The 57671-nt window shown below is 68.1% G+C and carries 50 protein-coding genes and 2 pseudogenes (1 of these 52 running past the window's edge); 28 read left to right on the forward strand and 24 right to left on the reverse strand.

All coding sequences use genetic code 11. The annotated features are described in order from the left end of the window. Positions 1-407 (forward strand): HNH endonuclease signature motif containing protein (locus HKK74_RS13685; protein ID WP_222722243.1); only part of this gene is annotated, 407 nt, incomplete at its 5' end. A 48-nt stretch (positions 408-455) separates the two neighbouring features. Here HKK74_RS13685 and HKK74_RS13690 read toward each other — a convergent pair. Together HKK74_RS13690 and HKK74_RS13695 are read right to left on the reverse strand one after the other, a co-directional pair. Continuing rightward, on the reverse strand, positions 456-1709 hold the full coding sequence (locus HKK74_RS13690) for an RNA polymerase sigma factor (RefSeq protein ID WP_425544360.1): 1254 nt from the start codon (positions 1707-1709) through the stop codon (positions 456-458). Between the two features lie 74 nt (positions 1710-1783). After that, positions 1784-2152, reverse strand: a complete 369-nt coding sequence (locus tag HKK74_RS13695; protein WP_187243578.1) for a DUF427 domain-containing protein — start codon at positions 2150-2152, stop codon at positions 1784-1786. 1126 nt (positions 2153-3278) lie between these two features. Here HKK74_RS13695 and HKK74_RS13700 point away from each other — a divergent pair. Next, on the forward strand, positions 3279-4724 hold the full coding sequence (locus HKK74_RS13700) for a tetratricopeptide repeat protein (protein ID WP_187243579.1): 1446 nt from the start codon (positions 3279-3281) through the stop codon (positions 4722-4724). Here the strand turns inward: HKK74_RS13700 and HKK74_RS13705 are convergent. Both HKK74_RS13705 and HKK74_RS13710 read right to left on the reverse strand, forming a co-directional pair. Further along, entirely contained in the window at positions 4695-5162 is a 468-nt protein-coding gene (locus HKK74_RS13705; RefSeq protein ID WP_187243580.1) for a hypothetical protein, read from the reverse strand. The genes HKK74_RS13700 and HKK74_RS13705 overlap by 30 nt on opposite strands. A 200-nt stretch (positions 5163-5362) precedes the next feature. Further along, on the reverse strand, positions 5363-6601 hold the full coding sequence (locus HKK74_RS13710; RefSeq protein ID WP_187243581.1) for a hypothetical protein: 1239 nt from the start codon (positions 6599-6601) through the stop codon (positions 5363-5365). 321 nt (positions 6602-6922) lie between these two features. On the opposite strand from HKK74_RS13710, the pseudogene HKK74_RS41870 reads away from it, so the two are divergent. Continuing rightward, positions 6923-7186 (forward strand): annotated as a pseudogene (locus HKK74_RS41870) (AfsR/SARP family transcriptional regulator); the annotation flags it as partial. A 15-nt stretch (positions 7187-7201) separates the two neighbouring features. Continuing rightward, positions 7202-10081 carry an ATP-binding protein gene (locus tag HKK74_RS13715; RefSeq protein ID WP_312881469.1) on the forward strand — a complete coding sequence of 960 codons (2880 nt, stop codon included), beginning with the start codon at positions 7202-7204 and terminating at the stop codon, positions 10079-10081. 527 nt (positions 10082-10608) lie between these two features. On the opposite strand, the gene HKK74_RS13720 is transcribed toward HKK74_RS13715, so the two are convergent. Further along, positions 10609-11688 (reverse strand): hypothetical protein, encoded by a 1080-nt coding sequence (locus HKK74_RS13720; RefSeq protein WP_187243583.1) that lies wholly within the window; start codon positions 11686-11688, stop codon positions 10609-10611. Between the two features lie 222 nt (positions 11689-11910). On the opposite strand from HKK74_RS13720, the gene HKK74_RS13725 reads away from it, so the two are divergent. The 6 genes from HKK74_RS13725 (at position 11911) to HKK74_RS13750 (ending at position 18638) form a co-directional block, all read left to right on the forward strand. Beyond that, positions 11911-12939 (forward strand): DNA polymerase ligase N-terminal domain-containing protein, encoded by a 1029-nt coding sequence (locus tag HKK74_RS13725; protein WP_312881470.1) that lies wholly within the window; start codon positions 11911-11913, stop codon positions 12937-12939. Between the two features lie 56 nt (positions 12940-12995). Then, positions 12996-13655 carry a hypothetical protein gene (locus HKK74_RS13730; protein ID WP_187243585.1) on the forward strand — a complete coding sequence of 220 codons (660 nt, stop codon included), beginning with the start codon at positions 12996-12998 and terminating at the stop codon, positions 13653-13655. 159 nt (positions 13656-13814) lie between these two features. After that, positions 13815-14990 (forward strand): cytochrome P450, encoded by a 1176-nt coding sequence (locus tag HKK74_RS13735; protein WP_187243586.1) that lies wholly within the window; start codon positions 13815-13817, stop codon positions 14988-14990. A 183-nt stretch (positions 14991-15173) separates the two neighbouring features. Next, positions 15174-15878 (forward strand): N-acyl homoserine lactonase family protein, encoded by a 705-nt coding sequence (locus tag HKK74_RS13740; protein ID WP_187243587.1) that lies wholly within the window; start codon positions 15174-15176, stop codon positions 15876-15878. Positions 15879-15987: 109 nt separating this feature from the next. Further along, positions 15988-16791, forward strand: a complete 804-nt coding sequence (locus HKK74_RS13745) for a universal stress protein (protein ID WP_187243588.1) — start codon at positions 15988-15990, stop codon at positions 16789-16791. 239 nt (positions 16792-17030) lie between these two features. Further along, positions 17031-18638 carry an alkaline phosphatase D family protein gene (locus HKK74_RS13750; RefSeq protein ID WP_187243589.1) on the forward strand — a complete coding sequence of 536 codons (1608 nt, stop codon included), beginning with the start codon at positions 17031-17033 and terminating at the stop codon, positions 18636-18638. 96 nt (positions 18639-18734) lie between these two features. Here the strand turns inward: HKK74_RS13750 and HKK74_RS40805 are convergent, their stop codons facing one another. Together HKK74_RS40805 and HKK74_RS40810 are read right to left on the reverse strand one after the other, a co-directional pair. Beyond that, on the reverse strand, positions 18735-19748 hold the full coding sequence (locus HKK74_RS40805; RefSeq protein WP_187243590.1) for a serine hydrolase: 1014 nt from the start codon (positions 19746-19748) through the stop codon (positions 18735-18737). A gap of 92 nt (positions 19749-19840) precedes the next feature. Next, on the reverse strand, positions 19841-20314 hold the full coding sequence (locus HKK74_RS40810) for a MarR family winged helix-turn-helix transcriptional regulator (RefSeq protein ID WP_222722245.1): 474 nt from the start codon (positions 20312-20314) through the stop codon (positions 19841-19843). A gap of 98 nt (positions 20315-20412) precedes the next feature. On the opposite strand from HKK74_RS40810, the gene HKK74_RS13765 reads away from it, so the two are divergent. Then, positions 20413-21027, forward strand: a complete 615-nt coding sequence (locus HKK74_RS13765) for an NAD(P)-dependent oxidoreductase (RefSeq protein ID WP_187243592.1) — start codon at positions 20413-20415, stop codon at positions 21025-21027. A gap of 23 nt (positions 21028-21050) precedes the next feature. On the opposite strand, the pseudogene HKK74_RS39875 reads toward HKK74_RS13765, so the two are convergent. Both HKK74_RS39875 and HKK74_RS13775 read right to left on the reverse strand, forming a co-directional pair. After that, positions 21051-21333: pseudogene (locus HKK74_RS39875) on the reverse strand (transposase); the annotation flags it as partial. Between the two features lie 162 nt (positions 21334-21495). Next, positions 21496-22533, reverse strand: a complete 1038-nt coding sequence (locus HKK74_RS13775; RefSeq protein WP_187243593.1) for an aldo/keto reductase — start codon at positions 22531-22533, stop codon at positions 21496-21498. 128 nt (positions 22534-22661) lie between these two features. Between HKK74_RS13775 and HKK74_RS13780 the strand changes: the two genes are divergently transcribed. Continuing rightward, positions 22662-23303 carry a TetR/AcrR family transcriptional regulator gene (locus HKK74_RS13780; RefSeq protein ID WP_312881471.1) on the forward strand — a complete coding sequence of 214 codons (642 nt, stop codon included), beginning with the start codon at positions 22662-22664 and terminating at the stop codon, positions 23301-23303. 799 nt (positions 23304-24102) lie between these two features. Here the strand turns inward: HKK74_RS13780 and HKK74_RS13785 are convergent. From HKK74_RS13785 to HKK74_RS13795, 3 genes are all read right to left on the reverse strand, one after another. Then, positions 24103-24987, reverse strand: a complete 885-nt coding sequence (locus HKK74_RS13785; RefSeq protein ID WP_187243594.1) for an aminoglycoside phosphotransferase family protein — start codon at positions 24985-24987, stop codon at positions 24103-24105. A gap of 256 nt (positions 24988-25243) precedes the next feature. Continuing rightward, a complete protein-coding gene (locus HKK74_RS13790; RefSeq protein ID WP_187243595.1) occupies positions 25244-25549 on the reverse strand; it encodes a HigA family addiction module antitoxin in 306 nt (101 codons plus the stop codon). Positions 25550-26020: 471 nt separating this feature from the next. Beyond that, positions 26021-26881 carry an ATP-binding protein gene (locus HKK74_RS13795; protein WP_187243596.1) on the reverse strand — a complete coding sequence of 287 codons (861 nt, stop codon included), beginning with the start codon at positions 26879-26881 and terminating at the stop codon, positions 26021-26023. A 350-nt stretch (positions 26882-27231) separates the two neighbouring features. On the opposite strand from HKK74_RS13795, the gene HKK74_RS13800 reads away from it, so the two are divergent. Beyond that, positions 27232-28524, forward strand: coding sequence for a helix-turn-helix transcriptional regulator (locus tag HKK74_RS13800; RefSeq protein ID WP_187243597.1), 1293 nt, complete (start codon positions 27232-27234; stop codon positions 28522-28524). Between the two features lie 11 nt (positions 28525-28535). Further along, positions 28536-29114 (forward strand): GNAT family N-acetyltransferase, encoded by a 579-nt coding sequence (locus HKK74_RS13805; protein WP_187243598.1) that lies wholly within the window; start codon positions 28536-28538, stop codon positions 29112-29114. 30 nt (positions 29115-29144) lie between these two features. Here the strand turns inward: HKK74_RS13805 and HKK74_RS13810 are convergent, their stop codons facing one another. From HKK74_RS13810 to HKK74_RS13825, 4 genes are all read right to left on the reverse strand, one after another. After that, positions 29145-32039, reverse strand: a complete 2895-nt coding sequence (locus HKK74_RS13810; protein ID WP_187243599.1) for an AAA family ATPase — start codon at positions 32037-32039, stop codon at positions 29145-29147. 93 nt (positions 32040-32132) lie between these two features. After that, positions 32133-32429 (reverse strand): MoaD/ThiS family protein, encoded by a 297-nt coding sequence (locus HKK74_RS13815; protein WP_187243600.1) that lies wholly within the window; start codon positions 32427-32429, stop codon positions 32133-32135. Continuing rightward, on the reverse strand, positions 32426-33541 hold the full coding sequence (locus HKK74_RS13820) for a WD40/YVTN/BNR-like repeat-containing protein (protein ID WP_187243601.1): 1116 nt from the start codon (positions 33539-33541) through the stop codon (positions 32426-32428). The genes HKK74_RS13815 and HKK74_RS13820 overlap by 4 nt, the downstream gene beginning before the upstream one ends. 220 nt (positions 33542-33761) lie before the next feature. Further along, the gene (locus HKK74_RS13825) at positions 33762-34406 is read right to left on the reverse strand and encodes a PadR family transcriptional regulator (RefSeq protein WP_222722246.1); all 645 of its coding nucleotides are present in this window, start codon (positions 34404-34406) and stop codon (positions 33762-33764) included. Between the two features lie 63 nt (positions 34407-34469). Here HKK74_RS13825 and HKK74_RS13830 point away from each other — a divergent pair, with 63 nt between their 5' ends. After that, positions 34470-35360, forward strand: coding sequence for an SDR family oxidoreductase (locus HKK74_RS13830; protein WP_222722247.1), 891 nt, complete (start codon positions 34470-34472; stop codon positions 35358-35360). A gap of 39 nt (positions 35361-35399) precedes the next feature. Here the strand turns inward: HKK74_RS13830 and HKK74_RS13835 are convergent, their stop codons facing one another. Together HKK74_RS13835 and HKK74_RS13840 are read right to left on the reverse strand one after the other, a co-directional pair. Beyond that, positions 35400-35825, reverse strand: a complete 426-nt coding sequence (locus HKK74_RS13835; protein ID WP_187243602.1) for a nucleoside deaminase — start codon at positions 35823-35825, stop codon at positions 35400-35402. Positions 35826-35827: 2 nt separating this feature from the next. Next, a complete protein-coding gene (locus HKK74_RS13840) occupies positions 35828-36733 on the reverse strand; it encodes a TIGR03619 family F420-dependent LLM class oxidoreductase (RefSeq protein WP_187243603.1) in 906 nt (301 codons plus the stop codon). 93 nt (positions 36734-36826) lie between these two features. Here HKK74_RS13840 and HKK74_RS13845 point away from each other — a divergent pair, with 93 nt between their 5' ends. The 4 genes from HKK74_RS13845 (at position 36827) to HKK74_RS13860 (ending at position 40473) form a co-directional block, all read left to right on the forward strand. Further along, the gene (locus HKK74_RS13845; RefSeq protein ID WP_187243604.1) at positions 36827-37288 is read left to right on the forward strand and encodes an Lrp/AsnC family transcriptional regulator; all 462 of its coding nucleotides are present in this window, start codon (positions 36827-36829) and stop codon (positions 37286-37288) included. A gap of 409 nt (positions 37289-37697) precedes the next feature. Further along, complete coding sequence (locus HKK74_RS13850; protein ID WP_246491563.1) at positions 37698-38273, forward strand: RNA polymerase sigma factor; 576 nt, start codon at positions 37698-37700, stop codon at positions 38271-38273. A gap of 1 nt (position 38274) precedes the next feature. Next, the gene (locus tag HKK74_RS13855) at positions 38275-39033 is read left to right on the forward strand and encodes a hypothetical protein (protein WP_187243606.1); all 759 of its coding nucleotides are present in this window, start codon (positions 38275-38277) and stop codon (positions 39031-39033) included. A 258-nt stretch (positions 39034-39291) separates the two neighbouring features. Further along, the gene (locus tag HKK74_RS13860; RefSeq protein WP_187243607.1) at positions 39292-40473 is read left to right on the forward strand and encodes an NAD(P)/FAD-dependent oxidoreductase; all 1182 of its coding nucleotides are present in this window, start codon (positions 39292-39294) and stop codon (positions 40471-40473) included. Between the two features lie 35 nt (positions 40474-40508). Here the strand turns inward: HKK74_RS13860 and HKK74_RS13865 are convergent, their stop codons facing one another. After that, positions 40509-40991, reverse strand: a complete 483-nt coding sequence (locus HKK74_RS13865; protein WP_222722248.1) for a MarR family winged helix-turn-helix transcriptional regulator — start codon at positions 40989-40991, stop codon at positions 40509-40511. Positions 40992-41026: 35 nt separating this feature from the next. On the opposite strand from HKK74_RS13865, the gene HKK74_RS13870 reads away from it, so the two are divergent. The 5 genes from HKK74_RS13870 (at position 41027) to HKK74_RS13890 (ending at position 48548) form a co-directional block, all read left to right on the forward strand. Beyond that, complete coding sequence (locus HKK74_RS13870; RefSeq protein ID WP_222722249.1) at positions 41027-41941, forward strand: LLM class flavin-dependent oxidoreductase; 915 nt, start codon at positions 41027-41029, stop codon at positions 41939-41941. 172 nt (positions 41942-42113) lie between these two features. Then, positions 42114-43790 (forward strand): dynamin family protein, encoded by a 1677-nt coding sequence (locus HKK74_RS13875; RefSeq protein ID WP_187243608.1) that lies wholly within the window; start codon positions 42114-42116, stop codon positions 43788-43790. Between the two features lie 51 nt (positions 43791-43841). Further along, on the forward strand, positions 43842-44456 hold the full coding sequence (locus HKK74_RS13880) for a nucleotide exchange factor GrpE (protein ID WP_187243609.1): 615 nt from the start codon (positions 43842-43844) through the stop codon (positions 44454-44456). Next, complete coding sequence (locus tag HKK74_RS13885) at positions 44453-46309, forward strand: dynamin family protein (protein ID WP_187243610.1); 1857 nt, start codon at positions 44453-44455, stop codon at positions 46307-46309. The genes HKK74_RS13880 and HKK74_RS13885 overlap by 4 nt, the downstream gene beginning before the upstream one ends. Before the next feature lie 73 nt (positions 46310-46382). Then, complete coding sequence (locus tag HKK74_RS13890; protein WP_187243611.1) at positions 46383-48548, forward strand: Hsp70 family protein; 2166 nt, start codon at positions 46383-46385, stop codon at positions 48546-48548. A 20-nt stretch (positions 48549-48568) separates the two neighbouring features. Here HKK74_RS13890 and HKK74_RS13895 read toward each other — a convergent pair whose 3' ends face one another. Next, the gene (locus HKK74_RS13895) at positions 48569-49612 is read right to left on the reverse strand and encodes an aldo/keto reductase (protein WP_187243612.1); all 1044 of its coding nucleotides are present in this window, start codon (positions 49610-49612) and stop codon (positions 48569-48571) included. Between the two features lie 100 nt (positions 49613-49712). On the opposite strand from HKK74_RS13895, the gene HKK74_RS13900 reads away from it, so the two are divergent. Both HKK74_RS13900 and HKK74_RS13905 read left to right on the forward strand, forming a co-directional pair. Then, positions 49713-50300, forward strand: coding sequence for a TetR/AcrR family transcriptional regulator (locus HKK74_RS13900; RefSeq protein WP_187243613.1), 588 nt, complete (start codon positions 49713-49715; stop codon positions 50298-50300). A 2-nt stretch (positions 50301-50302) separates the two neighbouring features. Then, positions 50303-50875 (forward strand): hypothetical protein, encoded by a 573-nt coding sequence (locus HKK74_RS13905; protein ID WP_187243614.1) that lies wholly within the window; start codon positions 50303-50305, stop codon positions 50873-50875. A gap of 91 nt (positions 50876-50966) precedes the next feature. On the opposite strand, the gene HKK74_RS13910 is transcribed toward HKK74_RS13905, so the two are convergent. From HKK74_RS13910 to HKK74_RS13920, 3 genes are all read right to left on the reverse strand, one after another. Then, positions 50967-51920 (reverse strand): aldo/keto reductase, encoded by a 954-nt coding sequence (locus tag HKK74_RS13910; protein ID WP_187243615.1) that lies wholly within the window; start codon positions 51918-51920, stop codon positions 50967-50969. A 330-nt stretch (positions 51921-52250) separates the two neighbouring features. Beyond that, positions 52251-53966 (reverse strand): amidohydrolase, encoded by a 1716-nt coding sequence (locus HKK74_RS13915; RefSeq protein ID WP_222722250.1) that lies wholly within the window; start codon positions 53964-53966, stop codon positions 52251-52253. A 587-nt stretch (positions 53967-54553) separates the two neighbouring features. Then, the gene (locus tag HKK74_RS13920) at positions 54554-55186 is read right to left on the reverse strand and encodes an HNH endonuclease family protein (RefSeq protein WP_187243617.1); all 633 of its coding nucleotides are present in this window, start codon (positions 55184-55186) and stop codon (positions 54554-54556) included. Positions 55187-55977: 791 nt separating this feature from the next. Between HKK74_RS13920 and HKK74_RS13925 the strand changes: the two genes are divergently transcribed. Together HKK74_RS13925 and HKK74_RS13930 are read left to right on the forward strand one after the other, a co-directional pair. Further along, entirely contained in the window at positions 55978-56247 is a 270-nt protein-coding gene (locus tag HKK74_RS13925) for a hypothetical protein (protein ID WP_187243618.1), read from the forward strand. Further along, positions 56240-56851 (forward strand): DUF6879 family protein, encoded by a 612-nt coding sequence (locus tag HKK74_RS13930; RefSeq protein WP_187243619.1) that lies wholly within the window; start codon positions 56240-56242, stop codon positions 56849-56851. The genes HKK74_RS13925 and HKK74_RS13930 overlap by 8 nt, the downstream gene beginning before the upstream one ends. Positions 56852-56864: 13 nt before the next feature. Here the strand turns inward: HKK74_RS13930 and HKK74_RS13935 are convergent, their stop codons facing one another. Beyond that, a protein-coding gene (locus HKK74_RS13935) for a methionyl-tRNA formyltransferase (protein WP_312881473.1) crosses the window boundary here: on the reverse strand, positions 56865-57671 show its 3' portion. It continues 72 nt past the right edge of the window; 807 of the gene's 879 nt are visible here — the last part of the coding sequence; the start codon falls outside the window, past its right edge — the gene reads right to left on this strand; it ends in the stop codon at positions 56865-56867.

Here is a 57671-nt window from a genome sequence, read left to right on the forward strand (position 1 = left end):
TGAACGCCGGGGTGTCCGCGCTGATCCTGGGACCCGACGGGCACCCCTTGTATCTGGGGCGCACCACCCGGTTCGCCACCCCAAGGCAACGCCAGGTACTCCGCGCCCTGTACGCAACGTGCGCCGTGGAGGGGTGCGACATCCCCACCGGGCTGTGCGAGATCCACCACACCGACGGATGGAAACTCGGGTCGCCGACGGACATCGACAAGCTGGCCCCGGCGTGCGGGTTCCACAACCGGTGGATCGAGGACAATCCGGACAGGGTGCGCACCATCCGGGACGCCAACGGCCGCTACATCATCCACTGCCTCCCACCCTGGGACGCAAAACACCACGAAACCGACACCAGGCGAAGCCGGCCGAGCCGACCGCAAAAGAGCGACCGACAACCCGAAGGACCATGACACATGCCCCGTTCGGCAAGGCAAGCCACATCGGCCGGTCCGGAGGAGCTACCGACCGTCCTGGAGCAGCCGGGCCGCTCGGGTCTCGAGATAGTGCTGTTCAGGAAGGCTGGTGGTCAGTCGCGCGGCCGTTCGGTAGCAGGACCGGGCGCCTTCGCGGTCGCCTGTCATCTCCAACAGGTGCGCCCGGACGGCATGCAGGCGATGGTGCGCGGTCAGCCGGTCGTCGGTGTCCAGGCGGGCGAGTAGCTCGAGTCCGGTCTGCGGGCCGCTCACCATGGCGACCGCGACGGCGTGGCTGAGGGTGACCATGGGGTTGGGCGCCATCTCTTCGAGCAGCCGGTACAGGGCGAGGATCTGCGGCCAGTCGGTGTCCTCGGCGCGGGTCGCCTCCGCGTGGACCGCGGCGATGGCCGCTTGAAGCTGGTAGGGGCCGAGTGGTCCACGGGCCAGGGTGCGGGTGATGAGCGAGATGCCTTCGTTGATCGACTCCCGGTTCCACTGGTCCCGATCCTGCTCGGCGAGCGGGACGAGGGTTCCGTCGGACCAGGTGCGTGCCAGCCGACGAGCGTCGATGAGCAGCATGAGCGCGAGAAGCCCGGCGACCTCGCAATCGCCGGGCAGCAGCCGGTGGACGGCGCGGGTGAGGCGGATCGCTTCTCCGGTCAGTTCACCGTGTTGTAGATCGGGGCCGGAGGTGGCGGTGTAGCCCTCGTTGAAGACGAGGTACAGGACGTGCAGCACAGCTTGAAGCCGGTCCGCCCGCTCGTGCTCGGGCGGCAGGTGGAATCGGGCCCCGGTGGCCTTGATGCGCTGCTTGGCGCGGCTGATGCGCTGGGCCATGGTGGCCTCGGGGACCATGAAGGCACGGGCGATCTGTGCCGTGCTCAGACCACCGACGGCGCGGAGGGTGAGCGCGACCTGGGAGGCCAGGCTGAGGGCGGGATGGCAGCACAGGAAGAGCAGGGTCAGGGTGTCATCCCCGCTCTTCAGATACTCGGTCTCGGCAGCGGGAGCGAGCAGTTCGTCGGGCGGGGCCAGTGACGCGACCGTGGCCTCCCGGCGCCTGCGAGCCAGTTCGCTACGACGCTGGTCGGCCATCCGGCGGGAGGCGACCGTGATCAGCCAGCCCTGCGGGCTGTCAGGCACCCCGCTTTCGGGCCACTGCGTCGCGGCGGCCAGCAACGCTTCCTGCACCGCTTCCTCGGCGGCGTCGAAGTTCCCGTAATGCCGCACCACCGCGGCGAGGACCTGCGGCGCCATCCGGCGCAGCAGGTCCTCGATGCCGGCGCTCGTCTTCACATCTCCTGACCGGACATGTCCATGATCGAAAGGATCGAATCTCGACATCCCGCTGAGGACATCGGATGGCCTGTCTAGCCGGCCTTCCCGTTCACCTCGACGGTGACATCGGGCTTCTCGGTCCAGAAGGCGAGCCGCCCGGCGATCTCGTCGACCTTCGGGAACGGCTCCCGGTAGGACCAGACGACGTCCTCGGCGAGCCCGTCGCCGGTGTCCACCGACCAGTAGACGGCATCGCCCTTGAACGGACAGTGCGAGGTGGTCGTCGAAGGCGTGAGCAGTTCCATCTTCACGTCGTCCGCCGGCAGGTAGTAGCGAACCGGCGAGCCGGTCTCGGTGAGCACCAGCGGCCGCGACGAGCTGGCCACGACCGTGTCATTGACCCGCACCACGACCTGTTCCGACCCGGGCGTGATCTCGATGTTGTGTCCTTGTGCGCTCATAGGTCCGATTCCCATCAAAGAGTCCTGCGGTCACCGCCACGCGCGTGACCGGCCGGCCACCTCATGGTCCGCTCGCCGGGGACTCCGCGCGTGGCCCGATGTGGCCCGTGATAGGTCCAAGGTTCCCCGGTGTCGCTGTATTCCTGGACCGTGCGGCAAGGGAGGAGGGACGGCGTTCGCCGCGTGGTCAGGAGCTCGAGCGCCGATCGGCCTAAAGGTCACCAAGGATCGATACAGCGTCGAGCACGTCGATCCTCCTGAGCAATTCCAGCACCGTCATCAACACTTACAAACGCGGAGGTAACGATTCCGGCTTGTCGCTCCGAACTACCGAAGCTACCTTGAGGAGGATTTGGCAGCCGCAAGCCTCGGAGTACAGATTTTGAGCAACCCTAACGCAGATAACGGACGCCCGAATTGCGGACAATCCCCTGCCAACTCCACCCACAACCAATCCAGCGGGACCATACACGGCTCTAGCGTGCAAGCACGGTCCATATACGGCGGAGTCCAGTTTAACGTAGAAACCCGATCGCAGCTCCCAATACCAGCCCAGTTGCCATCTCCTGGATTTTTCGCTGACCGGCATGATGAGGTGAGGGACCTGCGGCAACTGATCGATAGGCCCGTATCCGCAGGTCACCCGACCCTGATAGTGATCAGCGGGCCGGGCGGGGTGGGCAAGACCACCTTGGGTCTGCACTGGCTGAATCAGATCCGGGATGAATATGCGGATGGCCAACTGTTCGTCGACTTGCATGGGTTCTCCGACGGCCGGCCCATGCCGCCGAGCGAGCCCTTGGAACGTTTTTTGCGGGCCCTCGGAATTCCCGCGGAAAGCGTTCCAATCGATCTGGACGAGCAGGCGGCACTGTTCCGATCATTGACGGCGGGCCGGCGCCTGATCACCATGCTTGACAACGCCGCCTCCGCGGCTCAGGTACGTCCGCTGCTACCTGGGCCTGGGCCGGCCCTCGTCGTGGTGACGAGTCGGCGACGAATGTCCGGACTGGTGATGGAAGGCGCACGGTTCTTCGATGTGAACCCATTGCACGAGTCGGGTGCAGTGGAGTTGCTGCACCACATAGTGGGCGCCGAACGGATAGCTGCGGAGCAGTCTGAAGCCATGTCCCTCGTTGCCCTGTGCGGTCGGCTCCCACTCGCGCTCTGCGCCTCAGGGGCGCGCCTGGCGGCCCGTCGCCGCTGGCCGATCGCACGCGTTGTCGGGGAGCTGACCGACGAGACGCGCAGGTTGTCCGCCCTCAGTGTCGAAGACGACGTCTCGGTCCAGGCCGTCTTCGACCTTTCGTACCAAGCCCTGCCGGAAGACGCCGCCCGCCTTTACGGGCTGCTCGGCCTGCACCCGGGCGCCGACTTCGATACCGCGGTCGCGGGGGCTCTCGCCTACATCGGACACGACGAGTCCGCTCGTCTCCTGGACATGCTGGCCGACGCGAATCTTCTCGAGGAGGGCTCCGAAGACCGTTACAGCTTCCATGACCTCGTCCGGCTGCACGCGCGCGGCAAGCTGGCGGAGACGACCTCAGGCGATGAACGTCAGGCCGCATTCGCACGCTTGGTGGACCGGTACCTTCAGACCGCAGTGTCGGCGGACATCGCCATCATGCCGGGCAGATGGCATCTCGGCGCGTACTACGAAGCCGAACGCCGAATCTCCTTTCCCGACAGAGCAGCCGCACTCGCATGGCTCGAGCTGGAGCTCGGCAACATCATGGCGGTGCTGAGAGCAGCGCACCGCAAAGGACTCCACGAGGCCGTGTGGCAGACCTGTGAAGCAATGTGGGGCCTGTTTCTGCTCCACAAGCACTACCGCCAATGGATCGAGGCCCACGAGATCGGCGTAGCGGCGGCGCGCGCCTGCGGCGATCCCGTGGCCCAGGCGCGCATGCTCGAAGCACTCGGATTCGCCTACCTCAACCTCAAGGACTTCGACGCCGCCAGGCACCACCACGACCTCGCACTTCGGCTCGAGGAAGAGGCGGATCACCCGATCGGCGAGGCGTCCGCACTGGAAGGCCTCGGTATCGCCGAGCTCGCCACCGGGGGAAACGACCGCGCCATCGAGCTCTTCACCCGCGCCCGGCGCATCCACCAGCGACTCGGCCGCCCTCGCGGCGTCGCACTGATGCGACGCCACATCGGTGAGGCTCTCAGCGGCGCCGGCCGTCATGCGGAGGCGGTGGAAGATTTCTCAGCCGCGCTGCGGTTCTTCGAGCAGGCCGACGAGCCGTACCACCAGGCTCGCACCCTGACCTCCCTCGCGAACAGCCATCTGTCGGCCGGGCGGCTCGACGACGCTGACGACGTACTGAGCAGATCACTGCTGATCACCGAGCGGAGCGGGGCGCGTCACGAACAAGCCGGAGTCCACGCCTCACTCGCCCACCTCGCCGCACGCCGCGGCCAGGGGGGCGTCGAACGAGAACACCTGCACAAGGCGCTCGCCATCTACACCGAGCTGGGCGCACCCCAGGCACAGGAGGTCGGCGACCGCCTCGCTCGGACCGAGCGATCTCACGAGTCACGCGATCGCGGCACCGACCCCCCATGACGTTCGCGACGCGCCGACCCGAACCGCTCTCCGCCCGTTCGCCATGATGAGGAAGGCGGAGTTCAGCACATCGAGCGGCCGACCGGCGACCATCCACGCATGTACCAACGAGGCGTACGACCAGACGTCTTCGTCCGCGTCGTCTTCGTCCGCGTCGACGTCAAGACCAGCGTCAACGACATTCTGATCGTCAGCGTCAGCAGGTCCGGCCAGCGGCAATGGAGTGAGCCGGGCCTGCCATCCGGTGGCCGTCGTCACCACGCATCCCTGCCCGCGACGAACGAGCGCCGCGACGAGACAGCCCGGGAAATGGGCGTGCACATCGGCCGATGACGACGGTTCCGATTTCGATCGCCCCGCGCGGCGTACGACCACATCAGCTGCCGTCAGCAACGACGCATCACGCTCGTCGACGCCGGCCAGCAGGTGTTCGTCCACGAACGTCCTCCCCCTTGAGCCATCGATGGCCCGTGAGCCATCCCGAAGCGCGCTGATCGGGAACCGGTGCAGTACCGCGACCGCCCAGGGGGTGCTCGGTGCGCGGACCAACACGTGCGCCGGCTCCATACGCGACCTCGCGTAGGAACTCCGCCCGTACGGTTCCAGCCGTACCTGGACGAGTGCGGTGGCCGTGCTCATCAGGCCGCCTGCGCTTCACCGTGCTGACGGAGGTACGGCAGCGGTGCCGGATCGATGCGCGGTGGGCACTCCGGCTCGGGCAGGCGCATGAGCCGGTACATCTCCCGGCGCAGGATTCGGGCCGATCCGCCCGGCACGGATGTGAGATCGTCCCTGAGGGCGGCATGGATGTCGTCTCCGTATGCGTGGACGGCCTCGTCCAGCTGCGGCCGGAGGGGCCTTCCCCAGTCCAGCCGTGGTGCGATCGCGCCGAGCCGGGCTATGTGGGAGCCGGGGGCGACATCGTCCTCCGGAAAGGCGCCGAGCAGCGTCGGCACGCCCAACGCCGCTCCGTAGTAGGTGACAGAGCCATGGTCCCCAATGATGCGGTCGGCGGCGACCAGAGCGGCCCGCCATCCCTCCTCGGGAGGGAGCAGTCGTACGCCGAGCCGCACGCATTCGGCGTGCCACGACCGGACCTGCCTGCGACCATGCCAGGACCAGGTGTGCGGGTGCAGTGCCGCCACGACCCGGTACCTCGCACGGGCCAGCTCGGTGGCCACCCGTTGCAGCGGGTCGAAGCACTGGCCGAGCAGCGACCCACTGCTCCAGGTCGACGTGACGAACACGAGTCGCTGAGACGGCCCCACCCCGAAGGCACGGCGATACGCTTCGCGGTGCGGCAGGCTCGCCGACAGCCGGTCCATGCACGGGTCCCCACCAACGGTCGCCACCGGCAGAGCCTCTGGGCACTCCCTTTCCAGCAGGCGCCGGTGCCGTTCATGGGCAAGGATGATCGATGAGGGTACGACCCGTCCGCCGACGACCAGGCGTTCGCGCATCAGGCTCGTGACCGGGCGTGCCGCCGGCGGTCCGAGCCCGTGCACCCGGCCGAAGAGCTTGCCGGGACCCGATCCATGGGGCACGGTCAGAATCGGTGCGTGTACGTTCTCCAGCATGCCGTGGCTCGCGGCGACGGCGAGATCGAAGGCCACCCGGGTCGCCTGTTCCCAGGGAAGGACAAGCCCGCCGAGTCCGCGAAGATATTCGGCCAGCCCTCCGGTGAAGATCGACGCCGGCGCGGCGGTGTAAATCACTTGGATCCTGCGGTCGCTCTCCAGCAGCGGCAGCACGTCGGCCAACCGCGTCGCCGCCGTGAGGTGATGCGCGACCGCGAGCACGGTCCGTTGTCCACGTACTGTCGCCCCCTTGGCCGCGTCCAATCCGAACGGCCCTCGAATCCATTCGTTGCACGACATGGCATCCTCCTGAACGCCTTGGCTCTGCGATCCGGGACCGGTGCCGTACAGAACGGACCTCACTGTCTGTGATCCCCTCACGTCCGCGGATCCGCAGATCCCCCGGTCTCCGGCCGAGGTCATCGACCTCATGGCCAGCCTTGGCGAGGTACCTTGATGCAGACCTTGACGCGACCTTGACTACGTCTTGGTATTGCGGCTCGCGTTATATGGCCCTTACCGGCCAGTGCGACGGAACCACGGTCCTAGCCATGCCGCCCTGGAACATGAAAGATAAAGAAGACAAGACAGAGAGGACATTCCACTACCAAGAGGGCGTCAGTGGAGTTCCGAATCCTTGGCCCCATTGAGCTATGGGCGGACGGTCAGCGGTACGACCTTGGGACGGTCAAGGAACGCTGCGTGCTCGCGGTTCTGCTGCTCACACCGGGCCAACCGGTCTCCGCGGAAAAACTCGTCAGCCGCGTGTGGGATGAAAATCCGCCGCCAAGCGCTCGCGACAGCCTTTACAGCTATATCTCCCGGCTGCGGCGGCGGTTCCATCGCATCAGCGATGAGATTCGAATTGAATCGGCTCATTCGAGCAGCTATGTCCTGCGGGTGGATCACGAGATAATCGACCGGGAGCGGTTTCGGTTACTGCGGAGGCAGGCCCGCGCCATCGCCGAAAGCGGCGACGACGAGCACGCCCTTGCCCTGCACCGTGAGGCGGCGAAGCTCTGGCGAGCCGATCCGCTCGCAGATCTATCCGGCGGCTGGGCAGTACGCGTCCGGCAGAGCATCGAAGACGAATTGGTGGCGGCCACTGACGAACGCATCAAGATCGAGATGCGCCTGGGTCATCACGCCGACCTGCTGCGGGAACTCTCCGAGTTCACCGAGCGCTACCCGTTCGACGAGAAGTTCGTCGAACACCTCATGGTGGCGCTCTACTGCTGCGGCCGGCAAGCGGACGCGCTGCGGGTCTACCACGAGGCCAGTCATCGCCTCCGCGAGGAATACGCGATGGACGCTGCCCCGGCTCTCCAGGAGCTGCACCAGCGGATCCTGCGGGCCGACCGGACACTACTTCCCGCACCTCGGAGCCGGCCGACCGACGTGCAGCCGCCGAACAACCTGCCGCTCGACCTCCGCTTCCTCACCGGGCGCGCGAAGGAGGTCCACGAGCTGCTGACGACGGTCGCCCCCGCACGACAGCCCGCGCTTGAGCGGGAAGCACCGCCCGGCGTCATCGCGGTGGACGGCATGCCCGGAGTCGGTAAATCCGTCTTCGCCATCAATCTCGCCCACCGGCTGGCCGATCGTTACCCGGACGGCCAGCTCTACCTCGACCTGCGCGCTCATCATGCGGAGACGGCCGTCGATGCGGGCACCGCATTGGACATGCTGCTCCGCCTGCTCGGTGTCCCCGCCGGTCGGATCCCGCGAAGCGCCCAAGACCGTGCGGCGCTCTGGCAGGCCGAGCTCGCCTACCGCCGTGTTCTGCTGCTCTTGGACGACGCCGCCGGGCACGAGCAGATCCGCCCTCTACTGCCGGGAAATCCCCGATGTCTGGCACTGGTCACCAGCCGCCGACGCCTGGTCGGCCTGGACGACGTCGTGACGAAATCGCTCGATGTTCTCTCCCCCGCCGACGCCGCCACGTTGTTCACGCTCGCCGTCGGTCCCGGTCGCGCCATGGGCGATCACGACGTGGCCCGTGTGGTTCGGCAGTGCGGCTACCTGCCCATGGCCGTACAGCTCGTGGGCAACCGGCTGAGGCACCGTCCGGCATGGAACGTCGGCGATCTGGCCGGCCGGCTGGAGCAGGACAACCGGCGGCTCGCGGAGATCCGTGCCGAGAATCGCGAGCTCACCGCTGCGTTCGAGGAGTCCTACGACGGGCTGGCACCGCGGCTGCGGACCGCGTTCCGGCGGCTCGGCCTCCATCTCGGCTCGGACATCACCGTCCACGCGGCCGCAGCGGCCATCGGCGGCGGCGCCAGAGAGGCCGATCGAATGCTCGACGACCTCGTGGAGCATCACCTCATCACCGAACCGGCTCCGGGGCGCTACCGCTTCCACGACCTCATCCGTGACTTCGCCCGCCACCTCGCCGAGCGCGACGACGCCGAGGCCGAACGCCGGCACACCGCCGAGCGGATCCTCGATCACTATCTCACCACGGCCGAACGCGCCGACCGGCTGCTCTATCCCCATCGGCGGCGGATCAGTGTCGAAGGCCCACCGCCTTCGGCCGGTCCCGCCCCCCTCGACACGGCCGATCAGGCACGTGACTGGATGAAGAGCGAACACGACAACCTGCTCGGCATCGCCGACCACGCCGCCGTTCAGGGTCGGCCGAGGCACACTGCCCTGCTCGCCCATGTGCTCGCCGGATACCTCGAGACCTCGGGTCACTGGGAGACGGCGGGCCGCCTGCACGAGCGGGCCGCCACGGCTTGGCGCGAGATCGGAGAGCGAATCGGCGTGGCACAGGCGCTATCCGACCTAAGCCACGTACGTTTCCGCACCGGCCAGTACGGCGACGCGCTCGAATATGCCAAGAGCGCCCTGGAAATCTTTCGATCCGTGTCCGACCGGCGCGGCGAGGCCAACATTCTCGACCACACGGGACTCGTGCTCTGGCACCAATCCCGGTTCAAGGATGCACTCTCCAGTTGCCGGAAGGCGTTGACGATCCGCTCCTCGACGGGGGATCGGCGCGGCGAAGCCCAAAGCCTGGACCACGCCGCCATTTATCTCGCGCACACTGGCCGGTATCGCGAGGCAGTCGATCATAGACAACGCTCACTCGATATCTATGCCGAGATCGGCGATGACCCGCACGGGCAGATGATGGCACTGAACAATGCCGGGGACCTCTCGCTGCGCCTCGGCCGGGTCGCGGTCGCACGCGACTACTACGATAAAGCCGCCTCCATTACTCCGGAAATGGGACGCCAGCACGCGGCCATCTGGCTCTGCAACATGGCTGCGGTTTACCGACATACCGGCCGATATGACGACGCGCTCCACAATTACCGGAAAGCATTTCTGACGTACCAGGCGATCGGCGACCGGCGCAGCGAAATAGAAACGCTTCTGGGCATTGGTTTAACATTTCAGCTCATGGGACGAGAAAGTGAGGCGCTCGTCCATCACCAGAAGGCCCTCACCCTTTCGAGACAGGCCGCTGATCTCTATTGCGAGATCCAGGCTCTTTGCGGCGTCGGCGAGACGCTCCTGAGCTCCGGCCGCCACGCCGCCGCTCTGGACCACTACCAGCGGACACTCGACCTCATGCGCGGGATCAACGACCCGTACTGGGCGGCCAAGGCCCTCGAGGGCATGGGGACCGCCCTCCTGCACACGCGAGGCCGAGCCCAGGCCCGCAGATGCTGGAAGCAGGCCCTCCGGTCGTACGAACGAATGGGTGTCCCCGAGACGCAGGCCGTCCAATCGCTTCTACGTGGGACCGACGAGGCACCGGATTACTAGGCCTTGCAATGGAATAGCACTGCGCCCACTCGTCGTTACCCCGTACCGCAAACCGCTCAAAACTCGCAAACATGGAGACAATGCCTCTATTTAACATGAGCGGCTCTCACATTCGGCGAGTATGTCGTTTTGATGTGCGTACCGACGACCCCCAGGGGTAGAGTTATCTCCCGTTCGATGTCCCAACTATTCGGGATATTCATCTATATTTGAAGACGAGGCCTTCAATGAAGAAGCGCATTACGTTCGTAACCGCTGCGTGTATTTCCGTCCTGATCGGCATGGCTCCCGTAGCCTCGGCAGCATCGTCGATCTACATGACTCGCTAGGACGAGTAGTCGATCAGGGGGGAGGACACCTCACCCCTGATCATCTTCTGGCAGCAGGCCCTTCTCCGCCCCGAGCGCTGCGTGGCCCCACGCAGGCGTGATCGCAAGCCCGTCCCGTCAGATCTTCCATGGCCGGCCTGCGCGAATGTGACCGTACGTGATCATCTCAGCCGGGCACTCGAGCAGGTAGCAGCCTCCCTAAGAAAATTCGGGTTTCGAACAGGTATGCCTCTTGGCGGACTGCTCAGCGAAGGAGCCCAACGCGGCGCGGAGCAGCTGATGCTCCGGCCGGGAAGCGGCCCTTTTCGTTTGATCGTCTGGCTCGATGGCGTATACGGCGTTGCCGAGTGCTCCCGGGCATTTCGCTCCGGCCGTGTAGTACCCCTCGCGCGCGAGATCGACCGCCGGCGCCCCGGTCAGGGGGCCGTAGAACGCGTTGAGCGTGTACCGATCTGAGTGACGGGAGTCGCCGAGTACGCATTGCTCGTGCGGTGCCGGTTCGGCGGCCGCCTCTCGGGCTGTGGAGACGCCGAATCGCCTGGCCTCCGCGTCGTCGAGTAGGCCGGCACAGGTGCCGTCGGCCTGATCGAGGCCCTTGGATCCGGCCGGTGGCATCGCCACCTTGGTCACGGGTCCTCCGGTCTTCGCCTTGCAGTTCCGCTGCCCGGCCGCCCGCTTGGCGGTCTCGGTCGCTACCGCCGCGAGTCTCGTACGCGTGGCCGAGTCTCTGAACGTGCCCTCGACCTTGGCCTCCACCACGATGAACAGACCGTCATCTGGCGCGTCGCTGCAGTTGAGGAGCATGGCCACACTCGCCCACTCGTAGCGGTCATTGTCGGTCTCGGCACCGTGTTCGTCGGCCGCGACATCGTCCTTGGCATCGTCGACGTAGAAAGAGCCGGTCCAGCCATGGCCGAGTGGGAGAGCCTCCCAGTAGACGCTTCTGGCCTTGCCCGGCGTCCGCTGGACGGTCACGTTGAGGTCCATCGTGTAGAGCCCGCCGTGCATCTTGCGCACACCGCAGAACTCGCCGTCGAAGCGGCTTTTGTCGGTGTCGAGCGCGGTCTTCGGAAAGAGCGCCCGAACCTCGTCCACGGGCAACAGTCCATCGCACCCCTCGGCCAAGGCGCGATCGGTCCGCCAGCTGTCATAACCGCCGCTGAAGTAGAAGTACCCGCCGAACAGCGCCAGTACGAGCACCGGCACGCCGACCGCGGCCGCGATCCGTCGACGGCGAGCGCGTCTCTTCTTCCGCCGGTCGATCTCGGTCGCTGTCACACGCCGCCCTTTCCACCATGTCGCCTCGCCGGAGGGGAGACGATCTGTGCGGATACATCTCATCACAGGCTGTGTCCACCTATGGATCCCGGTCCCGCGCGAAATGCGGCGGGGACCCGATTCGATTCGACCCTTACAGCGCTCCGGTCCGTGGACAGAATCCAGATCCATGCCACCCCGAAGGAGACGTGGGAGAAGGCGAGGCGCGGGTATGTACGCCGGGTGGCAGCAGGAAAGGCGACAAAGACCGGGAAGTCCGAGAAGGGCGACAAGCTCGCTACCTACCGGCGCATGCGGGACGCCGCTCGCACGCCCGAGCCCGTACCCGAGCAGTCCTCCCTCCCCCATGGCGCCGACGACACATTCGTGATCCAGGAGCACCACGCCCGGCGGCTGCACTGGGATCTGCGGCTGGAGCGCGACGGCGTCCTGGTCTCGTGGGCGGTGCCCAAGGGCATCCCGACGGATCCGAAGACGAACCATCTCGCGGTGCACACCGAGGACCATCCGCTGGAGTACGCCGAGTTCGAGGGAGAGATCCCGAAGGGCGAGTACGGCGGTGGACGGATGTTCATCTGGGACCGCGGCACCTACGAGACGGAGAAGTGGAGCGACCGCGAGGTCAAGATCGTGCTCCTTGGCTCGCGGGTGTCGGGCCGCTACGTGCTGTTCCAGACCGACGGCAAGAACTGGATGATCCACCGGATGGACCCGCCCGCCGACCCGGACGCCGAGCCGCTTCCGGAGGGGTTGCGACCGATGCTGCCCCAGGAGCGCCGGCGGCTCCCGCGCGACCCAGAGGCGTACGGCTTCGAGTTCGCGTGGGGCGGACGGCGGGCACTGGCGTACATCTCGGGCGGCCGGGCCACTCTCACCGACGGGTCCGGAGGTGACGTCCCCCTCCGGAGCGGGCTCGGCAGCGGTCTCGGGACGGCCCTCGGCGCGCGGCCCGCACTGCTCGACGGTGAGCTCACCGAGGTGGAGGGCGACGAGACTTACATGATCTTCGACCTGCTGCACCTCGAAGGGCGCTCACTACTGGCCGAGCCGTACGAGCGGCGGCGGCGTCGTCTCGACGAGCTGCACCTCGCGGGTCCACGCTGGCAGACCGCGCCGTGGTTCCCGGGCGAGGGTGCCGCCGTACGGGAGGCCGCCCGCCGGCAGGGACTCCCCGGCATCGTCGCCAAACGCCTCGACTCACCTTACGAGCCGGGGAAACGCTCCGCCGCCTGGCTCCTCATCCCCACCTGACCGCCGTCCTCGGATGTGCCTATCGAATGGCTTGACGGCATGGGATTCTGCGCGGCATGGGATTCTTCGAGCCGCCTCCTCCGTCCATTGAACCGTATGAGCCCGAGCACGTTCCCGAACCGTGGTGGGGTCCACCCGACGACACCCTGGGCACCGTCCTTCCGATCGGGCGGCTCTGCGTCCGTAATGAGCACGTCGTCATGGCTCTGACGCACGCCACCGTCCATCCGACCGGCTGCGTTCTGCATGTGGCCGGCGCCCTGCGACGCGAGGACATGACCGAGGAACGGTGGTCGGCCTTGCAGGACGCCTGGCGCGGCCGTCACCACCAACGCCTCCGCCGGCCGGAGCAGGGGCCGGAGCCGGGGCAGGGGCCGGGTCAGGAGCTTCCAGACGCGCTGCGCCGGTTCGGAGTCCGTTTTCCCGACGGCGCGAAGGCGACCACGATAGAGCAGTTGCCGGGTGACGGGCCGCGGCCGGTGGGTCCGATTCTCGCCGAAAGCCATGGTGGGAGCGGCGGTCGCTCCAACCGCAGGAGCCGGTTCCACCAGGATCTGTGGCTGTGGCCACTGCCGCCGGCGGTGCCGTTCGAGTTCGCGGTCGAGTGGCCGCTCGCCGGCATCCCGTTGACCATCATCGAGCTCGATGGGGCCGAGATCACCACGGCCGCACTGAACAGCACACCCTTCTGGCCGGAAGACCGGCCGGAAGCCTGACCACCCTCCCCTCTGGAGCCCCGAGACCTACCCGGGCCCAGCCGCGCCGCCGAAACCGACGCGATCGACGCGGCGACGGGACTTCTCTTAGGTCCGGCGTGCCCGGCCCCTGACCATGGATCACGGGTGTGTTCACCCGATGGGGGAAGACCTCCCGGTATGGACGTTCTTCCCCAGTTACCGTTCGAGCGGCCCGACCCGCTCGAGATCTCACCGGCGTTCGGCACGCTGCGGGCCTGGGAGCCCATCACGAGGGTTCGAACCGGTACCGGCGACGAGGCCTGGCTGGTCACCGGGTACGAGGAGGCCAGGATCATCTTCGCCGACGGGCGCTTCGGCCGCTCCCACCCCACACCCCGCACCGCTCCGCGGCTGTCCAACTCCGCCCTGATCGGCGGTCCGTCCGGGGACTTCGCCACCGAGAAGGCGGCGCATGACCGCATGCGGCGGCTGCTTGCCCCCGCGTTGTCGGCCCGGCGCATGCGGGCGCTGTCCGAACGCGTCCAGCAGTTCGTCGACGAGCTGCTGGACGGCATGGAAGAGCAGGGGCCGCCCGTGGATCTGCGCGCGTGCCTGTCGATCCCGCTTCCGCTCCAGGTGATCTGCGAACTGCTGGGGGTGCCGTACGAGGATCGCGATCTGTTCCGGTCGATCGCCGAGGACATGGCCGACCTCACCGACCCGAAGCGCTCCGCCTCCGCCGACGCGGCGATGCAGAAGTACACCTACGGCATCGTCCAGGCCAAGCTGGCCCATCCCGGTGCCGACATCTACTCGGATCTGGCCGTCGCCGACCTGCCCGCCGACCAGGTCTCGGACATCGCCGCCGGACTGCTCTTCGCCGGCCACGAGACCACCGTGAATCAGATCGACTACGGCGTACTGCTCCTGTTGACCAACCCCGTCCAGTTGGAGGCGCTGAAGCAAGACCCCGAGCTCGCGCCGGCCGCCGTCGAGGAGGTGCTCCGCCTGGCGGCGCCGAGCGAGCACGGGCTGCTGCGCTACGCCCGCGAGGACGTCGAGATCGCCGGGACGACCATCAGGGCCGGTGAAGCGGTCGTACTGGCGACGGTGGCGGCCAACCGCGACGACCGGGCCTACCCCGACCCCGACCGGTTCGACATCCACCGCGGCCCCCGCAACCCGCACCTCGGGTTCGGATACGCGATCCACCACTGCCTCGGGGCGAATCTCGCCAGGGTGGAGCTGCGCGCGGTGCTCGGCACCCTATTCCAGCGCTTCCCCGCACTCCGGACCGCCGTGCCGGTCGAGGAGCTCACCGCGCGCTCGAACCACCTGACCGGCGGCTTCACCGAGGTGCCCGTCAGCTGGTAGCGACCGGAAGACCGGTGTGGGAACCGTCAGGGTTCTCAATCCGGGTGCACCACCTCGTTGGCCTGCCGTGCAGGCCAGCGTCGTAGACGAGCTTCGGCGAAGATCGACGTACAGATCACCGCCGGACGTGGCGGCGCCCGCGAACCGGATGGACACCACATCGCGGCCTGCCAGGATGGCGGCATGGGGAAGAACACGGCGGTGCGTCGACTCGACCTGGGGTACTTCATCCGACCTGCACCGGAATCCGGAGGCCCGCAACCGCGGGTCGAACCCGCGCTCGCCTACCTGGTCCAACACGACCAAGGACTGATTCTCTTCGACACCGGCATCGGCAGCGCAGACTCCGAGACCGAAGCGCACTACCGACCCCAACGGCGTGCATTGCAAGACGCCCTGTCGGCGACCGGGGTAAGCCTCGCCGACATCTCCCTCGTCGTGAACTGCCACCTCCACTTCGACCACTGCGGAGGAAATCCCCTCCTGGCCGGCACGCCCATCCTGGTCCAAGACGTCGAACTGGCCACCGCCCGCCAGGGCGACTACACCTTCGCCGAACTCGTCGACTTTCCCGGCGCGGTCTATGAGGAACTCCGCGGTGAAACGGAGGTCTGGCCCGGGGTCTGGATCATTCCCACACCCGGGCACACCCAGGGACATCAGTCGCTGGTGCTCCGACAACCCGATGGCACCGTGGTCCTCGCCGGCCAGGCACACGACTTCGCATCCCAGTTCGCCTCCGATCACCTGGCCCGCCAGGCCGTACTCCAACGCGTGGAACAGCCGCTCCCGACCTACCAACGCTGGCTGGACCGGCTTGCCGACTTCGACCCACGACGTGTGCTCTTCGCTCACGACTGCTCGGTTTGGGAACCATCCCAGGGCTGAACGTGAACCATCCAGCGCCACCAAGCCACCAGTTCGCGAACCCGCGGGCACAACCCGCCCGCCAAGAGGGATCGCGCATGACCACGGCGGAGCAGGGGATGCTCTCGGCGTGATCGGAGAGCATGTCCTTGTCGGATACAAGGTCGACGCCGGTGGACGCGAGGCGCTCGCGCAGGCTCGGACGATCGTCGAGGTCACGGGCGGCCGGCTCACCGTGGCCGCGGTGCACGGACCGGAGCCCGCGGGTTCCGCCCTGGAGGCGCAGGCGTCACTCACCCAGGCCGAGTCGGCGCTGGGCGATCTGGCGGCTTCCTACGCCACCCAGGAGAGCCGGGGAGCGGGCCGCGGTCTGTCCGTGCTGGCGAGCAAGGTCGACGCCGATCTCATCGTCATCGGGTCGCCCGCCGGCGGCGCACATCACCGGATCAACCTGGGCGGCACCGCCGACCACCTGATGCACGCCTCCACCCAGGCGGTGATGCTCACCCCGGCCGGTCATGTGCCGCTGGATCGCCCGGGGCGGGTGACCGTGGCGTACGTGCGCCGCCCGCAGTGCGACGAGGCGGTCGCACGGGCCGCGGTCGCCGCCGTACGACTGGACGTGCCACTCCGGCTGATGACGCTGGCGGCGGCCGGAGCGGATCAGGGCGCCCTTCGCGACGATCTCGCGCTGGCGATCCGAATGGCGAGCGAGTCGAGCGACCTGGCCGCCGACGAGATCCAGGCGCGGGTCGGCACGGGCGACGACGTGGCCGAGGCGATGGCCGACGTTCCCTGGGTCGGGGGCGAACTGCTGATCTGCGCCAGCAGCGAGGACGCACCGATCCACCGTGTGTTCCTCGGCGAGACGGCGTTCAAGGTGTTGCGAGCGGCGCCCTGCGCGGTCACCGTTCTGCCGCGCGGCACCGCCTGACTCCCCCGCGCGCCCTCGCTGCGGCGCCGGGAGTCCCTACGGCGAACCGGGCTTCCTTTGCCCTGCGTCGATGTTAACGAGCCTGCGATCAACACATCTGCCAGTGATTCCTCAACGTGATCTAACCTCCGTACCTGTGATGTTCACTCTGAGACCCGTGATGTTCACGGGGAGGTTATCGACTCCCGCCTCATATGTGCGATTTGCTTACCGCTGTTTGTGTCGAGGCGGGAGGGCGAATGGCTTCGCAGGTCGGTTCGGTGTCACGGCGTCAGATCCTCGGGCTGGGCGGAGTGGGAGCCGCAGCGGTCATGCTCGGCACGGGTGTCCTGGGCGGGGAGAGCGCGAACGCGTTCACGTCGAGGAAGAGCAACCCGTTCACGTTGGGAGTGGCGTCGGGCGATCCGGCGCCGGATGGTTTCGTGTTGTGGACCCGGCTGGCTCCGGAGCCGTTCGCGGCCGACGGCAAGGGCGGCATGCCGGCCACGCGGGTCAAGGTGGAGTACGAGGTCGCCACGGACGACCGCTTCCGCCACGTCGTCCGCCGGGGCGCGGCAGTGGCCACCCCGGAGCTCGGGCACTCGGTGCACCCCGAGATTGATGGGCTCGCCCCGGACCGGGAGTACTTCTACCGCTTCCGCGCGAACGGGGAGATCTCACCGACCGGCCGGAGCAAGACGATGCCCTCGGCCGGGTCGAACCCCCGCGAGCTCGACTTCGCCTTCGCCTCCTGCCAGGCGTGGCAGGACGGCTACTTCACCGCGTACGACCACATGGCCGCCGAGGACCTCGACCTGGTCGTGCACCTCGGCGACTACCTGTACGAGTACGAGCTGACCACCAACAAGCGCGGCGTCACCGTACCCGAGCAGTTCCACACCGAGACCTTCGACCTGGCCCGCTACCGGCTGCAGTACTCGCTCTACAAGGCCGAGGCACCGCTGCAGAACGCGCACGCCAGCTTCCCGTTCATCCACACGCTCGACGACCACGAAGTGGTGAACGACTGGGCGGCCGACACGGTCATCGCCGGTCGCCACCCCAACCCCGACCCGGCCGCGTTCGCGCAGCGCAAGGCGGCGGCGTTCCAGGCGTTCTACGAGAACCTCCCGCTGCGGCGTGCCCAGCTGCCGTCCGGCCCGCACATCCGGCTGCACCGCAGGCTCGCGTACGGGCGGCTGGCCGACTTCGTCATGATCGACACGCGTGGCTCCCGTGACATCCAGGCGTGTGCGTACGGCAACGGGACCGGCCGGTCCACCGCGTGCGCCGAGCGTTTCGACACCGACCGCACCATCCTCGGCCCCGACCAGCGCCAGTGGCTGCTCGACGGTCTCAGCTCGTCCCGGGCGCGCTGGCAGGTCCTGGGCAACCAGGTGCCGATGCTCGAGACCGACTGGGACCCGGGGGCGGGCAAGGACGTGTGGATCGACCCCTGGGACGGCTACGTGGGCGACCGCAACCGGATCCTCGCGAGCGCTCAGGACCGCGACGTCCGCAACCTGGTCGTGATCACCGGCGACCGGCACCAGAACTACGCCGCAGACCTCAAGCTGGACTTCAACGACCCCGACTCGCCCACAGTGGCCAGCGAGTTCGTCGGCACCTCGATCACGAGCGGTGCCGACGGCGCCGACATCGACGCCCTGGGGCGGACCTTCCTGGCGGCCAACCCGCACATGAAGTTCTACAACGCGCAACGCGGCTACGTGCGGGTGAACGTGAACCGGGAACGCTGGCGCAGCGACTTCCGGGTGCTCCCGTACGTCACCAGGCCGGGCGCGCCGATCTCGACCCGGGCCAGTTTCGTGGTGGAGGACCGCAGCCCCGGAGTGCAGAGCGCCTGAGACCCGTGACCGCGCCCGGCAGCCGTCCCGTGAGCCCCGCCGGAATGGGGCACGCGGGACGGCACCGGGCGCTCGCTCCGGCTTCTCGCGTTCGCTCTACGGTGCGACCGCCTCTGACACGGCCCGGCTGACCAGCGCGGCGACGTGCTCGACCGTCGCGACGCCCTCGGCCATGGACGCATTGCCCTTGGAGAGAACGGCGATCAGGTAGTCGTGACCGCTGCCGCGCACCCGGCCGATGCTGTTGATCGTCCAGCGGCCGCCGTCCCTCTGCCGGGGCAGCCAGCCGTTCTTCAGTGCCGTCGTGTCGCCGTCACCGGCGGCCGCGCTGACCCCCCACGACTGGGTGGAGTCGACGTCGGCCATCAGCCCGAGCGCGTACCGGCGACCGGCCGCGCTGAGCGGGCTGTCACTCGACGTGAGGGCTCGCAGGATGCGGATCTGGTCGGCCACGCTCGTCGTGGTCGAGCCCCAGTAACCACCGGGACCGGGCGTGGTGTCGCGCAGGCCGAGCCTGCTGTTCGCGGTGGCCAGACCGGACGAGCCGCCGATCCGGTTCCACAACTCGGCGGCGGCGCCATTGTCGCTGACGCGGATCATGCGCGTGGCCAGGCTTCGCTCACTGGCGGTCAGCCGCCGTTTCTTCCGCTGCGCTTGCAGCAGGAGCGCCGCCAGGATGTCGACCTTGACGATGCTGGCGGCGGCGGTTCGCAGCCGGGTGTTGTATCCGTATGTGAGGCCCGTGGCCAGGTCACGGATCGACGCTGAGACCTGACCCGACCGATCGTCCAGATATCTGTCGAGGTCGCGGGTCAGCCTGGTGCGCTCCGATGCCGAGAGGCGACGCGTCGAGGCGGACGTCAGTGTCGGCGTCGGTGTCGGTGTAGGGATCGGGGTCGGAGCTGGTGTCGGGGTGCGGGCAGGAGCGGCGACGGACGACGAGGGGTCGGGGACCGCGCGGGAGCGGGCGGCGGTGTACTCCACCGTGCCGGCACCGAGAACGATGACCACGAGGATGGAAAGCCCCGCGTGCAGAGCCGCGGAACGCCACGAAGGTCGGGGCCGCCGCACGCGATTCGCGAGGGCTTGCCGGGCCCGCCTCAACATCATGGAGGTGAGGCTGCGGCACGTACCTTGATATCGGCTGAGAGGGAGCTGAGAACCCCCTGTGATGCCTCAGAAGGGTCTTGTTATTGATCGCCTCAGTCCGCTGGAAGGGCGGCTGGGCAGGTGAAGTCGGCCGGGTCGAGGCCGGCCTTGGCCAGCAGGATGCGGAGCTGCTGCTGCTCCTCGCCAGCCAGGCGACCCAGTGGCGAACCCGCGGTCACGGCCTCGACGAACCGGGCCCGCGTCGCGACCCCCTGCCGCGTCAGCATGATCACCTTGACCCGCCGGTCGGCGGGATCGGTCTGCCGGTGGATCAGCCCCCGCCGTTCGAGCCTGTCAATGATGAAGGAGACTGTTGACGGATCGCAGTTCATCGTCGCCGCCAGCGCCCGCATGGACGGTGGGGCGGCCTCGGGGTCGAGCCGCCACAGAGCGGTGACGAGTGGCTCGGTGAGCTCCAGCTCCTTCAGCAGGTCAGCGGTGGAGACGCTGGTCTGGGCCGTGAGGGTGAAGATCTGCTTGAGGAGCGTCTGCACCAGCGGTTCGTCGGTGCTGCCAGGCGTGCCCACCTGTCGCACGATAGATGGTTGCTCCAAAGATTGAAAACTCCAAGCACTCGTGGGAATACTTGGAGACTCCATTAATCTTGGGTAACGGAGGCTGTGGCATGCGGTTGGCGATCTTTGGCGGCACCGGCCAGGTCGGCCGTCAACTGGTCCAGCAGGCGCTGGACCGCAAGCACAAGGTCACCGCGCTGGTCCGCGATCCGGCCAGGGCGCCCGTCCACGATCGGCTCCGGATCGTACAGGGGGACGTGCGGGATGCGCGAGCTGTCCAAAAGACGCTTACCGGGTCCGATGCCGTGCTCAGCGCGCTGGGCCAGCGACGCTTGCGCGGGGTCACCGTCTGCACCGACGGGATGCGCGCCATCCTGCCCGCGATGCAGACCCACGGCGTCACCCGGCTGCTGGCCGTCAGTGGCTACGGCGTCGCCGACAGCCGGCACCACGGCGTCTACGTCACCAGCCTCTGGCTCATGATCAGATCCATCATGCGAGACAAAGAGCGGATGGAAGAACTCATCAAAGGCAGCGATACCCGATGGACCATCATCCGTCCGGCGGTCCTGACCAGCGGTCCGCGCACGGGCGGCTACCGCACCGGCACTGGCCTTCACCTGGCGTACGGCTCGAAAGTGTCCCACGCTGACGTCGCCGACTTCATGCTTTCCCAACTCACCTGCGACGACCACGTTCACCAGGCCGTCGCAATCAGGTCCTAAGTGCTTGTCGGAGCAGGATCTTGCTATTGGTGTTCGAGGGGGCGTGGGCCTTGACGGGTGGCAGGGCGTCCGCTGCGGGCGAGGCGGCGGGTCATGAGGCCGATGGCGGCCCAGCGGATCATGGCTTCGCTGGTGGCCGGGTGGGCGTTCGTAGTCACGTGCGAGCCTGCGGTGGGCGGTGAGCCACGCCAGAGTCCGCTCGACCGCCCACCGGCGGGGCAGCACAGCAAATCCCCTTTGATCTGCGGGTTTACGGACGACGCTGACCGTGGTGCGAAGGGTGCTGGTGGCCCAGTCCAGCAGCCGATTGTCGAGAATGCTTATCAGCTCGGCGATCCCGTTCACGCCGGGCACCCGCTATCGGCAGGTCGGTGTCACAGTCGTCATCGCGTATTCCGTTGCCGGGTTGTAGGAGCACGGCGGGCGTTGCGGATGCGCCCGCCGTGCGAGAGCGGTGAGGGGATGCGGTCAGGCGGCGGCGCGTTCGTTGACGGGTCGGCGGCGGAGGTTCGAGCGCTGGATGGCCGGGGGCAAGTAGGCGGACTGGTCGGGCGTTCCGACATCGGTGCCGGGTGGGACGATCTCGTCGATCCGGTCGAGGATCTCGTCGGTGAGGGTGACGTCGAGGCCGGCGAGCAGGTCGTCGAGCTGCTCCATGGTGCGCGGCCCGATGATCGCGCTGGTCACGCCGGGATTAGTGATCGCGAACGCCATCGCGAGGTGGGTCATCGGCAGGCCCGCCTCGTCGGCGAGCGGAATGAGCTGTTCGACGGCGTCGAGCCGACGCTCGTCACTGAAGCTCGTCAAGAGGGCGGCGCGGCGGAGGTCGGTCTGCTGGCCCTTGCGGATGCGCCCGGTGAGCATTCCCTTCGCGAGCGGGCTCCACACGAGCGTGCCCATCCCATAGCGTTGGGCGACGGGCAGCACCTCGGTTTCGATGCCGCGGTTGAGGATCGAGTAGGTCGGTTGTTCGGTGCGGAACCGTTCCAGACCGCGCCGCTCGGCCACCCACTGGGCTTCGATGATGTCGGAGGCGGGCATCGTGGACGACCCGATCACCCGGACTTTACCGCTGTGGATCAGGTCCGAGAGCGCGGAAAGCGTCTCTTCGATGTCGGTGTCGGGGTCCGGTCGGTGGATTTGGTAGAGGTCGATGTGGTCGGTCTGCAAGCGACGCAGCGAGTTCTCAACCGCGGTCATGATCCAGCGCCTGGAGTTGCCTCGCTGATTGGGATCATCACCCATCGGGAGATGCAGCTTGGTCGCAAGGACGACGTCGTCGCGACGCCCCTTGAGCGCCTTTCCCACGATCTCTTCGGACTCGCCGTGGGAGTACGCGTCGGCGGTGTCAACGAAGTTGATCCCTGCATCCAGCGCTCTGTGGATGATGCGGATCGAGTCGTCGTGGTCGGGGTTGCCGATGGCGCCGATGGCCCCGAACATCATTGCGCCGAGCGCGTAGGGACTGACCTTGATGCCGGTCCGGCCGAGGGTTCGGTACTGCATGCGGTTTCTCCTGAGGTTGTGGTCGAGGTGTAGTGGGCGCTGTGTCGGTGCCGTACCCTGAACCGAAGCGGAAAGTTATTCCGGAACTATACGGAAAGACTTTCCGGTTATGCAAGCGAAGGAGGGTCGTGACGGAGAACACGGCGCCGACCGGAGTCGGCTCGACCGGCTCTGCGCGTCCGGGCGCACTCGAACGCGCGCCGCGCCGGCTGCGCGCCGACGCGCAACGCAACATCGACGCCTTGCTTGAGGCAGCGAAGGCCGCCTTCGGCACGTCAGGCGTGGATGCGCCCGCGAAGGAGATCGCTGATCTGGCCGGCGTCGGAGTCGGAACGCTGTACCGGCATTTCCCGCAGCGCTCGGACCTGGTCAAGGCCGTGTTTCAGCGCGAGGTGGATGCCTGCGCCGACGCGGCCCCGGCGCTGACCGCAGCACACGAGCCAGGAGTGGCACTCGGGAAGTGGCTCCACCGGTACACCGAATTCCTCGCGACCAAACGAGGACTCGCTACAGCCCTTCACTCGGGCGATCCGGCGTTCGACGCCCTGCCCGGCTACTTCATGCAGCGACTCGAACCCACCCTCGGGTCACTGCTCGAAGCCGCAACAGCGAGTGGCGAGATTCGTGCCGACATCAGCCCCAAGTACCTCCTGTACGCCGTCGCCAATCTGTGCCTGCCCGTGGCGGACGAGGGAGTCGCGTACAGCCAACGCATGGTCGCGCTCCTCATCGACGGACTACGCTACGGTGCCGAGCTTCAGCAGCCGTGAGCACGTCCGCGTCGACACCGTCCATCAATCGGTGCACGACGTCGCTGGTGACCTCCGCCTGCTCGCCGGACGCGACGTTGTCCCATATCCTCATGGCCTGCTGAGCGCGCACGTCGATAGGCGGGTCCTCCAGCAGGAAGCCGGCGTTTCCGCGGAAACGCTCGATCCGCTGCACGAGGCGCCGCCACCTGGTCGACGGCGCGGCGGCGGGTGCCACAGTTCGGGGGCTTGCTGTGGTGTCCGCGCCGCCGAATCGGCCATCACCGCACAGGCCTGCCCGACATGGCAAGGAGCATCGCCTCGGAGTACGGCGGTTCGCTCGTAATCCGGCCGGCGGGCTGCCACCCCCAGCGCAGATAAAGGCTGTACGCGGGCGCCTCGGTTAGAGCGGCGAGTGTGGCGTACGGCTCATCGCGACCACGGAGAAGCTCCTCATGGAGGGTGCCTCCAATCTCATGACCTCGGTACGCGGGCAGCACAAGCAACTCGATCACCGCGAACTTGAAGGCCGCCCAGATGCGCGGGGAAGGGGCATTGGCGTGGCCAGTGCCCAGCAGTTCCCGGACACGCCCGGCATCAACAGCGCACGCACATAGGCCATCGCGTTCGACCGCAGGTCACTGCGGGAGAAGATCGGTGAGAGAGCATCCGCGAGTTGCGTGAGATGGTCGGCGGAGCCCGCCAGCCCTGCACGGTCGGCGGAGGTTGCCAGATTCTCATCGTGCGTCATGACGCAATGCTCACAGGTGGCGCCGGGCCATCAGCCGGACCCCGCATCGTCCTCGGCGCGCAGCCGCGGTCAGCTCGCCGCCAGGACCCGTTCAAGCGTGGCGTAGCCTGCCGGTTCCCAGGTCGGCTTGCCCCCGGGCAGACCGAGCCTGCCGTTTCGTCCGATCCCGATCAGGCCCAGGGCGCGCAGGACAGCCCAGCCGCGGGCCCTGGTGATGGTGGCTTCGTCGGCCAGCTCATAGGCGTCGAAGAACCGACTCGCCGCGCCGGCAGGCAACAGGATCCAGGCGGCTGAAAGATCGGTCGCGGGATCGCCTGCGCACATATCGCCGAAGTCGATCACCCCAGCGAGCATCCCGTCCCTGACGACCACGTTCGCCGGATGCAAGTCACCATGCAGCCACAGCGGCGCGCCCTGCCAGGCGGGCGCCGCGATGGCCCTCTCCGACACCTCCCACGCAGCGTCAGCGTCCGCGTAGTCGGCAATGACCTCGAACCAGCCGTCGACCCGCTGCAAACCGGCCAGGGGGGCGCTGCGCGAAGGGCTGACCGGGGCGTCAGCCGGCGCCTTTTGATGCAGCGCCCTCAGGAACCCCGCGAGGATCTCGGCCGCCTCAATGCGCGTGATCGGCGCACGATCGGCCGGCTCACCCTCGACCCAGCGCGCGATCGACCAGGTGTGCTCGAACAGGCTCGATGGCTTGCCAATGCGCACTGGGGCGGGTGTTGGCAGCGGCAGGCGCTCGGCCAACATCGGCAGCCACGTCTGCTCCGTGTGCAGCAGAGCCGGCGCTCGCTCGGTGCGTGGCAAGCGCACGGCCAGCTCCTCCCCAAGGCGCCACTGTTGGTTATCCCAGCCTCCGCTGACGTCACGCAGCTCTAGGTCCGCGAGATCCGGGTGCTGATCCCGCAGCAGCGCGCGCACCAGGTCCTGCTCGAACTTCAACTCGTCCATTGATGAACCTCCGATCACTGGCATGCGCAGGCACGCCAGCACCGGTCGAACGTAGCAGGCGGAAATTGCGCACGGCCCTGGTTCGGCCGACGATGCCGACCCCTCGAATCCACCCGGTTGCGCTACTGGGCGCAGATACGCCGCGCTCATTACCTGACGAGCAGTCACTCAGCGAAGTCCGACTGCCGTATTAGGCTCCGGAGGGAGAACGCCGCGCTTTACGAGCTCGTTCACCGGGATCTCATTCTTGACCCACTCAACGAGTTCTGCGAGGTCCTCGCTTGGCCGGAAGTCGCACCTGCGCAGTTTGGTAGTCGGCCTCAAGGCGGTTCCAGAGTCGGGCCGGCATACCGGTCACCAGCTCAAGGCGAGCGGCTACTTCCGGCGACAGCGGGACCAAACCCTGGATGAGCTGGTTGACGTGCTTGAGGCTGAGAGCGAGGCGAGCAGCCAGTTGCCGCTGGGTCATGCCCAGCTCATCGAGGAATTCGCGGATGGTCTCACCCGGCGGGACGGCATAGTCCGGCTCGTAATCCCGGTAGAGCTTCGGGGTCGTCGCCATCGCCCTCACTTCCTTCTCAATTCGCTCCTCAACCATCGTGGTAGTCAGCGATCTCAACGACCAATGCGGCCACGCCATCAGGGATGCTGTGATCCCTCCGCTCGCCTGCCGTCATCGGGCGGAAGATCAGCCGCATCCCCAGTGCAGGCGGAAGGCGTAGCAATATTAACCAGATAGGTAAACGCTGCCCTCTCCCGCGGGGAAGAACTGTGTCACAATCTGACCTTGATCGTTTGTCCTCCAGCAGGAAGCCGACGTTTCCGCGGAAACGCTCGATCCGCTGCACGAGGCGCCGCCACCTGGTCGACGGCGCGGCGGCGGGTGCCACAGTTCGGGGGCTTGCTGTGGTGTCCGCGCCGCCGCACCGTCTCGGAGGGTCGTACGGCCCGCTCCGGCGAGGTACCGGCCGTACGACCTCGCCCGGGCCTTCCCCTGCCCGGGAGTACGGGAAGAACCAGATGACGCCCACGACTACCGACCCTGACCGGCAGAGGATGGAGTCGGATCAGAACGGCGAGGTGAGCCGTGATGGTCTGACGGGTGTTCCGCCGTAGCCGGGCCCAGTCGGGCACGAGCCAGCAGTTCGGCCAGACCGGCCGCCGACGAGGAGCTGACCAGCCCGTCCCAGGCGGCGTTTGGGCGTTTGGGGCACGCCCACCACCGGAGTGTCGAGTTCCCGTACCAGGCCAGGAACGCGCCGAACCGCGTCCGCAGCCGCCGCTCGGCGGATGCGATCGTCTCCTGTTGGATCTGCTCGAACACCGTCGTAGGAGCGGGCTGCTCGGCCGGCCATGGCACTTCAGCCCACACCACCCGGCCACGCGTGTCGCCGATCACGCCGGTACGTACCGATAGCTCCTGGACCATCTGCAGTCCACGGCCGTGTTCATCGAATCCATCCAGCTCATCGCTGTAGGGCCTCTTGAGGATCTTGGGCTGGCCGGGGCCGCCACCGTCGGCGACCGCAACCCCTACGACCGTCCCGTCGCAGGTCACCTCAACGGCGAAGAACCTGCCCGGGCGCCCGGACGCCGAATGCCTGACCGCGTTCGCCGCCAGCTCCACCGCCACCGTGACGACATCACACCGCGCCTGGCAGTCAGGTAATAGATCCGCAAGCCAACGCCGCAGCTCACGCAACTGACCCTCAGCGCCGGGAAACACCTGCCGCCAACGAATTGCAGTATCGGAAGAAAACGCTGAAGGGAGCGGAACACTCTCTTCAGACATTTCGGTCGGTCGAGATGAAACAGCTGCATCCGCGTAAGCGCCACCAGCACTCGTGGCGAGAGCATCAAGGGACCCGATGGCTTCCTGAGGATAGCCGTTCACCGATGACCTCCGAATTCACCGTTTGAGCGTGCGCCCGACAGTCAAGCCGTCACCGAGTGGAGACACCAACCACTGCTATGGCAGTACGGGTTTGGCGATGCGGTGCCACATTGGCACTAGGGCTGATGGAGAAGCTCCGTCGGCCCGCCTACGGTGATGGGGTAACCGCGTAGGCTTTTGTCGATCTTGAATGCCCAGAGAGCGCAATGCCAACAAAGGGACGGATGTGCCCGGGTTGCCGGGCGACACTGCTCAGCCGCTACAACCCTGAGCCGCTGTGCGGGCCGTGCTCGCGAGCCACCAGCCATACCTCGGTTCAGGTTCCCGTATGGGTGTGGGATTCGAAACCGATGCGTGAGGCATTGGCACGGCTGGACCTGGGTGCTGTGGTTTCGCTGCTTCGGGCAGCGGCCGGGCTGACCCAGGCCGATATGGCAGAACTCGTTCCGGGATGGACCAAGACCAAAGTGACCCGGATCGAGACCGGGGAACGCGCGACCCTGTTCGACATCCGTGAGTTGTTCGCTTGGGCCGACGCGGTCGCCATGCCACGCGAGGCTTTGCTGCCGCTCATCCTCGGCCGGGCCGATGCGGCCTTGGATGTCGGGAACTCCCGCGCGTTGGAAGATGGGTCAATGGATCGCCGTACGTTCAATACCGCTGCGGTCGGCGTCGCGGCGGGGCTCATGCTGCCCGCGGAGCCCACTGCGGCGTCGCAGGTGCCGGCGCGGGTCGACAGCGCGCACATCCGCTACCTGAAGTCGTGTCTGGACGGACTATGGACCATGGACTGGTCGGCGGGCGGCGTTTCCTTGCTGCGCCAAGCGACCGCGTTGCTCACCCGTGCCAAGGCCATGCTCGAGGAAAGCGACTACACCCAACTCGTAGGTCGGCAGTTGCAGGCGCTCACGGGAGGACTGGGCGTGTGCGGTGGCTTCATCGCGTTCGATGCAGGTGAACAGCCACTCGCGCGACGTTTGCTGGGCGAGTCGGTGTTGCTGGCCAGTGGAACCGGCGATGCGGTGCTCAACGCCCACGCCTACCTGACGATGGCGTTGCAATCGACGGCGCTCGCCCGAGTCAGCGGGCAGAAGGGCCTGGCCCGTGAGGCACTACGGTTCCTGGATCTGGCCGACGAACACGCCCGTCACGAGCCCTCCCCCCGGTTGCACGCGTTGATCGCCACTCGTCGAGCGGTGGCTGCTGCCTTGCTCGGTGACGAGCTAGCCTCTCGGCACGCCATCACGCGAGCGCGACGTGAGTTGGATCGTGGTCTGCACGAAGCAGACCCACACTGGTTGGGATTCGTCACCGGAGCGGAGATCACGGGGCACGAAGCATGTGCCCAGATCGACCTTGGCCGTCCCGCCGCAGGCATTGTCCTGTACCAGCAGGTACTTGACGACCGGGAGCTGCCCGCGCGGAACAGGGCGTTCTACGCGGCCCGCTTGTCTACATCGCTGCTGGCCGAGGGTGATGTCCCCGGAGCCGTCGCACAAGCTCGTACGGTGCTGCCGGTGTTGGAAGGACCGGTGAAATCCGTGCGAACCCTCAATGAGCTACGTCGCGTACGAGATGCCAGCGCCGACGACGATTTTTCAGGTCGCTTCGACACCATCGCTGCATCGATGGCAACGGAGTAACGTCCAGATACATGAGCGAGATCACCCCGGTGACGTTCCGGCATTACGACGCGGCAGGCGCCCGAAGCATCCGCGAGGTGGTGATGGCAATCCAGAAGGACGCCTACGCCGACGCGATAGCCAGCGGTGATCCCTTCGACTCCACCGACGCCTTTATGACCCGTTTCGAGGCCTACACCCAGCCGACGAACCCCGGGTTCGAACTCGTGGTCGCCTACACCAGTGAAGACGAGCCGATCGGGCAGACCTGGGGATGGCCGCTTGGCCCTGAGGCGAGATGGTGGACCGGGCTTCAAATGGAGCCGGAACCCGAATTCACCAGGGAAGACGGCACCAGGACATTCGCCCTTTCAGAGATCATGGTCTGTAAGGCCCGGACCGGCCACGGCATCGCTCACGCCCTGCACGACGAGCTTCTCAAAGGACGCCGTGAAAAGCGCGCAACACTGCTCGCTGAGCCCGGCAACGTCACCGCCTACCGCGCCTACACCGCTTGGGGCTGGAAACACGTCGCCCAGCTCCGGCCTGGCTGGCCGAACGCACCCCTATTCGACGTCCTGATCTTCCCCCTTCCGTTGGCTGCCAGATAGCGGCAAGAGGGACCAGTCGGCCGACGGTCTTCAGAGGTAGAAGCCGAAGTCGCCCCCGGAGGACGGTCTGCCGGGCGGCAGGTCCTCGGCGCGCAGTGTGGTGAGCTCGGCCCGGGTGGGCGGCGCACCGGTGGTGACCCGCTGCGCTTGGCGGGCGACGGCGGCGTCGAGCAGGTTGCGCATGAGCCGCCCGTTGCCGAACGAAGGGCCGCGTTCGGCGCCGCGCAGCAGTCCGAGAAGTGCCTCCCTGACTCCGGGTGCGAGGTCGAAGCCGTCGGTGGCGGCGAGCTGTTCGAACACCGCGATCAGCTCGTCGTCGGTGTAACCCGGGAAATGCAGTTGCTTGGCGAAGCGGGAGTCGAGGCCCGGGTTGGCGGTCAGGAAGTCGGCCATCTCCTGCTCGTACCCGGCGACGATCACGATCAGGTCCTCACGGTGGTCCTCCATGAGCTTGACCAGCTCGGCGATGGCCTCGTGACCATAGTCGTTCTTCAATGACGACTGGGTGAGCGTGTAGGCCTCGTCGATGAACAGCACCCCGCCGAGCGCGCGTTCCACCAGCCGGCGGGTTCGCGGTGCGGTCTGTCCGATGTACTCACCGACCAGGTAGGCGCGGGACGCCTCGACCAGGTGGCCCGAGGAGAGCACGCCGAGTTTCTTGTAGATGCGGGCCAGCAGGCGGGCGACCATCGTCTTGCCCGTGCCCGGGTCCCCGGTGAAGACCATGTGCCGGGTCGGGGCCGAGACGTGCAGACCCACCTCGCCGCGCAACTGCCCGGCGCGCGTGACGGCGATGAGCAGATCGATCTCTTCCTTGATCGTGTCGAGGCCGGTGAGACCGTTCAGCTCGGCCAGCGGGTCGTCCACGGCACCAGAGGTGTCCAGGGAGCGGGGGACGTCGGCTCGCTTGACGACGAGTTCGGCTCCTGGTTCCGTACGGCCGCGAACCGCCTCGACCACGAGGTCGGCCAGGTGAGGCGCGAGGCGGGCGTTGCGCAGGCTCTGCACCGGCGTCGTCTCGGCGAGCAGCTCGCCGGCCGCGGTGAGGGCGCGCTTGTGCGCGCGGGCGCCGCGCCGCGCCAGCTCCTGGCGGAACAGTTCGGCGTGCTCCCCGGCCGGGAACGGCCGGGTACGGGCGACGCGGAACCTGTCCAGCAGGGCCGGGTCGACGTCGCGGATCCGTTCTTCACCGGTGGCGCCGCAGAGTGCCACCAAGTGCAGGTTGTCGTACACCGTCAGGAGCCGGTACAGCTCGGCGGCGAGGGCCCCGCCGTTGCCCGGGTCGGCGATGACGTCGTCCAGGCCATCGATGATCAGTAGCCGGTCGCCCGCGCAGTCACGGATGTCGATGTGCAGCTTGGCCGCGGAGTCGGCGAGGGTCTTGCCGGCGAACAGGTTGTGCGTCACCCAGTGCGGGGGCAGCGGCAGCTTCATCGCCTTGGCCAGCTCCTGCACGGCGGTGCGCCTGCCGGTGCCCTGCGGCCCCGCCAGCAGCAGCCGTACGGGCGCGGTGCCGTCAGTGATCTCCTGCAGAGCGGCGACCACCTCGGGCTGACCCACCAGAGCGGTGGCGAGGCCGGAATCGGCGGAGGCCTTCGTCTGGCGGCCGGCAGAGGTCCTCCGCCGGCCGGTCGCGCCCGGGCCATCGGTCTTCTCGCCGCCCGCCTTGCGGCCGGTCGCCTTCTGTCCCTTCACGTTCCGGCCGGTGCCGGTCGAACCGGTCACATTCGAGCCGGCCCGGCCGGACCCGGCCGCGCTCCGGCGGCCCGTGCTCCGGAGGGCTGTGCTCTCGGCGCCCGTGGCCTGGGGGCCGGTGGTCTCGGTCTCCGCGTTCTGGGGGTCCGTGCTCTGGCCGTTGGCCGTCGCCAGCCTCGTGGTGAGCGGGTTGACGATGCGACGCCGGGAGGCGTACAGGCGCCGCAGGTCGATCTGAAACTGGCCGATGGGCACCCAGTCGGTCTTGCTCCGCGCCGGTTCACCCGGCAGGCCCTGTACGCAGGCGCTGAACCGGGTCGCCATGTCCAGCCATGCCCGGCAGGCGTCGGCCGCGCCCTCGACCAGGGCCGAGGTCAGCCAGATCCGGGTCTCCTCCTGCCAGGTGCGGGCCTTGAACCCCCACCGTTCCACCGCGATGCGTTCGCAGACGTCGTCGTAGAGGTCCTCGCCGAGCACGGGGCGCAGCTGAACGGGCACGCGCTCGAGCCCGGCCTGCAGCAGCAGCCCGCTCAGGTGCAATGCAACGGACTCGTCGGGCGAGGTCGCCTCGGCGAGCCGGTCACGCGCCACCAGAAGCCCCGAGCACACCCAGTCGAGATAGCCGATCGGCCCGGTGAGCTCGGGCAGGTCCGCCAGGATCTCCTCGCCGGCATGTGCGGCCCAGTGCTCGCGGAGCTCGCTCTTGGACAGGTTGATGTCACAGTCCGGTGGGTCGTCGTACAGCCGGAGCAGCGCCTGACGCCGCCGCTCGAGCGGCTCGATGCCCTCGAGGGTGCCCAGGCACTCACGCGCCAGCCCGAACGCCAGCTCACGATCCGGTACCTCGATCAGCCAGTCCATCGGCGGCCGCCAGAGGTTGGTCGAGGTGCTCCACCAGGTGTTCAGCGACGTGAGCGTGGCGGGCTTGCTCAGGTATCGGCCGAGCAGGCGGTCGAACAGCTGGGCCCGCGAACCTCCGTAGACGGCGCCCACACCGGGCAGGAAGCCGACCATGACGTAGGTCTCGGCGGCGATCAGGGGCGCCGGGAGCGTCATGAGCTTGTGCTCGTTGGTCGTCAGATCCACACAGCGCGGGTCGGTCACGAGCGCGTCGATCCGTCCGGCGATCTCGTCGAAGAGACCGTCGGGCACCCGCCACGGGCCGGCCGAGTAGACGTCGAGGATCGGCTCTTCGGTGAGAAGTAGCTCCAAGTGCTCCGGCAGCCGCATACCAATCCCCCATCAGCCCCGCTAAACCGGACAGCAGCCTAAGGGAATCGGAACGAGATCACCGCCTGATCAGTTGTCCTGACCACTTGGTCGCTAACCACCGGCCATGGCTCCGACGATCATGAAGGGCTCGGTGCCCGCCGCCACCGCTTCGGGCAGCGGGGTGTCGGGTTCCTCGTGCGAAAGATCCCGTTCGCACGCGAAGAACCGCACGAAGGCCCGGCGCCGCCCGGTGCCATGGTCGCGGATCGTCCCGCGCAGCATCGGGTAACGCGACTCGAGCGCGTCGAGCACCAGGCGCTGTGTCGCCGCACCCTCGACCGGCAGGCGCACCTCTCCGTCGACCCGCGCGAGCGTCCGCAGATGCGCGGGGAGTACGACCCGGATCACGACAACGTCTGGACTTCGACCGACAGCACGGCCGGCAGGTCACGCACGATGGGCTCCCAGCCGTCCCCGGCGTCGGCCGACACGTACACCTGCCCGCCGGTCGTGCCGAAGTAGATGCCGCACGGGTCGAGGGAGTCGACGGCCATGGCGTCACGCAGCACGTTGACGTAGCAGTCGCGCTGCGGCAGGCCCTTGGTGAGCGGCTCCCACTCGTTGCCGCCGGTGCGGCTGCGGTAGACGCGCAGGCTTCCGTCGAGCGGGTAGTGCTCGCTGTCGCTCTTGATCGGAACGACGTAGACGGTGTCGGGCTCGTGCGCGTGAACGGAGATCGGGAACCCGAAGTCGGTCGGCAGGTCACCGCTGATCTCGTGCCATGACTCGCCGCCGTCCTCGCTGCGCATCACGTCCCAGTGCTTCTGCATGAAGAGCACGTCCGGCCGTGACGGGTGCGACTCGATGTGGTGCACGCAATGGCCGATCTCGGCGTCGTCGTCGGGGATGCCCTCGGATCGCAGGCCACGGTTGATCGGCCGCCAGGTCTCGCCGTCGTCGTCGGAGCGGAACGCGCCCGCGGCCGAGACGGCCACCACGATCCGCCCGGGCCGGCTCTGATCCAGCAGGACGGTGTGCAGGCACAGCCCGCCACCGCCCGGCTGCCACGATGATCCGGTGTCGTGGCCGCGCAGGCCGGGCAGCTCCCGCCACTCCTTGCCGCCGTCGGTCGAGCGGAACAACGCGCCGTCCTCGACCCCGGCGTAGACCGTGTCGGGATCGTCGAGCGACGGTTCGAGGTGCCAGACCCTCGTGAACTCCCACGGCTGCGGCGTGCCGTCGAAGCCCTGGTGAGCGCCGGCGCCACCCTCGTACCGGAACTCGTTGCCCACCGGCGCCCAGGTGGCGCCGCCGTCGTCGGACCGCTGGATGACCTGCCCGAACCAGCCGCCCGACTGCGACGCGTAGATCCGATCCGGGTTCACCGGAGAACCCTTGACGTGGTACATCTCCCAGCCCCCGAAATGCGGGCCGCTGACGTCCCACCGGTCTCGCCGGCCATCCGACGTCAGGATGAACGCGCCCTTGCGCGTGCCGACCAGCACCCGTATCCCGGTCATCCGAACCCCTTTCCCGCAGTTCATCGCCGCATTGCGTCGTCGCAGTGCAGCGTCGTACGGCTGTCGTATCCGGCGCGGCCGGCCCGCCGAGACGAGGGGTCCACCGGCTTCGATTGCGAACCGTACCTCCCGCCGCCGACGAAAACCGCTCGTTCGGGCAGAGGATCTTCAGGCCGGGTACGGGCTCGGCGGATGCCGTGACCCACCAGGTAGATGCCGGTCAGCCCGATGAATCGGTGGGACGATCGCCCGGGGTGGCCGGTGAATCCGGTGTGGGCGGGGAGACCGTGCGCGCCCATTCGGCCCAGTCGGAGAGGGCCTGAAAGAGACGGATCCCGGCTTCGGCGGCGACGCGCAAGGACTGCGTCTGCGGGCCGGTGCCGTAGTCGCCGCGGTCCTTGGCCATCGCGAACCGGCGGTACACCTCGGCGGTCTCGGTGAAGAACCGGTGCTCGCGTTCGAGGTGCGCGGACAGCTCGTCGGGGGACATCAGCCAGAAGAAGACGGATCGCAGGAGCGATTCGATCCGCAGCGTGTGATCGACCGGTTCCTCGGCGAGCCAGCGGCGCACCTCGGCCGTCCCGGCGTCGGTGATGCGGTAGGCCTTCCGGCCACGGGGGCCATGGCTGTCCACCTCGATGAGCCCGGCATCGGTCAGCCGGGCCAGCTCCGCGTAGATCTTGGGGTGCTGGGCCGGCCACACCGGGCCGAGCGTCTCCTGGAAACGGCGGGTGAGGTCGTACCCGCTGGCCGGTCCCTCTGCGAGAAGACCCAGCAAGCCATGCCGCAGCGACACCGGCGGCACCTCCTTCGATTCGGTCAGTGACCCCTCGGCCAGTGACTCCTCGGTCAGTGACATCGCCATCTTGACATGTCCCTTCGGTCAGGTGGATGCTCGACGTGTCCAAAGGTACATGTCACTTAGTACATGTCCATCCACACATGTGAGGTCACCATGCCCGAGCACGGCGAATCGCGTGCGGTCCTCGTCACCGGGGCCGCCGGTGGAATCGGAACCGCGACCATCGACACCCTGGCCAAGCGCGGTTACCGCGTGTACGCCGGAGTGCGAGCGGAGAGCCCGCACCTGGAGGCGATGCCCGGCGTCCAGACGCTTCCGCTGGACGTCACCAGCCCCGAGGACATCGCCGCCGCGGCGGCGGAAGTGACCACGAGACAGCACGGGCACGGGCTGCACGCCGTGATCAACAACGCCGGAGTGATCGTCCATGGCCCGCTGGAACTGGTGCCGCCGGCCGAGTTGCACCGGCAGTTCGACGTCAACGTTCACGGCCCCGCGGAGGTCACCCGGGCGTTCCTCCCGATGCTCCGTCAGGGCCGGGGCCGGGTGATCAACGTCAGCGCTCCCACCGCCCGCGTCGCGGTTCCGTACAACGGCCCGATCGGGGCGAGTAAGGCGGCGCTGGAATCGCTGTCCGACGCCGCCCGCGTGGAGCTCGCGCCATGGGGAATACCCGTCGTGATCGTCATTCCGGGGTCCGTCGACACCGCCATCTTCACCAAGGCCGACGCCGCCGCGCGGAAGGCGCTGGTCGACGCCGACCCGGACCGTGTCGCGCTCTACCAGAGCCGGCTCGAGGCCGTCGCCGCCGCCATGGCGAACCTGAAGAGCTCACCGCCGCAGACGGTGGCCGACACCATCGTGCGTGCGGTCGAGGCCGCCAGGCCCAAGGCGCGATACGTGGCCAACTCCGACGCCCGCCTGATGATGCTGGTGTCCCGCCTGCCGAGGCGGCTCCGCGACCGCATGCTCACCCGCACCCTGGGCCTGCACAAGGTCGCCTCCGACGCACTCTGACCGGTTCACGCCGACGCATGCCACCGGTGTCAGTGGCCGTCAGTGGTAGTAGCCGGCTACGGGTGCGCGCGCCTCGTCGAACAGCGCCGGGCCCTTCATGGGCACGTCCGTCGGCGCGGCGGGCGGCTTGAGGGTCGTGAGCTGCTCGGTGGAGAGCGCGAACATGACGCGGCCGAGGCCGGATCGTTCGATCGCGCCCGTGCACATGCCGCAGGGCTCGCAACTGGTGTACATGGTCGTGGCGGCCGCGGCGGCGGGGTCGAGCTCGCGGGCCGCCCATCTGGCCAGCTTCAGCTCCGGGTGGGCGGTGATGTCCGCGTCGGTGACCGACGTGTTGCGCTCTTCGACCAGGACGTTGCCGTCCGGGTCGGCCAGCAGCGATCCGAACGGCGGGTTCCCGTTCGCCCGTGCCGAGGCGGCGAGCTCGATGGCCCTGCGGAGAAGGCGCTCGTCGTCGGGGGTCATTGTCACTCCGTTCGGTCGTGCGAAGTCCGGTCGTGCGAAGTCGGGTCGTACGAAGGGTCGTGCGACGTGCTCTGGCGCCACGCGGCGGACACGGTCGCGAGCGCCTTCCACGCCACCTCGGGGTGGCAGGTCTCGCGCGGGTCGCCGTTGAAGGGGTCGAGCACGACGGTCTCGGCACCGAGGAGGCGCAGGTGTTCGAGGTCGTCGACGATCTGGTCGATCGTGCCCTCACCGGCGAGGCGGTCCGAGCCGGTGACCGGTGACTCGGTGAGGCGAAGGGCGATGCGCGGAGCCAGTGCCGGCGCCGGGCGTCGATGCTCCTCCGTGATCCTCTTCATCCGCTCCAGCGCGTCGCGCAGCCACGGCGTGGTGATCCGCAGCGGATGCCACGCGTCGCCGAGGCGCACCGCCCGGCTCAGACCGGCGTCGCTGTTGCCGCCGACCCAGATCGGTATCCGCCCGGCGCGGTGGTCGGTGTCGTCCTCCCAGGCGGCGCGAACCGCCCGCAGGCGGTCATCGGTCAGCTTCCCGCGCCGCTGGAACGGGACGCCGAGTGCCTCGAACTCCTGCCGCGCCCAGCCGACGCCCACTCCGAGGACCAGCCGCCCCCCGCTGAGGTCGTTCAGGTTGGCGGCCATGCGCGCGATGAGCAGCGGATGACGGTACGGCACGATGAGAACCGTGGTTCCGAGCCGGACCCGGTGGGTGATGCCCGCCAGCCAGGCGAGAGTCGTGAAGGGCTCGTAGAACGGCGCCGGATACTGCTCGGCGACGTCGGGCGTTACCACGATGTGGTCGGACACCATCAGCAGGTCGAAGCCGAGCCCCTCCACCGTCTGCGCCCAGCTGCGCAGCACGCCGGGGTCGGTGCCGGGTCCGAAGTTCGGGACGTTCACTCCTAGTTGCACCAGTCCAGGCTATTGCGGCGATCACCACGGCCGGAAGGGATTCCTCCCGGCATGGGGGGTGATGGGCCGTGGTTCTGCCGGTACATTTGCGAAATGACCGTGAATCTTGACGCGACCGATTGGACGATCCTGGCCGAGGTCCAGCGGGACGGCCGCATCCCGCTCACCGAACTGGGACGGCGGGTCAACCTCAGCGCCTCCGCGACGACCGAGCGGATCAAGCGGCTGGAGGCGACCGGGGTCATCACCGGTTATCGGGCCGACATCGACCTGGTGAAGGTCGGTTTCGCCGTGCTCGCCGTCGTACGCCTCAAGTACCCGGGCAACCGGCACCAGCCGCTGCACCGGTTGCTGGAGGAGCGCCACGAGATCCTGGAGTGCCTGCGGACCACCGGCGACGACTGCTACACGCTGAAGGTCGGCGCGGCTTCGATGGCGCACCTCGAACAGCTCGTCAACGCGCTGGCCGAGTTCGGCAGTACCACCACCAGCGTCGTGTACAGCGCACCGCTCCCCTATCGCGGGCCGCGGGCGCCGGCGCAAGAGACCGAGTGACGCACGCCGACCCGACCGGCGGCCCGCGCGAGGTGTTCGGCGGTGCGACGAAGAGAAAATGACCACCCGGTTATCGAATTAGATTCGCGTATATCGTCGCCGTGTATCCCTAGATGTCCGGCTACATCCCGCAGAATGGACTCTACGGGTGATTAATACTGCTTAACGAGCGGTTATCCGTTTGCCAATTTTGTCGACCTCTTGACTGGAGTCATCAACGCTGGTCACAGGCGTAGCGTGCGCTCCCGCGCATCCGGCGCCCCGGCTCGCAACCCTGTCCGCTCCGCCAATGGGAAACAGCCTTTTGAGCCGCATGTCAACTTTTACGGCTTCTGACGGCAGTTATAGGCATACTGCTGGGGCTGACATCGTCTCAGCGCATTGTCGGCGTGAGGAGCCATTTGTGATCATGTCAGGCCGGCCGGTTCCGGGCGGACCCTCCGCGCGTGGCGCCGGCGAGATCCGGTCGTCATTCGACGAGTTCTACCTGTACTGGCTGCCCCGCCTCACCGGGTACCTCGAGTCCCAGACCTCGGACCACCGCTGGGTCGAGGACATCGCCCAGGAGAGCATGCTGACCATGGCGGCCAAGTGGGACTACCTCATGACGTACGACAAACCGAGTGCCTGGCTCTTCAAGACCGCGACCACCATGCTGCGCCGCTGGCAGTCCCGGGCCCGTGAACAGTGCACGTCCATCGACGACATGATCACGCGAGGAGCGCACGCCGGGCTGGTCGCGCCGCGCTTCGAAAGCCGGACGGCCGCACATCTGGACTTAATGAACGCCATTCGTACACTGCCCAGGCGACAGCGCGAGGCGCTGGCGCTGCACTGCCTGTTCGGCTTTCCGCTCGCCGACGTCGGCCGCATCATGGGAATCACCGAAGGGTCCGCGAAGACCCACGTGCATCGGGCTCGCAAGCGACTGGAAGACCTACTGCGTTCTCCGCGGCCGGCGGCCGACGGAGAGATGAGGGCCTGACATGGACCTGGACGCCGCACTCGCCGCCACGGCCGACTCGATCGCACGCATGCCCGAGGAGGTCCGCGCCGTCGGCCTGGACGAACTGCGGACAGAGCTTCAGCGACGCAAGGGGGATGACATCGCGTGGGCGAAGCACACGGCCTTCATCGACTCCCTGGAACTCGAACAAGCCGCGTACGAGCTCGGCCGTCGCCATGACGAGTCCGGCGACCTCGGCGGAGCGGCGCGCTGGTACCGCGTCGCGGCCAAGAACGACTACGCCGACGCGGCGCTGCGACTCGGGATGGTCCTCGATCTGCTCGCCGACCGGTGCGCCGGGTACGACGACCACGATGCGCCGGACACCAGGCACCAGGAACTCCACCTCGTCACCGAGGCCGCCCACGCGTACTCCGAGGCCTACGCCGCCGGTTACGCCGAGGCCGCGGACAAGGTCGACGAGATGCTCGCCGCCTTCACCCGGCGGCAGAACCGCCCGCCACGCGAGCCCGCTCCCGCCCGAACGGCCCCGAGCGGGCACGACTGCTCGTACGTCCGCGAGTTCACGCCGGAGAGCGGGGTGCTCAGCGAGAACGAGATTCAAGAGCTGAGCCGCTACAGCGCGCAGTGCCTCACGTGCATGAAGGAGTTCGTCACCCTGGTCAGGGCCGCGGCGTCCGCACTGCCGACCGGTAACGTCACCGACCCGTGCGCCACTGACGACGAGACGACGAGGTCCACCGGACGCGTGCGAGTCACCGCCTGCGACGATCGCTGACCCCGGCGCCCTTGCTCAACGGAATGCTCAGGCCGGGGTCCGAACGCCCAGCGGGGTACGACGCCTAACGCGGTACGACGAGCGCCCACGACGCACTCCTCCACATTTCGGAGTGACCACCGTAAATGATCAGGCGACGGGCGCGTCGCACGTTTCGTCCGGTTCAGCAACCCGGGTAGTGGCAGGCGTATGGTTTGAAGTTCGGAGTACGAACTAATATTGTTCGTACCACGAACCATCTATGCGGGGAGCGAAGACATGGGACGTACCGTCGCGGTCATCGGCGGAGGTTACGGAGGCGCAGCGGTCGCCAAGGCGCTGGATCAGGACACCGACGTCGTGCTCATCGAATCCAAGGACGCGTTCGTCCATTCGGCCGGATCGCTCCGCGCGCTGGTACGGCCGGACTGGGCGGGCAACATGTTCTTTCCGTACGACAGGTTGCTACAGCGCGGCAAGGTCGTTCGCGAGCGCGCCGCCTCGGTGGACCCCGGCGGCGTGACCTTGGCCTCGGGCGAGCGCGTCGACGCCGACTACCTCGTCCTCGCCTCCGGATCCGACTACCCCTTTCCGGCGAAGATGGACACCGATCTGTCCAGCGAGGCACTGGAGAGCCTCCGCGCCGCCCACGCCGAGCTGGCGAGCGCCGATCGGGTGCTGATCACCGGTGCCGGACCGGTCGGCCTGGAGCTGTCCGGTGAGATCAAGGCGGTGTGGCCGGACAAGAGCGTGACCATCGTCGACCCGGCCGGGCGACTGGTCCCCGGTTTCCTGCCGGAGATGCGCGAGGACCTGCACCGTCAGCTCGACGCCCTCAAGGTGGAACTGCGGCTGGGCACGACCCTGACCGAGGAGCCGCCGACCGAGCCCGGCCGGGCGAAGACCTTCACCATCGGCACCACCGGGGGCGAGGTGACCGCGGACATCTGGTTCCGCTGCCACGGCGTGAGCGTCAACGGCCACTATCTCGGCGACGGCCTGGTCACGACGCGAACGCCGCAGGGGCGGGTCCGGGTGACCGAGACGCTCAAGGTCGACGGACACGACCACATCTACGCGCTGGGCGACATCACCGATCTGGCCGAGGCCAAGATGGCCGGGCACGCGATGCGGCACGCCGAGGTCGTGGCGGAGAACATCATCGCCCAGGTACGGGGCGAGCGGCCCACGGCCGTCTACCGCCCATCGCCCGTGCCGTCGATCCTTCTGCCGCTCGGACCGAGCGGCGGCGTCGGCCAGGTACCGTCGCCGGACGGCCCGGCGGTCCTGCCGGCACAGGCCGTCAGTGAGTACAAGGGCGCGGACCTCTTCATCGGCCGGTTCACCGAGTTGTTCGGCCGCACCCCGACCGGAGCCCGAACCGAAGCGCCGACCGAAGCCCCGAACGGAGCCTCAACCGACGACGGGCCCGACCACCGAACCGACTCTCGTACGCCATGAGCCGCCACGACTCGCATGCCGGCCGCACCGCTCTCTCAGCGGCCGTGCGCGGCGGCGCCTCCGTCGTCCGACTCCATGAAGACCACCGGCACCTCGTTGTCGAGCACCACCCGGCCGAGCACGTCCACGAGGCTGCTGCGGTCGGCATCGCCGAGGCCCGACGTCAGCTCCTCGATCCGCCGGCAGGTCTCGGCGTAGAACTCCTCCACCAGCTCACCGCCCTCGGCGGTCAGCGCGATCCGCACCGCGCGCCCGTCCTCGGGGCTCGGCTCACGCCGCACCAGCCCACGCTGCGCGGTCCGGTCCACCAGGCCGGTGAGACTCGACTTCGCGAGCCCGAGCACGCCGCCCAACTCGCTCATGCCGTACGGCTGCGCCATCAGCACGCAGAGCAGTTGTCCCTGCTGAGAGGTCAGGCCGTGGTCCCGGGCCGACTCGGCGTAGACGGCGTCGACCAGGAATGCGGAACGCACCAATGCGGTGGCGACCCCCATGTGCTCACTCACGGCCCTCGCCATTCAGTCAGAATACGGCAGCGACCCAGAAGGAATGCATGACGATGTCAGAACACAAGGCACTGTTCGGATTCGGCGGCAGCACCGCCGTCGGGGCCGCACAAGAGATCCTGCGGCTCGCGGCTCGGGCGGACCGCGATGGGCTCGATCTGTTCACCGTCTCGGACCATCCGTACTACGGAAGCCGGTTGGACGCCTATTCCATCGTCGGGGTCGCTCTCGGCCGCACCGCGAACATCGCGGGACTCGTGAGCGTCACCAACCTGCCGAGCCGCCCAGCGCCCATGCTGGCGCGCACGATCACGTCGCTGTCCGCCCTCTCCGGCGGCCGGGTCGTGCTCGGGATGGGCGCGGGCGGGCTCTGGGACGAGATCACCAGGCTGGGCACGCCGCGACTGGACCCCGGAGCCGCCGTCCGCGCCTTCGAAGAGGCGATCGTCCTGGTCCGGGCCCTGTCCGGCGGCGGCGAGCCGGTCACCTTCGACGGCGAGTTCTACCAGGTCACGGCACTCGAACCGGCCCCGGTCCCGGCCGCACCGGTGTGGACCGGCTCGGTCGGGCCGAAGTCGCTGGCCGTCACCGGAAGAGTGGCCGACGGATGGATCCCCGGGCACGCCGCCGACTGGCTCAGCGAGCGATATCGCACGTCACGCCCCATCATCGACGACGCGGCAGCGACCGCGGGCCGCGATCCCGGCGACATCGCGACCATCTACAACCTGCCCGGCCTCATCACGCCCGCCCCGCTCGCCGCCACCCGGGACGACGACGGCCGCTGGATCGGCGGCTCGGCCGAGCAATGGGCCGACGAACTCACCGGCGCGGTGCTGGAGCACGGCGCATCCGGCTTCGTCCTCTTCGCGCCCGGCGGCGCGGCGCCCGACGACACCGCGCTCGGCCGATGGGCCCAGGAGATCGTCCCAGCGGTCCGCGAGGCCGTCGCCGGCATTTGATGATCAGAACGTCGGCTCGCGAAGCCTCGTTCCGCAGCACGCGGAACACCGGATAACGCGGAACACCCAGATTCGGAATTGATGGCGACACGTTGCCTGCGCGGGCATTATGGGACGTTGCCGGTCAGAAACGAGCGGCCGGTCAGAAACGAGCGACGCGGGGTGGCAGCGGGTGCGAGCTGGCGAGAATCATCTGCCGATCTCGGCGACGGTTCTCGCCAAGGACGCCCTTTACGAGTGCGCGGCGCTCCTGCCGGACACCGGCGACCTCAGCCGTGAGCTGAGCCGTACGCTGCGGGTCGCCGCCGAACGTCTCGATGAGCCGATGCGGCTCGCGGTGGTCGGGCAGATCAAGCGTGGTAAGTCCACACTGGTCAACGCACTGCTCGGCCAGGAGGTGGTGGCCACCGCCCGGCGTGAGCTGACGTTCAACGTCAACGAGCTGCACCATTCCGCGGTCGAGCAGGTGATGCTGCATTTCCGGGACGGGCGGTCCCCGGCGTCCATCCCGCCCGCCGACCTGGCGGACTGGACCGTGTACGACTCCGAGCGGCTGAACGAGCTGCGCACGATCCGAAAGATCGAATTCGGGCTCGACAACGAGTTGCTGCGCAGCTTCCGGCTGATCGACACGCCGGGCCTCGGCAGCGTGCACGGCGACGACTCGGCGGCCACGCTGGCCAAGCTGGGCATCGACGACCCCGCCGAGCGGCACCACCTGCAGCCGCTGCTTCACCTGCTCAGCCGGGACGTCTCGGCCGTCCACCGCGAGAGCGCGGACGAACTCGATCGAGCCGACGCCGTGCTCTACCTGTTCAGCCGGGGCCTGCACGAGCAGGACCGCAGGACGTTGTCGGCGTTCGACGAGGGGTCGGGCAGCTCACTCACGCCGCTCAAGGCGTTCGGCGTGCTGACCAAGTGCGATGACGACTGGCCGCCGGATCCGGACGGTCTGAGTGCCACCGATCCGCTCGCCCATCACCCCGTTGAAGAGGCGCGCGAGCGCGTCCGCGAATACCTCGACGAGCCGGCCATCGGCCGGATCTTCTACACGATCCTGCCGGTGGCGGCCCGGGTCGCCACCGGGGCCCAGTGGCTGGACGCCGAGCGGTTCGGCTGGCTGTCGGAGCTGTCCCGTCTCGACCCCGTACGGCTGGTGGACGAGCTCTCCGACGAGGGCGAGTTCGGCTCGGCCACCGATGGGCCGGTGCCGCCCGCCGCCCGACGCGAGCTGATCGACCGGCTCGGCGGGTGGGGCGTGCACCTGGCGTGCACCGCGCTCCGCGACGGGCTGGGGGAAGAACAGGTACGGGACCACCTCGTGGAGCAGAGCGGCGTGACCGAGTTGCGCGAACTCGCCCTGCGCCACTTCGGCAACCGCAGCATGCTGATCAAACTGAACCAGGCCGTACGCTCGGTCCGCGCCGAGCTGGCTCACTATCGCGAGCGGATCGGGCCGGACACCGGGCTGCGCGCGGCGGCCGAACAGGTGGGGCGGCGGATCGAGCGGCTCGAGCATTCCGAGCACCGGTTCGCCGAGCTGGACGCCCTGTCCGCGCACTACCGCGGTGGGCTCACCGGCTTCTCCCCCGGCGAGGTCCGGCAGTTGCTGGAAGTGACCGGGGAGCTCGGCACGCACTGCGCGGCACGGCTGGCGTTGCCGCCCGACGCCTCACTCGGCGACATGAACGCGGCCGTCCAGGAACGGATCCGTTACTGGGCGGCGCGGGCGAACGATCCGATCCTGGCCCGCCGCAGCCGGCAGGTCGCCAGGATCATCCAGCGCAGTTACGACGGGATCGCCGAGCGGGTTCGGCTCGCCCAGCGATTCCTGGAGATGGCGGACTGATGGAGCGCGAACCGATGGCGGGCCGGGTGGGCGATGGGTTGGCTTGACTTCTTGCGATCGCTGCGTGGCGGCCGGCCGGCCGAGAGCACCCGGCGGCTCGCCTTCGAGACCACGCTCCAGGCCGCCGAGCTGGCGGGCGAGGGCGGTCCCCCCGGTCTCGAGGAGATGAGCACACCGAACATGCTCGACAACGCGCGGCGGCTGCTGGTGACCGCGACCGAACGTCAGCGGGCCGACGTGGCGCGCGCCGAGGCGCTCGGGGCCGAGCTGGCCCGGCTCCGCGCCGAGAACGCGGCGTTGCGCCGTCGCCTGCCCGAACTGGCGTCCGAGCCAGGGTCCGCGCCGGTCGAGGTGGACCCGCCACCGATCGTGCACACGCTGATCGACATCTCCGACCGGGTCGCCGGCCTGCGAGACACCGTGGAGCCCGCGGTGACCCGCTGGCTGCTGGACCGGATCACCGAGGCACTGGCCGGCACCGGGGTGATCGGCATCCGGGACAAGGGACCGGTGGATGTGACCCGGCATGCCGTGCTGGCCGTCCGGGCGACCGACGATCCCGACCTGATCGACCGGATCGCCGAGACGGTACGGCCCGGCTACCGCTGGAACGACCGCATCCTGCGGCCGCAACAGGTGATCGCCTATGTGGAGGACGGCCGGTGAGCCACCCCGGATTCGAGGCCGTACGCACCGACGTGCTGGCGCTCTGCGAGGAACTGGGGCGCGAGCGGCCGCCCGCGACGAGCCGTCAGGAGCTCGACGCGGTCCGCGCCGAGCTGGCCGCCCCGTTCTACGTGGTGGTCTGCGGTGAGTTCAGCCGGGGCAAGTCCAGCCTGCTCAACGCACTGATCGAGCGGCCCGGCCTGTTCCCGGTGGACACCACCGTCACCACGTCCGTCGTGACCGAGCTGCGCTGGGGTGAGCGCGAGACGGCCACCGTGGTGAGCGGTGACGGTGCCGGCGTTCGCACCGAGAAGCAGGTCCCGGTCGACCAGGTCGCCGACTTCGTCACCGAGCAGCGCAACCCGGGCAACCGGGAGCGGGTACGGCTGGTCCGGCTGACCGCGCCGATCGAACGGCTTCGGCATGGGCTGACGCTGGTGGACACGCCCGGCATCGGCAGCCTCAACGTCGAGCACGCAATGGCCACCTATGCCTTTCTCTCCAAGGCCGATGCCGTGCTCTTCGTCGGCGCCGCCGACGAGCGGATGAGCGCCGCCGAGCTGTCGTACCTCAAGGACGCGATCGACCGGTGCCCCACCGTGATCACCGCGCTCACCAAGAGCGACAAGCTGGTCGACCCCGGCCCGGCCGGCGAGGTCTTCGTCACCAGGGAACGGATCGCACAGGTGAGCGGGCGCGCGCCGGACGACGTACTGGTCGTCGCGGTGTCGGCCCGCCGCAAGCTGACGGCGGTCGGCCGCGACGACCCCGGCCAGCTGCGCCGGTCGGGGTTCCCTGAGCTGGAAGAGCTGCTGTGGCGCCGGCTGGCGGTGACACTGGGCGCCGAGCGCCTGCACGGCGCGCTGGATCTGCTGCACGAGGTCGTCGCCGCGCTGGCCGCGCCGGTGAGCAACGAACTCGCCGCACTGGCCGGCGAGCAGACCCTGGACGACACGCAGGCCCGGCTGCGGGAGCTTCAGGAACGCGCCGGGCGGCTGGCCTCCCGTACCGCCGGCTGGCGGCGGGACCTGGCGGCGGCGTTCGAGGTCGCCGTGCTCCCGGTGCAGGAGCACCTCGACGCGGGCTGCGAGCGGCTCCTGTCGGACTTCCACGCGAACGTACGGGTGGACCGCTACCTGGACGATCCGCACGCGCTGGTCAGGAAGACCGCGGTGGCCCTAGTGAACGCGATGGAGCGTGCCGAGGCGGAATTGCGCGAGGCGGCCATCGTCACCGCGAGGGAGACCTCCGAGCAGACCCGGCTGCCGCTTTCGGTCGACGTCCCGCTCGCCGGGCGCGATGAGGAGGTGTCGTTCGAGCTCCCCGGCGGTCCCGACCGGCACGAGAACTCCGGCGGACGGTTCATGACGCTCTTCAACAGCGCCGGCATCGTCGGCGGGGTCGGAGCCAGCCTGGGTGCCATCGGCGGGCTGCTGTTCCCCGGCGTCGGCGCCGTGGCGGGCGTGGCCGCCACCGTGATCGGCAATCTCGTCGGCCTGTTCATGGGGCTTCGCGAGTTCGCCGAGAAGGCCCGTCTGCAGCGGCAGGAGCGCGCCGAACTCCTCACCGACGAGGTGCTGCCGGTCATCCGGGAACGGGTCGACAGCGTACGCACGTACTTCACCGAATCGGTCGAGGCGACCCGCGAGGCGCTGCTCACCGACTTCGACATCCGCATCGCGGCGGCGCGGGAATCGCTGGCCGGCTCCATCGCGGCGCTCGAGGAGCTGCGCTCGGCCACCGAGCTGCAGCGGTCGAGCCGGCACGCGGAGCTGGTCACCCGGCAAGGCCGGCTGCGGGGTGTTCAGGATCGGCTGGCCGCCCTGCGACAGCGGATCGGGACGCTCCACTGAGCCGGGGACGCGCGGCTGAACGTCGACGCGGACCGTGGCGGGCGAGGTACGACAAGGGTCATGGAGGAACGGCGTGGGACTGGTCTACGGGGTCGACTTCGGCACCTCCAACTCGGCGATCATGGTCGGCCGGCCCGGGGGCAGGGTGCTGCGGATCCGCAACCCGGTGCAGAGCCTCTACGAGGTGCCCTCCGCCGTTTGCCTGCGGGCCGACGGCACCATGGCGGTCGGCAGCGTCGCCACCCGGATGAAGCTCCAGCGCCCCGCCTACTTTCTCGACGAGTTCAAGCGCCATATCGGTGATCCGATCCCGCACACGTTCCCGACCGAGAACCCGTCGGCGCCGGGAGAAGGCCGGGCGTACCCCACGTACCGGCTCGTCGCCGAGGTCCTCGGGCTGCTCAGAGAGCAGGCGCTCCTTCAGGTCTCCGGAGAGCCCGAGCTGGTGGTGCTGACGGTCCCGGCCGCCTGGCAGGAGAGCAACCGCGACCACATGCGCCAGGCCGCCGAGCACGCCGGCTTCCCCCTCGAATCCGTACGGCTGGTGACCGAGCCCGAGGCCGCCGTCGCGTACGCCCTCCACGAGCAACTCGGCCTCGAGGAACGCACCCTGCTGGTGTACGACCTGGGCGGCGGCACGTTCGACTGCGCGGTGGTGCGCGGCCGTGACCACCTCAGTTACACGGTGCTGGGCGAGGCCGGTGGCCTGGAGGACGTCGGGGGCGCCGAGTTCGACCGGCAGATCCTCCGACTGATCGCTGAGCGCTTCCCTGAACAGACCGAGCGCGTGCTCGACCCCGCGGCCCGCGACGCGTCGACGCTGGCCGACCGGCTCAAGCTCGTGGAGAGCTGCGAGTCGATCAAGCGGACCCTCTCGGCCGAGGTGCGGTTCAGCGGCGTGCTCACCGAGCTTGGCCTGAACGCGACGTTCGAGCTGACCCGGGCCGACCTGGCGGAGCTGCTCGCCCCGCTGCTGGCGGAGACCCTGCGGGAGTGCACGCGGGTCTTGGCTGCGGCCGATCTGAGCTGGGCGGATCTCGACGCCGTCGTCCCGGTCGGCGGCAGCAGCCGCCTTCCCCTGGTCGCCGAGACCATCGCGCGTCACACCGGCGCCGACCGGGTCCCCGTCTTCAAGGTCGATGATCCCGAGCTGGCGGTGGCCCACGGCGCCGTGCTGCACGCCTTCCGACTGCAGGCGGCCGCCCGGCACCCGGCTCCGCCGCCTCGTCCCGCGCCGGACGATGCGGCCCCGGCCGCACAGAATGCGGCACCGGCCGTACGCGATCGAGTCGTGCCGGCAGACGACACGGCCCCGGTCGCAGGTGACGCGGTCCCATCCCCGGGCGAGACGGTCCCGGCTCCGGGCGAGGCGGGACCATCCCCGGGCGATGCGATCCCGACGGCGGGCGACGCTGTCATGACGGCGGGCCATGAGGTCATGACGGCGGGCGATGGAGTCCTGCCGGTGGACGTGTCCGGAATGGACGCCGGTGATGAGCACGACGCCCCGGCACCGCCCGGATCGGGTGACCGGCCGGCACCGGCCACGTTCCACGCTCGGAGCATGCGGAATGTCGCCCGGGCGTGGCGCTGGCAGCACGGCTTGTGGTTCGCGGCCGCGCTGACCGCCATCACGGCCGTCATCGACTTCGGCGACTGGTTCACGTCGCACGACTCGGGGAGCCTTGTGACGCAGGGACGGCTGACCGTCAGCGTCAGCGCCCTGGCCGCCGTCACCGGCGTTCTGGCGCTGATCGCCGCGCGGGCGTTCGACCGAGCCCTGTTGCCCTGGAGAGCGATGGTGATCGCGGCAGGGAGCATGCTCGGTATCGCGGCGATCTATCACTTCCTGGACGGATGGCCGAACAAGGTGGGCCTGGTGGTGCTCATCGTCATCGCGATCGGCGCCGTCCCCGTCGCGGCTGATGGAGTCCCACCGAAGTACAGGTACATCAACGAGCTGGCGGTCGACCACCGCGGTATCACTGTCACCACGGTGCGCGGACGCCAACGCCATGTTCCGTGGGGAGAGATCCGATCGCTGGAGCTCGACCGGGCGCGCCGTCTGGTGGCCAAGCCGGCGTCCCGGCCCACGAACCTTCAATACGCGCCACTCATCTACCACCCGAGTGACGATCACCTGGTGCTGTTCAGCCGGCATCACTTCCCGGCGCCCGACGAGGTCGCCGGCGCGCTGCGGCTGCACGGCGGCGAGAGGGTACGCGATCTTTGGAGCTGAAGCGGCACTCCCGGAACTGATCAGGGCCGGCCTGCGAGTCGCGGTCGCGCGTCTCCGAGTGTCATCCCGGTGACGGGGGCCAGGGCCGTGGACGAGGACGCGTCGTCGAGCCGTTCGGCCGCCTCCTCCGGAAGGTCGAGGGCGAATCCCGCCAGGTTGCCGTGCAACTGGTCGACCGTACGAGGTCCGATGATGACGGAGGTGACGCCCGGTCGCCGCCGTACCCACGCCAGGGCGACGGCGGTCGCGGTGGTGTCGAGCTCGGCCGCGACCTTGCCGACCTCGTCGGCGATGTGGAGCGCGCGCTCGTTGAACAGGCCATCGGCCCAGGCCCGGGCCATCGGCGCCGGCGAGGCCATCAGCCGGCCCATCCTGGTGTCGGCGCCGGGGGCGACGCCGCGGGCGTACCTGCCGGTGAGCACGCCACCGGCCAGTGGCGACCAGACCATGGTGCCGAGCCCGTGCCGTTCGCAGACCGGCAGGATCTCGGCCTCGATGTCCCGTGCCACCAGTGAGTACTGCGGTTGCAGGCTGATGAACGGAGTCGCGCCGAGACGCTCGGCGGCCCAGCCGGATTCCACGATCTGAGCGGCGGTGAAGTTGGAGCAGCCGATATAGCGGACCTTGCCCGCGCGGACGAACCCGTCGAGCGTGGCCAGGGTCTCTTCGATGGGGGTGGCGTGATCCCACTGATGGCATTGGTAGAGGTCGATGTAGTCGGTGCCGAGCCGGCGCAGGCTCGCCTCCAGTGCCCTGGTCAGGTGGGCCCGCGACAGCCCCCGGTCATTGGGGCCTGGTCCGTGCGGGAGGAACGCCTTCGTGGCGAGTACGACCGAGGACCGCTTGCCGCTGATGGCGCGGCCGACGATCTGCTCGGACTCGCCCCCGGTGTACATGTCCGCGGTGTCGACGAAGTTGTGCCCGGTGTCGAGGAAGGCGTCGACGATCCGCCCGGCCTCCGCCTCGTCACAGCTGCCGACGCCCCCGGAGGTGCCGAAGTTCATGGTTCCCAGGCAGGCCCGGGAGACCTTCAATCCGGACCGGCCCATGGTCGCGTAGTCCATCGGTGGTGCCCTTCGGTTCGACTACAATTCGGAACAGCCGTTCCGGTTCTAGAACGATACGGAACACATGTTCCGGTCGTCAATGTTGCAAGGGAGGACGATGAACGCCGATGCGAGACCTCTGCGCGCCGACGCCCGGCGCAACAGAGCCCGGGTGCTGCAGGCCGCCGAGGTGATCCTCGCCCGTGACGGGCTCTCGGCCCCGATGCGCGCCATCGCGCAGGAGGCCGGGGTGGGGCTCGGCACGATCTACCGGCACTTCCCCACCCAGGAGGCCCTCTACCAGGCCATCATCATCGATCGCACCCGCCGGCTCCTCGCCGAGGCCGACACACTGCGCGCGACGGCCGACCCGGGGACCGCGTTCTTCGAGTTCCTCACCCGAATCGTCGGCGACGCCGAGCAGAAGAAGGCCCTGGCCGACGTGCTCACCGACGCGGGCATCGATCCCAAGGCGGGCCTGGCGGACATCCAGCGCGACATGCGGCACGCCATCGAGACCCTGCTCGCCGATGCCCAGCGGTCGGGCGCGGTACGGCGGGACCTCGAACTGCCCGAGCTCCTGGCCCTGCTCGGCGCCACGTACATGGCCGCCGAACGCAACCGCTGGTCCCCCGAGCTGCGGGGCCGTACGCTCGCGTTGCTCTTCGACGCCTTCCGCCCCCGGCCCGGAAACGGCGGCGGGTAGTCATGTCCGTACCGGGCGGCGCGGGTGCGCCGGACCACTGGGAGGACTTCTGGGCCGGCCTGTCACCGGTGTGGCGGCGGATCCTGGGCGGCTCCGACACCGACACCGCCCCTCCCTCGGGGCCGATTCTGCGACGCCGCCGCGTGACGACCGACTTCGAGTGGGTGGGGACGTTCGAGCCGCTGCGGTGGCTGCCGGCCGTCACCGAGGCGCTGCTGTGGGACGTGAACGGCCATGATCTGGGGCCGCTGACCGAACGGCCCTGGGACCTCCTCCAGCTCGCCGGGCCCGCCAACGTCGATCTGGCGCAGCTGCGCGGCACTCCCGTCCGCCGCCTGATCCTGTCGAACGTGGACGTGACGAGCCTGTCGCCGCTCCAGGACGTCCCGGGGCTCGTGTCCCTCACCCTCGCCCATGGCGACTTCGGCTCGCTGCCGCCCCTCGCCCACCTGACCGAGCTGGTGCTGTACGCCGAGGCCGAGCTCGACCACACTGCGGTGCGCGGTGCCCCCGCCCTTCAGGTGATCAACATCGATGAGCCCTATTTCCCGCCGTTCGGTCCGGGCGATCAGTGACCGCCCGGCCGACGGCCGACGTCGCGCAAGGTCGCCCAAGCGGCGAGAACGCGTCGTTCCTTCAGTGACCCGTACGGCGAAGATAAGGCGGTCAGTAGCGGGCGCCGACGACCTTGTCGCCGAGCGGGTCCAGGACGGCCGACTCCTCGGCGGTCAGCGTGACGTCGAGGGCCGCGACGTTCTGCTCCAGCCACTTCACCCGCTTGGTGCCCGGGATCGGCGCGACGGGCACGCCCAGCCGGTCGGCCTGCGCGTACACCCAGGCGAGCGCCACCTGCGCCGGCGCGACGCCCCGCCCGTCGGCCACCGACCGCACCGCGTCGACGATGGCCTGGTTGGCCGTCCCCGCCTCGCCGGAGAAGCGCGGGTTGCGACCGCGGAAGTCCTTGTCGTCCAGGGCGCTCGTGTCGACGGTGCCGGTGAGGAAGCCACGGCCCAGCGGCGAGTACGGAACCAGGCCCACGCCGAGCTCACGCATCGCGTCGAGCACGGTGGTCTCCACGTCGCGGGTCCACAGCGAGTACTCGCTCTGCACCGCCGTGATCGGGTGCACCCCGTACGCCCGGCGCAGCAGGTCGTTGTCCACCTCCGACAGGCCGAGGTAACGGACCTTGCCCTCGGCGACCAGTTCGGCCATCGCGCCGACGGTCTCCTCGATCTCCGCGGTCTGCGGCGGGCGGTGCAGGTAGTACAGGTCGATCACGTCGACGCCGAGGCGGAGCAGCGACGACTCGCAGGCCCGCTTGACGTACGCGGCCTCGCCGCGGATGACGCGGCCGCCGTCGCCCACGGACCGGTCGATGCCGAACTTCGTGGCCAACTGCACCTCGTCGCGCCGTCCGGCGATCGCCCGGCCGACGAGCACCTCGTTGTGGCCCGCTCCGTAGACGTCCGCCGTGTCCAGGAAGGTCACGCCGAGGTCGAGCGCGCGGTGGATCGTGGCGATCGACTCGTCCCAGTCGGCGTGGCCGTACCACTCGCTCATGCCCATGCAGCCGAGTCCTTGAGCCGAGACGGTCAGCTCACCAAGCGTGGTCGTGCGCATGCGTCAGTGCTCCTTCTGCGCCGCGGTGACGCGGCGCCGGCTATGTAGAACTTGCCGGCGGGTGGCCTCATCACCCCGTACGGCCTGGTCAACGGCCACATGGATGGACCGACCCGCCACACATCGCACTCTACGAGCTGGAGCGCACTCCAGGACAAATCGGATCCGCCCAGGTCGGCTCACGGGTGGGCGAGGCCGACCACGCCGAGGACCCCGGCTCCGTGAGGGGAACCGGGGTCCAGCGCGGTGTCATCCGCTGTGATCGAGACCTTCGCCGAGGGCCCTCTGACCGCGATCGCGTACGGGACCGAACCGGGCGGATGGTCGCGACTACTCCATCGGGGGCATGTTCTGCGGCGGGAGCGCCGGTCCGAGATCGGGGGCGGTCTCGGTCGAGACGATCCGCCGTGGCGGCCACGTGACGCCCTTCGGCGGCCACTTCTGCCCCGTACGCTCGAGGAACCACTTCGGCGGCTCGTACAGCGGCAGTTCGTAGTCGTCGGGCAGCATGCTCTTCCACTCGATGCCCTTGGTGCGGCGCTCGAACTCGTCCTTCATCTCGCCGACGACCTTCGGCTGGGTCAGCAGGTCGATCGTCGTACCGGCGAGGTACTTGGCGGCCATCAGCATCGTGACGTGGCCGGGGTGTGCGGCGGCGGTGGCGGTGTGGTGCCACGAGTGGTTCTTCGTACCACCGGGTTGGTGCGCGGTGCCCATCTGGATCGTGGGTACCTGCCAGCTGATGTCGGCGACGTCGGTGGAGCCGCCGCCCATGAACACCGACGCCGGCGGGCGCAGCTCGCTGATCGTTTCGGAGAACCCCGTCTCGCCGGTCCCGTTGGACCGCTGCAGCGCCTTGCCGAACGCCTGGTCGGCGGCCGAGAACTTCGGCGCCCCGATCTGCGTCATGTTGGCGTGCATGAGCTCGGTCCCGCGCTTGTTGCCGAGTTTGTTCCACGTACCGGCCACGATGCGATGCTCCATGCGCGTGCCCGTGGCCATCGCCGCCGCCTCGGCGCATTTGACGATCCTGTCCATCAGGATCTTGGCGCGGGCCGGGCTGCCCTCCCGGGCGAAGTACCAGATGCTCGACAGTGTGGGGAAGACGTTCGGCGCCTGACCGGTCTGCCGGATCGCGTAGTGCGCCCTGGCGGTGTGCGCCTGGTGGCTCTCCCGCAGGAACTCGGTCAGCATGGACATCGCCGACACGGCGTCCTGGGTCGGCCGCGTCGCCAGGGGCGAGCCGCCGTGACCATCGGTGCCGAGGAAGTGGAAGGCGATGCTGTACATGGCGTTGCTGGAGTCCCAGCTGGTGCTGTTGTTGGTGGCGGGATGCCAGTCGACGAAGGCGTCGAGGCCCTTGTAGACGCCGGCCTTCACGGCCACCGTCTTGCCGACCAGTTGCTCCTCGGCCGTGGAACCGAAGAACTTGAGGGTGCCGTCGAGGTTCCGGGCCTTCATCGCAGCCGCGGTGGCGGCCGCCGCGGCCGCTGCGGCGGCACCGAGGGCGTTGTGCCCGCAGCCGTGCCCGAACCCGTACGTGGGGGCGTACGGGTCGTGGTTGTACACCAGGGGCGAGTGCTTCGGATTCCCTTTCTCTTGCGAGAGTCCCGGCAGCGCGTCGTACTCGCCGCTGAAGCCGATCACCGGCTTTCCGCTGCCGTTGCTGAACGTGGCGACGAAGGCGGTCGGCATGCCGCCCGCCCCCCACTTGATGGTGAAGCCGTTGGCCGCCAGGAACTGCGCTTCGGCCCATGACGAGTTCCACTCGGCCAGCGAGGGCTCCGCGAACTCCCAGATCCGGTCGTTCAGCCCGATGATGCTCTCCGATTGCCGGTCGATCCAGGAGAGAGCCGCGTCCTTGGCCTGCGAGTCGGCGGCCAGGTTCGTCGGTGGCGCGTAGTTCACGGGGTCGGCCGGCTGTGTCTTCGGATCGAGTGCGAGGTCGGATGCGGCCGCCATGGCGGGGTCGGCCGTCAGGATCGGTGCGACGGCCGCCGCGGCACCCGCGACGCCGAGAAGACCCAGCAGATCACGGCGGCTCACGCCTGACGATTCGAGATGGTCGGTTTCACACACGGGCAACTCTCCTAACCAGAGGGGCAGCCGACCGCGAGACGTACGCGGACGACCGGAATGCCTCGACCGGGAAGCCATGAGGAGAAAGTGCGGGTGGGTGGATAAGGGGAGCCCACGTCACGATGGAGGTGTCCCGCGTGGGTCCCGAGGTGATGGGCCCTCGACTTGGGCCTGGGGCGCCTCTGCGTCCCCGCCCGCCGGGCGGCCGGCTCCGGCCGGAACGCCAGCGCCGTACCGGCGGTCAGGACGAGCGACGCGCCGGCGGCGACACCACTGAAGGGGGCCCGTTTCACGACGGTTCGGAGGGACATCACGCCTCCACTTCAAGTGGATCATCGCCGCGCTCAGTCTCAGCTCCGAGCGCATAGTGATCATCGGCGACGTGTGCCAAAAACGCGGCGGGCGTCTGTGGGGTGATGCACTGGACGATCTCGACCGCACGTGAGTGGCAGGTCAGCGCACAGTGCAGGGAGGGGTCGGGCGAGCCGATCCCCTCCCTGGTTCTGCTCAATGTGCCATGGCGCCTGAGAGCGGAGGTCTCATCAGGTCGAAGGTCAGCAGGTGCCGAGCATCGAGGTCAGTGCGGTCTTCTCGGCGCTGTTCACGGACAGGGCCCAGTACCACTTGGCCTGAATCCACGCTCGGGCGTACGTGCAGCGGAAGCTGGCGAGCGGCGGCTGCCAGGTGGACGGGTCCTGGTCGCCCTTGGCCTGGTTGACGTTGTCGGTGACGGCCCACAGCTCCGGTCCGCCCAGGTCGTTCGCGTAGGACTGCCGCTTGGCGGTGGTCCACGCCCAGGCACCGGATCGCCATGCCTCGGCCAGCGGGACCATGTGGTCGATGTCGACGTCCGCAGGGTTGGACCAGGTGGCGCCGTCGTACGGGGAATACCAGCTACCGGACGTCGGGTAGCAGGCGGAGTCGACGGTGACGCCGGAACCGTCTCGCTTGAGCACTGTCTCCCGCGTGTTACAGGCCCCAGAGATCGTGATCCAGTGGGGGAAGAGGTCGCGGTTGTAGCTGGACTGGTGCGACTCGGCCGCGACGGTGAGGGTCGCGAGCCTGGAGGCGGCGGTGCTGGCGGACGGGATGTTGGGAGGAGTGGCGTTGGCAGGGCCGGCGGTCAGGCCGAGGGTGAGAGATAGGGCTGCGAGGGTGGCCAATGCGGCCGTGACGGCTCTTCTCACGAGTCCGCTCCTTCTGTCCGCATCCCCGGCCAGGTCGGGGGTCCCTGGTCAGGAACGGGGTGTGGACAGCAGAAACAGTTGCAAAATCCGACAAGCAGTTGAATGTCAGAATTTGTCAATGAATGAAGAGATCCTTGGCGGGATCGCATGACCAGGGCCGTGGCACCGATGGTGATCTGCGGTGACGCGCACAAAGGCTCGATTCGAGCGGGCAACATTAAGCCAGCAAGCTATGAGAATTCCACGAATGTTCAGTTAGTGCGATTTAGGGCGACCCGACCGTGTTCCGCTGATGCGAAGATGTAGCCTTGGCATCCGCCACTGGGCGCAGTGCGCGCACTGCATAGGCATCGCCGCCCGGCCGTCCGAGTGCCGTGCCCTCCGACAGCCGGGCGCGGACGCCGCCCCGTCTCGGCGAGCCACTGGGGCCCTCCAGCGTGTTCTCGGCCGAGCTGGATGAAGGGTGAGGTCGCGCAGCCCGTTCCGCCGGGCGAGACCCCGACAAGGTCATCCCCGTAGGGCTGGTTCGCGGCGAACCGCTGCCGCCCAGACCCGACCCGTTCGTCCCTCCGCAATCCGTGCCCGCCGTCCGTACCCGCGGTCCGTGCCTTCTGAAGTGGCCTTATCCCGGCCCGAGCGACGCGCTTATCGCACTTTAAGACCGGACATAATTGGGGTTTCGAGCTGTTTATTTGCACACTCAGCCGGACGACAGACTTCTTTGACCCCAACTTGATCGCGTGGTAATATCCGGCCAAAATAAGCTGCCAATCCTCATCAAGGATGGCAACATGCCCGACAAATGGGAGGCCGATCCTTCTGCGTCGTTCTCACGGCGCTTGGGCAAGTCGTCTCATGAGCTGGGGCAAACCTCCGGAAATTCCAGTTGCCCCGACATCTGGGAACTGGACAATGGGGATATCGCGGTTATCGGTCAGGATCTTACTTCGTCGTACGAGGCGAGATTGCCGGACGATGTGAGCGTCGATCCAGGGGAACGCCTCGTGGTCATTCCGCGAAAAACCATCATTGCGGCGAAGGCGGATATCCCCGATGCATGACCTTCTTGACGGCCTTATGGGCGAACGAATGGAACTAGATGACTATTATGCCGACTTTGAGAAGAATTTTTGGGGCATTACAGACCTTGGTTTCTGGAAACTTGAGCGACAGCAGGTTTTCAAGGAGCCCGATTACGATAGCTGGCTGGCGTTCGCCAAGGGTGATTGGGATGAGGCACTGCGAATCCTCGAGGCCGGTCGTGCGGACATGGAGAACTACCATCGCAGGGTCGAGGAACACGGCTTCATAGCGGCACGGGTTCGGGTCGTGGAGGAGCCGATCTCTTCTTACTTGCAGTGGGAACTTCATGCGTTGCGAGTGAGAGATCAATGTGGTGGAAGCGTTCGCATCGTTGGACCAGAGCAGATTACCCGCTTCGAGGAAAATGGACCGCTTCCAGAGATCTACACTCTCGGCTCGAAGGTCATGTACCAAGCCATATATAACGACGAATGCGTCCTGGAATCGGCAGTGAAGTACGTCGATTCGACCCTGATCAAGCGGTGTCAAAGGTTCATACAGCATCTGTACGAGGTAGGGGAACCGCTGAAGCAGTACTTCCCGCGCCGTGTTGCGCTCTTGCCACCTCCGGGGCCACAGTAGGGGGCACTTCCCGTCAGCGAAGCCCTCGAGTCTCACTAGCGGGCGGTTCCGTAGATTCTGACGCTACGATCCAGATAGGGCCGTCCGCGCATTCCACTCGAACCCCAGGCGCCTCCCTCAACTGAGTTCGCAATACCTTCAGCCAGCGCTCGCCGACTCTGGCGATCGGGCCTTGGCCCTGCCCCATGAACCTGAAGGTGCGCACCTGGTTGTGTATTTCGCGGGCTGTTCGTGACCAGTCGATCAATGAGAACTCAGGTTCCATCAATCCCGCATAGGACACGTCAGCGTCATCTTGTTCTTCTCCGGCCTCGTGCCTGGATACCCGCTCCAGGGCGACTGGGAGGAGATCTCGGATAACTGGCCTGATATGCGGCCACAATCGCTCAGGGGTGACTTCGTCTTCAAGGGTAATGCCACCCTGCTGGGCAAGAATCGGCCCTGTGTCGAAGTTTTCATCCATGCGGTGGATCGTGATTCCAATGTGGGGGTCACCGTTGCGGATCGCCCACAGCACCGGCGCCGGTCCGCGATACTTAGGCAACAATGACGAGTGGACATTAATGGCACCGAATCGGGAGATTTGCAGCACAGAGCGGGGAAGTCGCCACGAGAATCCGTAGACTACTATCAGATCCAGACTGTATCCGGCGAGCGCTTGGCCCAAACCTTCAGCACTGCCCGGCAACAGGAAGTCCATCGCCGGTGGCATTTCCTTGAGGATCTGGCCGATGGTCGCTACCGCGTGGGCATCAGTAGGCATCCTCGGCCTCATCGAACGACTGTAGGCGTACGCGACTGGAAAATGCCCGGCTTCCAC

This window comes from Actinomadura alba (assembly GCF_014323705.1).
Taxonomy (GTDB): domain Bacteria; phylum Actinomycetota; class Actinomycetes; order Streptosporangiales; family Streptosporangiaceae; genus Actinomadura_C; species Actinomadura_C alba.

Excerpts from the sequence above, each read along its gene's own strand:
- HKK74_RS13695 (WP_187243578.1), bottom strand. The coding sequence starts at position 2,152 with ATGAGCGCACAAGGACACAACATCGAGATCACGCCCGGGTCGGAACAG.
- HKK74_RS13700 (WP_187243579.1), top strand. The coding sequence starts at position 3,279 with ATGTCCCTCGTTGCCCTGTGCGGTCGGCTCCCACTCGCGCTCTGCGCC.
- HKK74_RS13710 (WP_187243581.1), bottom strand. The coding sequence starts at position 6,601 with ATGTCGTGCAACGAATGGATTCGAGGGCCGTTCGGATTGGACGCGGCC.
- HKK74_RS13730 (WP_187243585.1), top strand. The coding sequence starts at position 12,996 with ATGGGATTCTTCGAGCCGCCTCCTCCGTCCATTGAACCGTATGAGCCC.
- HKK74_RS13735 (WP_187243586.1), top strand. The coding sequence starts at position 13,815 with ATGGACGTTCTTCCCCAGTTACCGTTCGAGCGGCCCGACCCGCTCGAG.
- HKK74_RS13740 (WP_187243587.1), top strand. The coding sequence starts at position 15,174 with ATGGGGAAGAACACGGCGGTGCGTCGACTCGACCTGGGGTACTTCATC.
- HKK74_RS13750 (WP_187243589.1), top strand. The coding sequence starts at position 17,031 with ATGGCTTCGCAGGTCGGTTCGGTGTCACGGCGTCAGATCCTCGGGCTG.
- HKK74_RS40805 (WP_187243590.1), bottom strand. The coding sequence starts at position 19,748 with ATGATGTTGAGGCGGGCCCGGCAAGCCCTCGCGAATCGCGTGCGGCGG.
- HKK74_RS13765 (WP_187243592.1), top strand. The coding sequence starts at position 20,413 with ATGCGGTTGGCGATCTTTGGCGGCACCGGCCAGGTCGGCCGTCAACTG.
- HKK74_RS13775 (WP_187243593.1), bottom strand. The coding sequence starts at position 22,533 with ATGCAGTACCGAACCCTCGGCCGGACCGGCATCAAGGTCAGTCCCTAC.
- HKK74_RS13785 (WP_187243594.1), bottom strand. The coding sequence starts at position 24,987 with ATGGACGAGTTGAAGTTCGAGCAGGACCTGGTGCGCGCGCTGCTGCGG.
- HKK74_RS13790 (WP_187243595.1), bottom strand. The coding sequence starts at position 25,549 with ATGGCGACGACCCCGAAGCTCTACCGGGATTACGAGCCGGACTATGCC.
- HKK74_RS13800 (WP_187243597.1), top strand. The coding sequence starts at position 27,232 with ATGCGTGAGGCATTGGCACGGCTGGACCTGGGTGCTGTGGTTTCGCTG.
- HKK74_RS13805 (WP_187243598.1), top strand. The coding sequence starts at position 28,536 with ATGAGCGAGATCACCCCGGTGACGTTCCGGCATTACGACGCGGCAGGC.
- HKK74_RS13810 (WP_187243599.1), bottom strand. The coding sequence starts at position 32,039 with ATGCGGCTGCCGGAGCACTTGGAGCTACTTCTCACCGAAGAGCCGATC.
- HKK74_RS13820 (WP_187243601.1), bottom strand. The coding sequence starts at position 33,541 with ATGACCGGGATACGGGTGCTGGTCGGCACGCGCAAGGGCGCGTTCATC.
- HKK74_RS13825 (WP_222722246.1), bottom strand. The coding sequence starts at position 34,406 with ATGGCGATGTCACTGACCGAGGAGTCACTGGCCGAGGGGTCACTGACC.
- HKK74_RS13830 (WP_222722247.1), top strand. The coding sequence starts at position 34,470 with ATGTCCATCCACACATGTGAGGTCACCATGCCCGAGCACGGCGAATCG.
- HKK74_RS13835 (WP_187243602.1), bottom strand. The coding sequence starts at position 35,825 with ATGACCCCCGACGACGAGCGCCTTCTCCGCAGGGCCATCGAGCTCGCC.
- HKK74_RS13845 (WP_187243604.1), top strand. The coding sequence starts at position 36,827 with ATGACCGTGAATCTTGACGCGACCGATTGGACGATCCTGGCCGAGGTC.
- HKK74_RS13850 (WP_246491563.1), top strand. The coding sequence starts at position 37,698 with ATGTCAGGCCGGCCGGTTCCGGGCGGACCCTCCGCGCGTGGCGCCGGC.
- HKK74_RS13855 (WP_187243606.1), top strand. The coding sequence starts at position 38,275 with ATGGACCTGGACGCCGCACTCGCCGCCACGGCCGACTCGATCGCACGC.
- HKK74_RS13860 (WP_187243607.1), top strand. The coding sequence starts at position 39,292 with ATGGGACGTACCGTCGCGGTCATCGGCGGAGGTTACGGAGGCGCAGCG.
- HKK74_RS13865 (WP_222722248.1), bottom strand. The coding sequence starts at position 40,991 with ATGGCGAGGGCCGTGAGTGAGCACATGGGGGTCGCCACCGCATTGGTG.
- HKK74_RS13870 (WP_222722249.1), top strand. The coding sequence starts at position 41,027 with ATGACGATGTCAGAACACAAGGCACTGTTCGGATTCGGCGGCAGCACC.
- HKK74_RS13895 (WP_187243612.1), bottom strand. The coding sequence starts at position 49,612 with ATGGACTACGCGACCATGGGCCGGTCCGGATTGAAGGTCTCCCGGGCC.
- HKK74_RS13900 (WP_187243613.1), top strand. The coding sequence starts at position 49,713 with ATGAACGCCGATGCGAGACCTCTGCGCGCCGACGCCCGGCGCAACAGA.
- HKK74_RS13905 (WP_187243614.1), top strand. The coding sequence starts at position 50,303 with ATGTCCGTACCGGGCGGCGCGGGTGCGCCGGACCACTGGGAGGACTTC.
- HKK74_RS13910 (WP_187243615.1), bottom strand. The coding sequence starts at position 51,920 with ATGCGCACGACCACGCTTGGTGAGCTGACCGTCTCGGCTCAAGGACTC.
- HKK74_RS13925 (WP_187243618.1), top strand. The coding sequence starts at position 55,978 with ATGCCCGACAAATGGGAGGCCGATCCTTCTGCGTCGTTCTCACGGCGC.
- HKK74_RS13930 (WP_187243619.1), top strand. The coding sequence starts at position 56,240 with ATGCATGACCTTCTTGACGGCCTTATGGGCGAACGAATGGAACTAGAT.